At 69.4% G+C, this 54154-nt stretch carries 57 protein-coding genes (1 of these 57 cut by a window edge); 27 read left to right on the forward strand and 30 right to left on the reverse strand.

Features of this window, described 5'->3' with window-relative positions; genetic code table 11:
* Positions 1-62: 62 nt before the first annotated feature.
* Positions 63-1130, reverse strand: a complete 1068-nt coding sequence (locus tag ACFYTQ_RS04065; RefSeq protein WP_387357044.1) for a hypothetical protein — start codon at positions 1128-1130, stop codon at positions 63-65.
* 352 nt (positions 1131-1482) lie between these two features.
* On the opposite strand from ACFYTQ_RS04065, the gene ACFYTQ_RS04070 reads away from it, so the two are divergent.
* The 3 genes from ACFYTQ_RS04070 to ACFYTQ_RS04080 all read left to right on the forward strand — a co-directional run bounded on the left by ACFYTQ_RS04070 (position 1483) and on the right by ACFYTQ_RS04080 (position 3435).
* The gene (locus ACFYTQ_RS04070) at positions 1483-2094 is read left to right on the forward strand and encodes a hypothetical protein (RefSeq protein WP_387357045.1); all 612 of its coding nucleotides are present in this window, start codon (positions 1483-1485) and stop codon (positions 2092-2094) included.
* Positions 2095-2209: 115 nt separating this feature from the next.
* Positions 2210-2887: an LppP/LprE family lipoprotein gene (locus ACFYTQ_RS04075; RefSeq protein WP_387357047.1), complete on the forward strand. Its 678-nt coding sequence runs from the start codon at positions 2210-2212 to the stop codon at positions 2885-2887.
* A gap of 86 nt (positions 2888-2973) precedes the next feature.
* Positions 2974-3435: a hypothetical protein gene (locus ACFYTQ_RS04080; RefSeq protein ID WP_387357048.1), complete on the forward strand. Its 462-nt coding sequence runs from the start codon at positions 2974-2976 to the stop codon at positions 3433-3435.
* A gap of 2 nt (positions 3436-3437) precedes the next feature.
* On the opposite strand, the gene ACFYTQ_RS04085 is transcribed toward ACFYTQ_RS04080, so the two are convergent.
* From ACFYTQ_RS04085 to ACFYTQ_RS04120, 8 genes are read right to left on the reverse strand one after another with little or no spacing between them, the layout of a single operon-like run.
* Entirely contained in the window at positions 3438-4253 is an 816-nt protein-coding gene (locus ACFYTQ_RS04085; protein ID WP_387357050.1) for a carbohydrate ABC transporter permease, read from the reverse strand.
* Positions 4243-5193, reverse strand: a complete 951-nt coding sequence (locus ACFYTQ_RS04090; protein WP_387357052.1) for a carbohydrate ABC transporter permease — start codon at positions 5191-5193, stop codon at positions 4243-4245. The genes ACFYTQ_RS04085 and ACFYTQ_RS04090 overlap by 11 nt, the downstream gene beginning before the upstream one ends.
* Complete coding sequence (locus tag ACFYTQ_RS04095) at positions 5193-6050, reverse strand: metallophosphoesterase (RefSeq protein ID WP_387357054.1); 858 nt, start codon at positions 6048-6050, stop codon at positions 5193-5195. The genes ACFYTQ_RS04090 and ACFYTQ_RS04095 overlap by 1 nt, the downstream gene beginning before the upstream one ends.
* Positions 6047-7420, reverse strand: coding sequence for an ABC transporter substrate-binding protein (locus ACFYTQ_RS04100; protein WP_387357056.1), 1374 nt, complete (start codon positions 7418-7420; stop codon positions 6047-6049). The genes ACFYTQ_RS04095 and ACFYTQ_RS04100 overlap by 4 nt, the downstream gene beginning before the upstream one ends.
* Positions 7421-7450: 30 nt before the next feature.
* Positions 7451-8581, reverse strand: coding sequence for an ABC transporter ATP-binding protein (locus tag ACFYTQ_RS04105; protein ID WP_387357058.1), 1131 nt, complete (start codon positions 8579-8581; stop codon positions 7451-7453).
* A gap of 10 nt (positions 8582-8591) precedes the next feature.
* On the reverse strand, positions 8592-9485 hold the full coding sequence (locus ACFYTQ_RS04110; protein WP_387357060.1) for an alpha/beta fold hydrolase: 894 nt from the start codon (positions 9483-9485) through the stop codon (positions 8592-8594).
* Entirely contained in the window at positions 9482-10003 is a 522-nt protein-coding gene (locus ACFYTQ_RS04115) for a YiiD C-terminal domain-containing protein (RefSeq protein WP_387357062.1), read from the reverse strand. Before ACFYTQ_RS04115 ends, ACFYTQ_RS04110 begins: the two co-directional genes overlap by 4 nt.
* 12 nt (positions 10004-10015) lie before the next feature.
* The gene (locus ACFYTQ_RS04120; protein ID WP_387357064.1) at positions 10016-11176 is read right to left on the reverse strand and encodes an acyl-CoA dehydrogenase family protein; all 1161 of its coding nucleotides are present in this window, start codon (positions 11174-11176) and stop codon (positions 10016-10018) included.
* A gap of 156 nt (positions 11177-11332) precedes the next feature.
* Between ACFYTQ_RS04120 and ACFYTQ_RS04125 the strand changes: the two genes are divergently transcribed.
* From ACFYTQ_RS04125 to ACFYTQ_RS04145, 5 genes are all read left to right on the forward strand, one after another.
* Entirely contained in the window at positions 11333-12259 is a 927-nt protein-coding gene (locus ACFYTQ_RS04125) for a PDR/VanB family oxidoreductase (RefSeq protein ID WP_387357066.1), read from the forward strand.
* Positions 12260-12326: 67 nt separating this feature from the next.
* Positions 12327-13022, forward strand: coding sequence for a hypothetical protein (locus ACFYTQ_RS04130; protein ID WP_387357068.1), 696 nt, complete (start codon positions 12327-12329; stop codon positions 13020-13022).
* Positions 13023-13192: 170 nt separating this feature from the next.
* Positions 13193-13675: a hypothetical protein gene (locus tag ACFYTQ_RS04135; RefSeq protein ID WP_387357070.1), complete on the forward strand. Its 483-nt coding sequence runs from the start codon at positions 13193-13195 to the stop codon at positions 13673-13675.
* Between the two features lie 8 nt (positions 13676-13683).
* On the forward strand, positions 13684-14415 hold the full coding sequence (locus tag ACFYTQ_RS04140; RefSeq protein ID WP_387357072.1) for an ABC transporter ATP-binding protein: 732 nt from the start codon (positions 13684-13686) through the stop codon (positions 14413-14415).
* Positions 14415-15206 (forward strand): ABC transporter permease, encoded by a 792-nt coding sequence (locus ACFYTQ_RS04145; protein WP_387357073.1) that lies wholly within the window; start codon positions 14415-14417, stop codon positions 15204-15206. The genes ACFYTQ_RS04140 and ACFYTQ_RS04145 overlap by 1 nt, the downstream gene beginning before the upstream one ends.
* Before the next feature lie 5 nt (positions 15207-15211).
* On the opposite strand, the gene ACFYTQ_RS04150 is transcribed toward ACFYTQ_RS04145, so the two are convergent.
* Entirely contained in the window at positions 15212-16411 is a 1200-nt protein-coding gene (locus ACFYTQ_RS04150; RefSeq protein ID WP_387357074.1) for a cytochrome P450, read from the reverse strand.
* Positions 16412-16563: 152 nt separating this feature from the next.
* Between ACFYTQ_RS04150 and ACFYTQ_RS04155 the strand changes: the two genes are divergently transcribed.
* A complete protein-coding gene (locus ACFYTQ_RS04155) occupies positions 16564-17031 on the forward strand; it encodes a PaaI family thioesterase (RefSeq protein ID WP_387357076.1) in 468 nt (155 codons plus the stop codon).
* 71 nt (positions 17032-17102) lie between these two features.
* Here the strand turns inward: ACFYTQ_RS04155 and ACFYTQ_RS04160 are convergent, their stop codons facing one another.
* The 6 genes from ACFYTQ_RS04160 to ACFYTQ_RS04185 are packed head-to-tail and all read right to left on the reverse strand — an operon-like array spanning position 17103 to position 22034.
* Positions 17103-17945, reverse strand: a complete 843-nt coding sequence (locus ACFYTQ_RS04160) for an acyl-ACP desaturase (RefSeq protein WP_387357078.1) — start codon at positions 17943-17945, stop codon at positions 17103-17105.
* A 14-nt stretch (positions 17946-17959) separates the two neighbouring features.
* Complete coding sequence (locus tag ACFYTQ_RS04165; protein ID WP_387357080.1) at positions 17960-18793, reverse strand: SAM-dependent methyltransferase; 834 nt, start codon at positions 18791-18793, stop codon at positions 17960-17962.
* Positions 18790-19047: an acyl carrier protein gene (locus ACFYTQ_RS04170; protein ID WP_387357082.1), complete on the reverse strand. Its 258-nt coding sequence runs from the start codon at positions 19045-19047 to the stop codon at positions 18790-18792. The genes ACFYTQ_RS04165 and ACFYTQ_RS04170 overlap by 4 nt, the downstream gene beginning before the upstream one ends.
* A complete protein-coding gene (locus tag ACFYTQ_RS04175) occupies positions 19044-19571 on the reverse strand; it encodes a PaaI family thioesterase (protein ID WP_387357084.1) in 528 nt (175 codons plus the stop codon). The genes ACFYTQ_RS04170 and ACFYTQ_RS04175 overlap by 4 nt, the downstream gene beginning before the upstream one ends.
* A gap of 3 nt (positions 19572-19574) precedes the next feature.
* Positions 19575-20363: a ferritin-like domain-containing protein gene (locus tag ACFYTQ_RS04180; protein ID WP_387357085.1), complete on the reverse strand. Its 789-nt coding sequence runs from the start codon at positions 20361-20363 to the stop codon at positions 19575-19577.
* Between the two features lie 33 nt (positions 20364-20396).
* The gene (locus ACFYTQ_RS04185) at positions 20397-22034 is read right to left on the reverse strand and encodes a fatty acyl-AMP ligase (protein WP_387357087.1); all 1638 of its coding nucleotides are present in this window, start codon (positions 22032-22034) and stop codon (positions 20397-20399) included.
* A gap of 232 nt (positions 22035-22266) precedes the next feature.
* Between ACFYTQ_RS04185 and ACFYTQ_RS04190 the strand changes: the two genes are divergently transcribed.
* From ACFYTQ_RS04190 to ACFYTQ_RS04215, 6 genes are all read left to right on the forward strand, one after another.
* Positions 22267-23505 carry a cytochrome P450 gene (locus ACFYTQ_RS04190; protein ID WP_387357089.1) on the forward strand — a complete coding sequence of 413 codons (1239 nt, stop codon included), beginning with the start codon at positions 22267-22269 and terminating at the stop codon, positions 23503-23505.
* Positions 23502-24722 carry a cytochrome P450 gene (locus tag ACFYTQ_RS04195; protein WP_387357090.1) on the forward strand — a complete coding sequence of 407 codons (1221 nt, stop codon included), beginning with the start codon at positions 23502-23504 and terminating at the stop codon, positions 24720-24722. Before ACFYTQ_RS04190 ends, ACFYTQ_RS04195 begins: the two co-directional genes overlap by 4 nt.
* Positions 24719-26050, forward strand: a complete 1332-nt coding sequence (locus ACFYTQ_RS04200) for an NAD(P)/FAD-dependent oxidoreductase (protein WP_387357092.1) — start codon at positions 24719-24721, stop codon at positions 26048-26050. The genes ACFYTQ_RS04195 and ACFYTQ_RS04200 overlap by 4 nt, the downstream gene beginning before the upstream one ends.
* Positions 26051-26067: 17 nt before the next feature.
* Positions 26068-27336, forward strand: a complete 1269-nt coding sequence (locus ACFYTQ_RS04205) for a cytochrome P450 (protein WP_387357094.1) — start codon at positions 26068-26070, stop codon at positions 27334-27336.
* Between the two features lie 46 nt (positions 27337-27382).
* The gene (locus ACFYTQ_RS04210; protein ID WP_387357096.1) at positions 27383-28387 is read left to right on the forward strand and encodes a YihY/virulence factor BrkB family protein; all 1005 of its coding nucleotides are present in this window, start codon (positions 27383-27385) and stop codon (positions 28385-28387) included.
* An 83-nt stretch (positions 28388-28470) separates the two neighbouring features.
* Positions 28471-29001 (forward strand): DUF4383 domain-containing protein, encoded by a 531-nt coding sequence (locus tag ACFYTQ_RS04215; protein ID WP_387357098.1) that lies wholly within the window; start codon positions 28471-28473, stop codon positions 28999-29001.
* Between the two features lie 42 nt (positions 29002-29043).
* Here the strand turns inward: ACFYTQ_RS04215 and ACFYTQ_RS04220 are convergent, their stop codons facing one another.
* Entirely contained in the window at positions 29044-30138 is a 1095-nt protein-coding gene (locus ACFYTQ_RS04220; RefSeq protein WP_387357100.1) for an S-(hydroxymethyl)mycothiol dehydrogenase, read from the reverse strand.
* A 118-nt stretch (positions 30139-30256) separates the two neighbouring features.
* Between ACFYTQ_RS04220 and ACFYTQ_RS04225 the strand changes: the two genes are divergently transcribed.
* On the forward strand, positions 30257-30775 hold the full coding sequence (locus tag ACFYTQ_RS04225; RefSeq protein WP_387357102.1) for a hypothetical protein: 519 nt from the start codon (positions 30257-30259) through the stop codon (positions 30773-30775).
* 7 nt (positions 30776-30782) lie between these two features.
* Positions 30783-31952: a zinc-dependent alcohol dehydrogenase gene (locus tag ACFYTQ_RS04230; RefSeq protein WP_387357104.1), complete on the forward strand. Its 1170-nt coding sequence runs from the start codon at positions 30783-30785 to the stop codon at positions 31950-31952.
* A 9-nt stretch (positions 31953-31961) separates the two neighbouring features.
* Here ACFYTQ_RS04230 and ACFYTQ_RS04235 read toward each other — a convergent pair whose 3' ends face one another.
* Complete coding sequence (locus tag ACFYTQ_RS04235; protein WP_387357106.1) at positions 31962-33110, reverse strand: damage-control phosphatase ARMT1 family protein; 1149 nt, start codon at positions 33108-33110, stop codon at positions 31962-31964.
* A 146-nt stretch (positions 33111-33256) separates the two neighbouring features.
* Here ACFYTQ_RS04235 and ACFYTQ_RS04240 point away from each other — a divergent pair, with 146 nt between their 5' ends.
* Positions 33257-33997: a PP2C family protein-serine/threonine phosphatase gene (locus ACFYTQ_RS04240; protein WP_387357108.1), complete on the forward strand. Its 741-nt coding sequence runs from the start codon at positions 33257-33259 to the stop codon at positions 33995-33997.
* A 7-nt stretch (positions 33998-34004) separates the two neighbouring features.
* On the opposite strand, the gene ACFYTQ_RS04245 is transcribed toward ACFYTQ_RS04240, so the two are convergent.
* The 4 genes from ACFYTQ_RS04245 to ACFYTQ_RS04260 all read right to left on the reverse strand — a co-directional run bounded on the left by ACFYTQ_RS04245 (position 34005) and on the right by ACFYTQ_RS04260 (position 37202).
* Complete coding sequence (locus ACFYTQ_RS04245; protein ID WP_387357110.1) at positions 34005-34841, reverse strand: helix-turn-helix domain-containing protein; 837 nt, start codon at positions 34839-34841, stop codon at positions 34005-34007.
* The gene (locus ACFYTQ_RS04250; RefSeq protein WP_387357112.1) at positions 34838-35329 is read right to left on the reverse strand and encodes a DUF6879 family protein; all 492 of its coding nucleotides are present in this window, start codon (positions 35327-35329) and stop codon (positions 34838-34840) included. Before ACFYTQ_RS04250 ends, ACFYTQ_RS04245 begins: the two co-directional genes overlap by 4 nt.
* A 4-nt stretch (positions 35330-35333) precedes the next feature.
* The gene (locus ACFYTQ_RS04255; protein ID WP_387357114.1) at positions 35334-35672 is read right to left on the reverse strand and encodes a hypothetical protein; all 339 of its coding nucleotides are present in this window, start codon (positions 35670-35672) and stop codon (positions 35334-35336) included.
* A gap of 447 nt (positions 35673-36119) precedes the next feature.
* Complete coding sequence (locus ACFYTQ_RS04260; protein WP_387357920.1) at positions 36120-37202, reverse strand: lycopene cyclase family protein; 1083 nt, start codon at positions 37200-37202, stop codon at positions 36120-36122.
* Between the two features lie 112 nt (positions 37203-37314).
* Between ACFYTQ_RS04260 and ACFYTQ_RS04265 the strand changes: the two genes are divergently transcribed.
* Positions 37315-38136, forward strand: a complete 822-nt coding sequence (locus ACFYTQ_RS04265) for a hypothetical protein (RefSeq protein ID WP_387357116.1) — start codon at positions 37315-37317, stop codon at positions 38134-38136.
* Between the two features lie 6 nt (positions 38137-38142).
* Here the strand turns inward: ACFYTQ_RS04265 and ACFYTQ_RS04270 are convergent, their stop codons facing one another.
* Positions 38143-38907, reverse strand: a complete 765-nt coding sequence (locus tag ACFYTQ_RS04270) for an SDR family oxidoreductase (RefSeq protein WP_387357118.1) — start codon at positions 38905-38907, stop codon at positions 38143-38145.
* Between the two features lie 184 nt (positions 38908-39091).
* Between ACFYTQ_RS04270 and ACFYTQ_RS04275 the strand changes: the two genes are divergently transcribed.
* On the forward strand, positions 39092-40723 hold the full coding sequence (locus ACFYTQ_RS04275) for an ABC-F family ATP-binding cassette domain-containing protein (RefSeq protein ID WP_387357120.1): 1632 nt from the start codon (positions 39092-39094) through the stop codon (positions 40721-40723).
* A 4-nt stretch (positions 40724-40727) separates the two neighbouring features.
* Here the strand turns inward: ACFYTQ_RS04275 and ACFYTQ_RS04280 are convergent, their stop codons facing one another.
* Positions 40728-41336 (reverse strand): dihydrofolate reductase family protein, encoded by a 609-nt coding sequence (locus ACFYTQ_RS04280; protein ID WP_387357122.1) that lies wholly within the window; start codon positions 41334-41336, stop codon positions 40728-40730.
* A gap of 171 nt (positions 41337-41507) precedes the next feature.
* Here ACFYTQ_RS04280 and ACFYTQ_RS04285 point away from each other — a divergent pair, with 171 nt between their 5' ends.
* A complete protein-coding gene (locus ACFYTQ_RS04285; protein WP_387357124.1) occupies positions 41508-41747 on the forward strand; it encodes a helix-turn-helix domain-containing protein in 240 nt (79 codons plus the stop codon).
* 60 nt (positions 41748-41807) lie between these two features.
* Here ACFYTQ_RS04285 and ACFYTQ_RS04290 read toward each other — a convergent pair whose 3' ends face one another.
* Positions 41808-42305, reverse strand: coding sequence for a cupin domain-containing protein (locus ACFYTQ_RS04290; protein ID WP_387357126.1), 498 nt, complete (start codon positions 42303-42305; stop codon positions 41808-41810).
* A gap of 70 nt (positions 42306-42375) precedes the next feature.
* Here ACFYTQ_RS04290 and ACFYTQ_RS04295 point away from each other — a divergent pair, with 70 nt between their 5' ends.
* Complete coding sequence (locus ACFYTQ_RS04295) at positions 42376-42882, forward strand: MarR family winged helix-turn-helix transcriptional regulator (protein ID WP_387357128.1); 507 nt, start codon at positions 42376-42378, stop codon at positions 42880-42882.
* On the opposite strand, the gene ACFYTQ_RS04300 is transcribed toward ACFYTQ_RS04295, so the two are convergent.
* From ACFYTQ_RS04300 to ACFYTQ_RS04320, 5 genes are all read right to left on the reverse strand, one after another.
* Complete coding sequence (locus tag ACFYTQ_RS04300) at positions 42876-43838, reverse strand: hypothetical protein (protein ID WP_387357130.1); 963 nt, start codon at positions 43836-43838, stop codon at positions 42876-42878. The genes ACFYTQ_RS04295 and ACFYTQ_RS04300 overlap by 7 nt on opposite strands.
* A gap of 9 nt (positions 43839-43847) precedes the next feature.
* A complete protein-coding gene (locus ACFYTQ_RS04305) occupies positions 43848-44312 on the reverse strand; it encodes a hypothetical protein (protein WP_387357132.1) in 465 nt (154 codons plus the stop codon).
* 111 nt (positions 44313-44423) lie between these two features.
* Positions 44424-44840, reverse strand: a complete 417-nt coding sequence (locus tag ACFYTQ_RS04310; RefSeq protein ID WP_387357134.1) for an acyl-CoA thioesterase — start codon at positions 44838-44840, stop codon at positions 44424-44426.
* A 67-nt stretch (positions 44841-44907) separates the two neighbouring features.
* On the reverse strand, positions 44908-45474 hold the full coding sequence (locus tag ACFYTQ_RS04315; protein ID WP_387357136.1) for a TetR/AcrR family transcriptional regulator: 567 nt from the start codon (positions 45472-45474) through the stop codon (positions 44908-44910).
* Between the two features lie 93 nt (positions 45475-45567).
* On the reverse strand, positions 45568-48366 hold the full coding sequence (locus ACFYTQ_RS04320; protein WP_387357138.1) for an aconitate hydratase: 2799 nt from the start codon (positions 48364-48366) through the stop codon (positions 45568-45570).
* 257 nt (positions 48367-48623) lie between these two features.
* Between ACFYTQ_RS04320 and ACFYTQ_RS04325 the strand changes: the two genes are divergently transcribed.
* From ACFYTQ_RS04325 to ACFYTQ_RS04345, 5 genes are all read left to right on the forward strand, one after another.
* The gene (locus ACFYTQ_RS04325) at positions 48624-49157 is read left to right on the forward strand and encodes a DUF6676 family protein (RefSeq protein WP_387357140.1); all 534 of its coding nucleotides are present in this window, start codon (positions 48624-48626) and stop codon (positions 49155-49157) included.
* Positions 49158-49444: 287 nt separating this feature from the next.
* The gene (locus ACFYTQ_RS04330) at positions 49445-50854 is read left to right on the forward strand and encodes an NlpC/P60 family protein (RefSeq protein ID WP_387357142.1); all 1410 of its coding nucleotides are present in this window, start codon (positions 49445-49447) and stop codon (positions 50852-50854) included.
* Positions 50855-51125: 271 nt separating this feature from the next.
* The gene (locus ACFYTQ_RS04335; RefSeq protein ID WP_387357144.1) at positions 51126-52274 is read left to right on the forward strand and encodes an AAA family ATPase; all 1149 of its coding nucleotides are present in this window, start codon (positions 51126-51128) and stop codon (positions 52272-52274) included.
* Positions 52275-52300: 26 nt separating this feature from the next.
* Positions 52301-53275, forward strand: coding sequence for a DUF58 domain-containing protein (locus ACFYTQ_RS04340; protein WP_387357146.1), 975 nt, complete (start codon positions 52301-52303; stop codon positions 53273-53275).
* A protein-coding gene (locus ACFYTQ_RS04345) for a VWA domain-containing protein (RefSeq protein WP_387357148.1) crosses the window boundary here: on the forward strand, positions 53272-54154 show its 5' portion. The gene runs 119 nt beyond the window's last position; only the first 883 of its 1002 coding nucleotides appear in the window; the start codon lies at positions 53272-53274; its stop codon lies off the right edge, out of view. The genes ACFYTQ_RS04340 and ACFYTQ_RS04345 overlap by 4 nt, the downstream gene beginning before the upstream one ends.

The following is a 54154-nucleotide window of genomic DNA, read 5'->3' on the forward strand; positions in this document are numbered from 1 at the left end:
CTGGGCCGGTTGACTCCGATCGAATTCGAAACCATCATGTCCCCAGCAGCCCGACAGGCTGCCTAACCACTGTCACCCAAACGTGCAGCAGCCCCTTCTGTTTTAGCTACTCCAGCCGCATTGCAGACCAGACCGCCGACGATATACAGCAGGCGCGCATCTTCGGATAGCTCGTGCTCAAGAAGTCCCTGGCCTTCGATCATCCGAATAATATGTCGCCTTCTCGATCTGCTGAGATCTGGCTTAGTAACCGTAGGCATATCTGTACCATCGAAAGAGTCTTGTTTAAGAGGAAGATTCGGGCCGGGTGCAGCGACCCCTCGCCGACCTGGCTCCGCAGGAGCGAGGAATCCACAACGCCGGGCCGCCGCTACCCAATCACGAATGGTTGGTTCTGGTCGGTCAAAAGTCTGTGCTAGGCGCCGGAGCGCTCCCTTCCCCCGTGGGGCCTCGGCTATGTAGGCCTTGGATACCTCGATGAGGAGTTCGTCATCGAGTGCTGGACGTCCACGGCGACGCTTCGCGATTGCGGTCGTGTTCTCAAGTGCCCGGCGCTGCTCGGCAGTGAGATCGTCTATGGACAACGTTGTGCCCGCCATGACGGGGATGCCCTTGGTCCGCCACGATTCATCTGGCAGATCCCGTTCAACTCGTGCGATTATGTCACCGAGCGGGATTCGACGTAGAACATCACTGGTGATCAACGCGGTTGGCTCATATCGTGGTAGGCGCTGCTCGTCAGGTTGCAAGTAATTGTCGTGACCATCCCAGCAGCCCCATTCGGTGCGGAAGAGTTCGAGTTCAGCTACTTCCAATCCGTTCCCGCGGTTCACCAGTACGGCATAGACGATGACCGGCAACTCATCACTTCGGTAAACGATGTCGCATACGTAGCCGGGACCACGGGACTTCTCCTTGATGTAGATCTCGATCCTGTCTCTAGGCCAGTCCTCGTCATCCCCTGGGTCGGCATCGTTGTCCTGGGGGCCGAACCCCATGTCAAAGAACGATCCTTTTGTCAAGTCGACCAGTTGACCGATTCTACTGCGGCTGTATGACAGATCGCGCACTCGCAGATCTGGATGAGCGATGAAGTCGACGGACTCGGTCTCGGTCTCGGCCTCGGTCATAGTGTCAGATTAAGGCAGTTCAGTGCTAGCGCAGCCGGAAAACGTAAGCTGAGTAAGGCCGCGGGCTAAGTCATCCGAATCAGCCCCTCTCGCGACCTCGAAGTTCGACTCGGAGTCCGGTTCCTCGTTTCCGCCGGTTGTCTCTCGAAGCGGTCCACTCAGGCCAGCGCCAACCGAAGTGCATCGATCGTTCCGGCGCAGACCAGCCCGAGAGCGGATAGGCTTGGCATAGCGACGTTCCCATGCGAGGAGGGCGGGCATGTCGACTTACCCGGACCCACGAGATCCCCGAGTCCAAGAAGACATTCAAGAGGCAGTCCAACGCGCCCGAGACTCGGCCCTCGGCTCACTCATGTCCGACCAGGACATCGCGAACGCGGCCGCCGGCCATCTCGGCGTCGACTTCGCGGCCGCACCCGGAATCGATGTCGAAATCCAGCGCGAGGTGCGGCGCCAGTCCGGCACGGGCTGGACGTTCGAGGACCGGCGCGGGCGCTCGAGCACCGTCAGCACCCACGACGACCCGCCCCCCGCGCCCCCCTACACCCCACCGCCCCCCGACGCCGTATTCGCCCTCACCGTCGACCACTGGTGCACCGACGACGAGATCACCGCCCTCCTCAACTACGCCCCCTTCGACGGCACCCTCATGCGCGACCGCTGGGACCCCACCTGCCCGTCGGAGTTCTACCGCGGCTACATCACCGCCCTCGCGGGCCTGGTGCAATCGGTGAGCGCGGACCAACCCCTCGACCGGTACCGCTCGATCGTCACCACCATCGACGACATCCTGAAATCCTGGACCGGCACCCCCGACCAACGCTCCGGCGCGGCCTTCGCCATGACCAACGCCTGGCAGTACTCCGAATCCGGCGCCACCGTACCTCAGATCGTTCCCTTCCTGCGCGGCGAAATCGCCTGCCTCGCAGAGTGTTTCCGCACCGCCCGCTGGCACGGCCACTGATGCCTCCGAATGAGCCGTTACCGCAACGTGATTCGACCATGCCCCCAGAACTGAGGGCGTAACCCCCATCGACCGGTCCGCGATGTTCCGAACAGAAACGATCGGAGGGACCTTGATGAAACGCATCATCGGCGCGGTAGCGGCGGCGGCCGCGGTGACACTGTCGGCCACGGCATGCCAGGACGACGTGACCGCACCGGCCACGACCACCACCCACACCGCCTCGACCACCACGGCCGGGCAGCCGACCGCCACAGCGGGGGAGTCCCCCGCCGCCACCCGCACTCCGGTCAACGATCAGCCCGGCGCCAGCGTCTCCGCACCGGCCGCCACCTCCCGCGCACCCGAGGCCGGAACCGCCCCCGCCACAGCCGGTCACGGCCTCTGCGTAGACATCAACTCGGGCGTGGTCGCCGCCGCCCTGAACTCCCTCGGCCCCGGCGTAGGCGGCGAGAACTACGTCCCCGAGAGCGCCACCGACGCCCCGCTCGGCTCGTGCCCGCAACTGCTCTGGGTCCTGGCCGCCACCCCGCGCGGCACCGCCAGCTCCCCCTGGCACGTGCTGTTCTTCAACCACGATCGCTACCTCGGCACCGCCACGAAGGCCGCCACCTCCTACACCTCGATCGTCGGCTCGTCCGACCGCGGTGTGCAGGTCCGGTACCGGTGGATCGCGGGTGACGAACCGAACTGCTGCCCGGCGGGCGGCCCGGTCGACATCACCTTCACCCTCGGCGCGGACGGTTCGACCATCACCCCGGATCGGCCCATCCCGCCGCAGGTCGCGAAGTAGCCTGGGGGAGCGCGCGTTTCCGTCCCGAACGGCCCACCCCCACGTAGGCTGACACCGCAAGTGTTTCGCCGTCGAGGAGGGTGGGCATGTCGGCCGCTCCCGCATCCGGTCGCCGCAAGCGGACCACCTATATCGCGGCCGAGGATGCCGTATTCGGCCTGAAGATCGATCACTGGTGCACCGACGCCGAACTCGAGGCCATGCTGAACTACGCGCCCTGCGACGCGGTCCTGCTCCGCGACCGGTGGAATCCGGACTGCTCCTCGGAGTTCTATCGCGGCTACCTCACCGCCCTGGCGGGGCTGGTGCAGTCGGTGAGCGTCGGCCACTCGCTCGATCGCTATCGGGCGGTGGTCGACCACGTCGAGGAGATCGCGCGAACCTGGCCCGGCGAGCCCGACCAACGCTCCGGCGCCGCCCATGCCCTGGCCAACGCCCGGCGCTACGGCGAGGCCGGGGTCACCGTCCCCGACATCGTCGCCTTCCTACGCGGCGAAATCGCCTCCGTCGCAGAATGTTTCCGCACCGCCCACGAACAGGGCCGCTGACCCTACTTCAACCCCGACCGCACGAACGCGTTCACAATGTGCCGCTGCAACACCAGATACAACACCAACACCGGCAGACAAGCCAAACTCGCCACCGCCATCATCGGCCCCCACTGATCCCCCTCCGCGGTCCCCATGAAACTCCGCAACCCCAACTGCAACACCGCATTCGACTTGCGCATCACCACCGCCGGCCAGAAGTACTCGTTCCACGCGTTGATGAACAACAGAATCGCCAGCGCCGCCAACGCGGGCCGCAGATTCGGCACCACCACCGTCCACAGGATCGACCACGACGAGCGCCCGTCCACCTTCGCCGCCGCGATCAACTCCTTCGGGAAGGCGTTCATGTGCGGCCGCAGCATCAACACCGCCAGCGCCGAACACAGCGTCGGCAGCACCGCCCCCACCACCGTGTCGATCAGCCCGAGCTGGTTCAGTAGAATGTAGTTGGGCAACATGGTCACCTGGAACGGCACCAGCCAGATCCCCACGAACGCCAGATACAGCACCCGCTGCAACGGGAACGTGTACATGGCGAAGGCGTAGGAGGCCAGCAGCGCCAACAACAGCTGACCCACCGCCGACAACCCCGCCAGCAGGAAGGTGTTCGCCACCAGCCCGGCGACGTCCACCTGCCGCGCGGCGTCGGCGTAGCTGGTGAACGACAGCGGCCACGGCAGCGGCGACAGCGAGTACACGTCCTGCGGGCGGCGCAGCGCCGTCGCGAACAACCAGTAGATCGGGAACACGCACACCAGCGCGGTCACCGCGAGCAGCGCGTGACTGCCCGCCGCGCGGATCCGGTCAATCATCATGGAAGGCAACCTTTTCCGAGACCCACACCAACGCGCCCGCGACCACCCCGAACCCGAGGAACAACAGCACCCCGGCCGCCGCGCTGAGCCCGGCGTCGAAGCTGTGGAACGCGTAATCCCACAGCAGGTAATAGATATTGGTGGTGGCCTGCGCCGGGCCGCCCTGGGTCATCGTGTCGATGAGCGGGAAAGTCAATGTGGGAGTGAGCAATACGGTCGTCAACACCAGGAACGCCACCGTCGGCGACAGCATCGGCAGCGTGATCCAGCGCCGGATCTGCCCGGCGCTCGCGCCGTCCACCCGGGCCGCCTCGTCGTAATCGCCGCTGATCCCGGCCAATCCGGCCCAGACCACCAGCACCGCGAATCCCAGCAGCTGCCAGCCGGTGATGACGATGATCACCCACGGCGCGCTCGACGCCTCGTAGACCCAGTTGCGGTCGCTGCCCAGCGCCTGATCCACCACGCCCGCCTTGGGCGCCAGCAGCCACCGCCACACCGCCGCCGCGGCCACGGGCGCGACCAGGAACGGCGCGAAGATGAACGCCTGATAGACCGTGCGGGCCCGCCCGTGCACCCGGCGGCTCGCCAGCGCGATCAGCACCGGCAGCACCACCGTGAACGGCAGCAGCCCCACGATCAGCACCACCGTCCGCCAGATCGAATCGGTGAACGCCGGAAGCTGCACCAGCCGTTCGTAATTGGCGGTGCCGACCGGCTTCATCGGCGCGGTCGGCAGCAGATTCCACGAGTACGTGGACAATTCGAACGCCTGCACCAGCGGCCGGTAGGTCCACACCACCAGCAGCACCAGCGCGGGCGCGAGATACAGGTACGGCACGGTGAACCGCCCCACCCTGGTCAGGATGGGGCGGCAGGACCGAACCGGCTCGGCCGCAACGGCTTCGAGCTCGGCGGGCGGTGCCTCGACGACGAACATCAGCGGGACTCGGCCGCCAGCGCGGCCAGCTGCTCGAGCACCTCGGACTCCGGCCGGTCGTACACCGGCGCGGCGGGGGTCGCCTCGACCGCGGTGGCCAGGAAGGTCGACCCGAGCACATCGATGCGGCTGTAGCCGAACCCGGTGAGGCCGCGATGCCGCCCGGCCGGGGCCATCGGATCGATCCGGTAGGCCAGCGCGGGACCGATCCACACCGGGATCCCGCCCAGGGCGGAGGCCGCGGTCAGATGGTTGTGCCCGCAGACGATCAGCCGCACGTCGGTGCCGGCGACCACCTCCTCGAGCAGTTCGGCCTGCTGCAACTTCAGGAATTCGGTGGTCGCGTTGGGCGAGGGCAGCGGCGGATGGTGCAGGACGAGCAGGGTCCCGCGCGGGGCCGGCGTGCTCAACTGGTCGGTCAGCCAGGCCAGCTGGTCCACCTCCAACCGGCCCTCGTGCCGTCCCGGGGTGGTGCTGTCCAGGGTGACGATCCGCAGCCCGTCGACATCGGTGACACTGTCCAGCGGAACCTCGGGATCGATTGCGGCGGAATCCCTTCCGAGCAGTTCGGTGGCGAAGGCCACCCGCTCGTCGTGATTGCCCATGGCGTACACGACCGTCGCGCCCAGCTGGGCGGCGGCCGGTTCGACGGCCTCGCGCAGCCGCCGGTAGGCCCGCGGGTCCCCGGCGTCGGTGAGGTCGCCGGACAGCACCAGGGCGTCCACGCGCCGATTCGAGGCGCACAGCTGGTCCAGGACGAAGGTCAGATTGGCGTGGGTGTCCACGCTGCCGTGCACCGTCTCCCCGGCGGGGCGGAGGTGGGTGTCGGTGAGCTGGACGACGGTGAGATCGGTCATGACACCGGAAGGAGTTTGGCGCCCGCGTCCCGGGCGGCGGTGAGGGTGGGCTGAGCGTCCTTGGCCTGGAACACGATCGACTCGACCGCGTCCATCATGCCGTCACGGATCTGGAGATAGTTGTTGCCGGGCATGGAGATCCACGGCTCCATCCGATCCAGCTGGGCCACGTTCGGCGCGAGCAGCGGATTCTTCTGCGCCCAGTCGCGCAGGCCCGCGGGATCGTCGAGCAAGCCGGTGCGCAGCGGCAGATAGCCGATGCCGGAGGAGATCTTGACGTAGGCGGCCTCGCTGGTGAGGTATTTGATCAACTCCCACGCCGCGCGCTGCTTGGCCGGATCGTTGGACAGGATGTGCAGTCCCGCACCGGAATTGGTGGGCACGGTCGGCTTGCCGTCGAAGGCGGGCATGGCGGCCGAGCGCAGATCCCACTTGTCCTTGGCCCCGGCGGTGAAGGTGCCCTGGATGGCGCTGGTCTCGAGGATCATGCCGACGTCGCCGCGGGCGAACGCCTCGTACCCCTGCTTCTGATCCAGCTTGGGCATCTCGTTCGAGGCCACCAGCTGCTGACCGAACTTCGCGACCTCCACGCTCGGAGCGCTCGCGAACTCCAGGGTGTGCCGGTCGGCGGAGATGACGCGCCCGCCGTTGGAGCGCACCAGCGACTGGAAGCACCAGTCCTTGGCGGATTTGGTGAAGCAGTCGATGTAGAGCCCGCCCTTACCGGTCTTGTCGGCGATCGCCTTGGCGGCGTCGGCGGCCTCGGCCCAGGTGGCGGGCGGCTTGGCCGGATCGAGCCCGGCCTGGGAGAACAGGGAAGCGTTGTAGTACAGCACCGGGGTGGAGAACACGAACGGCACGCCGTAGGTGTGGCCGTCCCAGTCGTCGAGGGTGCGGGCCTTGGGCGCGTACGGGTACTTCGCGCCGTCGAAGTTGCGCTGCACCTCGTCCTTGCCGAGCAGCGTGTCCAGCGGCTTCGCGCCCAGTTGGTGGATGGTGAAATCCAGGTCGCTGAAACCCAATTGGGCCACATCGGGCGGATTGCCCGCGACGATCTGGTTCTGGATGCTGGAGATGGTGTCGGTGGCCGGGTTCGGGCTGTTGCCCTGCGGCTTCTGCGCGGTCACCTTGATGTTCGGGTGCTGGCGGGAGAAGTCCGCGATCAGCGCGTTGAAGGTGTCGGTCCACGCCCCGGCCAGGCCGTAGTTGTAGGACTCGAACACGATCGAGACCTGCTGATCCGGCTTCAGCTCCGGAATGGGCGCGGCCGAGGTCTGGTCGGCCCCGCCGGTGGTGCCGAGTCCGCCACACCCGGCCAGGGCGAGCACGCTCGCCACGGCCAGGCCCAGGGCGGGCAGGGTGCGTTTCACGAATTTCTCCTCATCGAGTGCGAATGTGGTTCAGGGAACGGGAACGGCCCGCGCGGCGTCGGGTTCGGGCGCGGCCGTATCGGAGGGCGCACGCCAGGTCAGGCGCAGGCCGGAGTCGGGATCGAACAGATGCACGTGCGCGGGATCGACGCGGAAACCGATCGGCTCGCCGACGCGCGCACCGGCCGGACGCGGGGCCCGCGCGCACAGGGTGGTCGCGCCGACCTCCACGTGCACCAGCTCCTCGCTGCCGAGGTTCTCGACCATGGTCACCCGGCCGCGCACCGCGCCGCCGTCGGGATCGAGCCGCAGCTGTTCGGGCCGGATTCCGGCGATCACGGGCTGATCGTCGACCCGGTCGGCGATCGGGAGGGCGGCGTCCACGCCGTCGGCGCGCACGCGCAGCCCGCCGTCGCGCGAATGCACCACGGCCGGAAACAGATTCATCGGCGGCGAGCCGAGGAATCCGGCCACGAACGTCGAGCGCGGGCGGTCGTAGAGCTCCTCGGGCGTGCCGACCTGCTCCACCGCCCCGGCGTTGAGCAGCGCGATCCGGGTGGCCATGGTCATGGCCTCGACCTGATCGTGGGTGACGTAGAGGAACGTCGCGCCCAGGCGGCGGTGCAGCCCGATGAGTTCGGCGCGGGTGGCGCTGCGCAGTTTGGCGTCGAGGTTGGACAGCGGCTCGTCCATGAGGAACGCGCCGGGATCGCGAACCATGGCCCGCGCCAAGGCGACTCGCTGCCGCTGTCCGCCCGACAGCGCGGCCGGGCGGCGGTCCAGCAGCGGCGACAGCTCGAGGGTGGCCGCCACCCGCTCGACGCGTTCGGCGATCGCGGCGCGCGAGTGCCGCCGGGCGCGCAGCGGGAAGCCGATGTTCTTGGCGACGGTCAGATGCGGGTAGAGCGCGTAGCTCTGGAACACCATCGCCAGATCGCGGCGCTGGGGCGGTTCGGTGGTGATATCCCTGCCGTCCAACAGGATTCGGCCCGAGGTCGGGTCCTCGAGCCCCGCGATCATGCGCAGCAGCGTCGATTTGCCGCAGCCGCTGGGGCCGAGCAGCACCAGGAACTCGCCGTCGGCGATGTCCAGACTCACCTCGCGCACCGCGTCGGTGCCGCCGAAGCTCTTGGACAGCGCCTCGATTCGCAGTCGTGCCACGATGCTCCCCTCAGGCCCCGACCGCGCCGGTCGTGATCCATTGCGCCACAGCGGCTCCCACGGCGGGGGAGTCCTTGATCCAGGCGAAGTGGTCGCGATGGGTCACCGTCGAGTTCTCGTCCACATGCCAGTGGGTGAGCTTGGCCGCGGGCATCCGCCCGGCCAGGAAGTCGACGTTCGACTTCGGGCCGAGCACATCCTCGGACAGCGAGATCGCCAGCACCGGCAGGGTCATCCGCTTCAGCAGGTCGTTGTAGCGCCGCTTCGTGCCGCGCACCCGGTAGTAGCTGGTCAGCGAGTGCACCGACCAGTCGGTCATGACGCCGCCGGGCATGGGCGCGGGGATCAGCACCCCGCCGGGCCACAGGCCCTTGACCCGCGACACCAGGCCGATCCACTGGATCTGGCTCAGCGCCTCGAACCAGCGGCGCGGCCCGAAGGCGTACCAGAACACGGTGCCGGTGCCGATCACGGTCACCCCGGCGACCCGCTCGGGTTCGGCGGCGGCGAACAGCAGCGCGATCTGCCCGCCCAGGCTGTGCCCGAACAGGTGCAGCGGGGCGTGCGGGAACAGCCGCTCGACCGCGCCCACGATCGCGGGCAGATCGACCTCGATCATCTCCCGGTACCCGAAATCGGCGTGCTCGCCCAGCGGCGGGCGCGCCTCGCCGTGCGCGCGCAGATCGGCGGTCACCACCGAAAGCCCCTGTGCGTGCAGGGCTTTGGCGAGGGCGAGGTAGTTGCGCGCCTTCATCGCCATGGCGGGCAGGATCAGCACCACCGGGGCGGCGGGGTCCGCGGCCGCCAACCGGCGCAGCGTGAAGACCACGCCGTCGGCGGTGGTGACCTCGGTGGCCTCCAGGGTGGTGAACTCCGAGCGGGACTCCGGCTTCGCGGCGGTCATGACGGCTCGCCCAGGTTCACGTCGCAGACGTAGTCGAAGGTGAACTTCGCGACCACCACGTCGTTGTCGTCGCGCAGCAGCGCCTTGCCCGCCAGCTCGAACCGCGCCGAGGCGGTCGCGGCGAGGATGTCGGCCAGCTCGCGGGTGTCCACGGTCGCGATCGCGCGGATGCGGCCGACGGCGGGTTTGCGGTAGGCGGCGGTGCCGCCGCGCAGCACCAGCCGCTCGACGGTGTGCAGCCGCTCGGCCGCCGCGCCGACGAACGCGGCGGCGCCCGCGATGTCGGCGGCGGTGAACAGCGCGCCCGCGTGCACGGTGCCCATGTGGTTGCGCACCTCGTCGCCCGCGGGGATCTCCACGATCGCGGCGTCGGGGCCGATCTCGGTGATGCGGGTGCCGACGTGGCGGCCGAAGGGGACCATGTCCTGGGAGACGGCGCGCAGGTACTCGTAATCGACCGCGGCCGGATCGAGTTCGGGGTAGGCGGCGGCGAAACCGCTCAGTTCACGGGTGGTCATCGGGATTCCTCCTCAGCGCGGGCCGCGCAGGACGCGGCGGGCGATCGACCACCGCAGCACCTCCGACGGCCCCTCGTAGATGCGAAACGCCCTGGCCTCCACCAGGAATCGGGCGACCAGGTGGTCCTCGGTGACCCCCAGCGCGCCGTGCAGCTGCACCGCCCGGTCCAGCACCCGCCAGACCGCCTCGGAGACGAAGGTTTTCGCGATGGACGTCTCGTGCCGGGCCTGCGCCGACAGCGGCCCCTGCTCGTCGATGGTGGCGGCGGCGGTGGCGATCAGGCCGCGGGCGGCGGCGATGTCGATCTCGCTGTCGGCGACGAGGCCCTGGGCGAGACCGTGTTCGGCGATGGCGACGCCGAAGGCGTGGCGGCGGGTGATGTGGTCGACGGTCAGTTGCTGGGCGCGCACGGCCAGGCCGAGCCAGTTCATGCAGAAGATCAGCCGCGACGGGGCGAGGCGCACCTGGGCCAGTTCCAGACCCGCGCCGACCGTGCCGAGCACCGCCTCGTCGGGCACCTCGCAGTCGGCGAACTCGACCTCGCAGTGGCCGCCGGGGGCGCTGGTGTGGTCGAGGGTCGGCATCCGCCGCCCGACGCGCAGGCCGGGATTGTCCTGGTCGACCAGGAACATGGTCGGGCCGTCGGCGGTGCGGGCGACGCAGATGACGAACGCCGCGCCCTGCGCGCCGGTGGTGAAGTGCTTGCTGCCGTTGATGATCCAGCCGGTGTCGGTCTCCTCGGCGACGGTCTGGAGCATGCGCGGATCCGAGCCCGCGCCGGGCGCCGGTTCGGTCATGGCGATGGCCGAGCGCACCTCGCCCGACGCCAGCGGGGCCAGATACCGTTCCCGCTGTTCGGGATCGGCGACATGGGCCAGCAAATGAATGTTGCCGTCGTCGGGGGCCCAGGCGTTGACCGCGAGCGGGCCGAGCAGGCTCGCCCCGGCCGCTTCGAGCACCCGCGCCTGCGCGCGGGTGTCCAGGCCGAGACCGCCGTACGCCGGATCCGACAGCGGGCCGAACACGCCCGCGTCCTTGGCCGTCTTCTGCAGGTCCAGCCGTAGGGCGTCGTCGGTGACGCGGCCCCCGGCCACCACCTCGCGCTCGACCGGGATCACGTGGTCCCGGACGAACTCCCGGGTCCGCTCGACCAACTGGGCCACGGTAGTCATGCGCTCACCTCGCTCATGTGCCCAGTCTCTGTCCCGCCCGGACGCGGGCGCGCGGGCGATAGGCGATGCCGATCGGTCGAATCGGATCGTCGCGGGGGTCGTGCGACCGGACAGCGACTCGGTCACGGTGGTGGCGACGACGACCGAGGGGACGATATGACCGAGCTACCGGTGCGGGTGCTCGCCCGCCGCGACGAGGCCGAGGGCGTGTTCCGCCTCGACCTCGCCGCCGCCGACGGCGCGGCGCTGCCGCCGTGGTCGCCGGGCGCGCACATCGATGTGTCCGTCGCGGAGGCGGGCGTCCGGCAGTACTCGCTGTGCGGTGATCCGGGTCACGAAAACCGTTGGCGCATAGCGATTCTGCGCGAGCCGCGGGGGCGCGGCGGGTCGGAGTGGCTGTACCGCAACGCTCACGAGGGTGCGGAGCTGCGAGTCTCGCCGCCGCGCAACAACTTCGAACTGGTCAACAGCGACGCGTACGTGTTCGTGGCCGGGGGCATCGGGATCACGCCGATCCTGCCGATGCTGGCCGCCGCGGAAGCGCGCGGCGCGCGCTGGGAGTTGTTCTACGGGGCCAGATCTCGCGCCCACTTCGCCTTCACCGGGGAGCTGGCGTCGCGGCCCGGGGTGCGGCTGGTCGCGCAGGACACCGACGGTCTGCTGCCGATCGCGGAGATCGTGGCGGGGGCCGGGGACGCCGCGATCTACTGTTGCGGTCCCGAACCCCTGCTCGCCGCCGTCGAAACCGCCGCCGCCGCAACGGGTTCGGCCGTGTACGCCGAGCGCTTCGCGCCCAAGGCGATCGTCACCGGACCCGACGAACCCTTCGAGGTCCGGCTCGCCCGCACCGGCACGACGCACCGCGTCGGCGCCACCCAGTCCATCGCCGACGTGCTGGAGGCGGCGGGCGTCCCGGTCATCACCTCCTGCCGCGAGGGCACCTGCGGCAGCTGCGAAACCGCCGTCGTGACAGGCGATATCGACCACCGCGACAGCGTCCTCACCGAGGCCGAACGCGTCCGCGGCGACACCATGATGCTCTGCGTCTCCCGCGCTGCCGGGGTGCTCGTCCTCGATCTGTGACGCCCATCGACGTGCGCGCACCCCGCGCGCCGATCACACACCCGACACGAGGAAAGAAAGAACCAGGATGAGGAAATTCGCTGCGGCGTCGACTCTGGTGGTCGCCGCGCTGGGCGTCGCCGCCGGCACGGCCGGTGCCGCGCCCGCCGACAACGGCGTCGTGAACTACAAGGCCACCACCACCGAGACGGCCACGATCATCACCACCGACGCGGGCTCGCTCGATGTCGAGGACGGTGTGTTCAAGGTCAAGGCGGCCGACGGAACCGTGCTCGCCGGAACGGAATTGAAGTTCCGGGTCGACGACTTCGAGTTCCCGATCGCCGCGCAGGTCCAGGGCCACACCGCGACGCTGTCCCCGCAGTTCGACGTCGCGCACGCGGTCTACAAGCCGGTCGCGCTGCCCTACGAGGACACCGCTCCCTGGAAGACTCCCTACGATCGCGAGCAGGCCGCCTGGACCCGCATGACCAGCACCATCACCATGGGCGCCACCATCGGCACCCTCGTCGGCGGCATCGCCGGCGGCGCGGTGGGTTGTGTGCTGGGCGGCGTCGCGGGCGCGACGGTCGCCTCGGCGGCCATCGTCGGCCTGTTCGGCGCGTTCGTCCCGGCCGCGGTGATCGGCTGCATCGGCGGCATCGTCGCCGTGGGCGCGCTGGGCACGCTGGCCGGTCAGCTGCTGGTCACCGCGCCGGTCGCGATCCTGGCCGCGATCCAGTACTTCACCACGATCAACCAGCCCTTCAACGCGCCCAAGTAGGGTACGACCCCGGTGGAAGCCGGGGGGACACCGAGGCCCCGTCCGGCGATCCCGGACGGGGCCTCTTCGTGTTGTTAGGTTGCGCTTACCTAACTCGACCCAGTAGCGTGCCGAGGCGACGGGGTGGCCGAGAAGGTCGGGCCGCCCTCCCGAGAGACGCAGGATGGGTTATGAAGAAGATCGCCGGAGTATTCGCCGCACTGGGTTTCGCTGGTCTGCTGATCACCAGCGCCGCGTCCCCCGCGCTCGCGGATCGCTCGGTCCGGGACGCGTCGGTCGCGGATCTGTATGTGCGCGACGCGGATCCGTCGCTCGACGCGATCGCCGGGCAGTTCGCCGCGCTGTGGAACCCGAACCTGCCGATCAGCGAGAAGGTCAAGGTCAGCTACCACGGCGAGACGGCCGGTCCCGCGTTGCAGGGCATCCTCTCCCAGGGCCAGCTCTACGACTTCCTGTCGATCCAGGAGCGCGCGACGTCCAAGAGCGTCAACGGCAACACCATGACCGCCAGCCTGTCCGGCGTGATGGCGGGCTTCCCGGCCGCGAGCGGAACGTACTCCTACATCCGCGAGGACGGGCTGTGGAAGGTCGACTGGAAGGCCACCTGCGCGGGCATCGGCGGCTGCACCGGCAACCCCGACTTCGGCTACTGATCCGCTCGATGATCCGAGTTTCCGCCCTGTCCAAGCGGTTCGGTGACAAGGTCGCGGTCGACGACGTGAGCTTCGCCGCCGCGGCCGGTTCGATCACCTACCTGCTCGGGCCCAACGGCGCCGGTAAGTCCACGGTCATGCGGATGATCGCCGGGCTCACCGCGCCGAACTCGGGCACGGTGCGTGTCAACGAGCGCCCGCTGCGCGAACTCGGCGACACCATGCGCGAGGTGCGGTTCAATCTCGACACCTTCGCGCGGAACCCGAGACATACGGCGCGCCAGCACCTTTCGTGGCAGGCCCGCCTCGGCGGGATACCCGTCCGCGAGGTCGGGGAGGTGCTCGACCGGGTGGGCCTGTCCGAGGTCGGGAATCGGCTCGTGGGCCGGTTCTCGCTCGGCATGTCGCAGCGGCTCGGCATCGCGTCCGCGCTGCTGGGCGACCCGCGCACGATCGTGCTCGACGAGCCGGACAACGGCCTCGACGTCGACGGGGTGCTGTGGCTGCGCGAACTGCTCACCGGGCTGGCGAACCAGGGCCGCACGCTGCTGGTCGCCTCGCACAATCTGACGGAGGTAGAGATCACCGCCGACCGCATCGTGATCATGGGCCGCGGCCGGATCCTCTCCGACGCCGACCGCGAGGAGACCCTCGCGCTCGGGTCGGGGCCGCGTCGGCTGGAATCGGCGTATCTGACGGTCACGCGCGGCAGCGTCGAATACGCCGGGGGAGTGAAATAGTGAGTGCGGCAGTACATTTGGCGCGCGCGGTCCGCAGCGAACTGACGAAGCTGTCCTGGCGCAGCCCGGTGTGGCTGGCGATCGTGCCGATCGCCGTGGCGCTGCCGCTCGCGGTGAACGCCAGCTTGGCCGTGGCGTCGCGGATGAACAAGATCAACGGTGGCGGCGGGATGGACACGAACAACGCCGGGTACTGGGTGATGATCTTCGCGACGATCATCCTGATGTCGGCGGGTGTGTCCTCGCTCAGCAACGAGTTCCGGTACGCGACAGCGCAATTGGTGTATTGCGTGCAGACCCGGCGCTGGGTGCTCCCGGTCGCCAAACTGATCGTGTTCGGCGTGATCGCGGCGGTGGCGGTGCTGGTCACCATGGTGATCCTGCTCGCGGTGTTCCCGGTCGTGTTCCCCACCGTGTGGGGCCGGGTCGATATGGGCTCGCCCGCTGGAATCCGATTGCTGTGGGCGCTACCGGTTTTCGCGTTCTGTGTCTGCGCGCTGGGCGTCGGCATCGCGGCGCTGGTGCCCCGGCCGGGGGTCGTGGTGGGCGGGGTGCTGTTGTGGAAGTTCGGCATCGAGGCGTTCTCGGCCATGCTGCCGGTGAAGGTCGGCAATGCCGTGCAGCGGTGGATGCCGTTCAAGAACGGCGAACTGGGCGCGGGTCAGTACCCGACGAGTCATCCCGCGTTCGGCGGCGCCAATGGCGCGCTGCTGTACTTCGCGCTCGTGGCCGCGGTGTTCTTCGTGCTCGGCACCGTGCGGCTGTCCCGGCGCGACCTCGCCACGGACTGAAAGGCTCAGGGCCGCAGACGGACCGGGAGTTCGATGAGTCCGCGGATGAGGGTGCTCTCGTACCAGCGCAGATCGGCCGCGTCGATATCGAGGCGCAGATCCGGGAAGCGCTTCAGCAGGGCCGTGAACGCGATCGACGCCTCCAGCCGGGCCAGGGGAGCGCCCGCGCAGAAGTGGATGCCGTGGCCGAAGGCCAGATGGCCGCTCGCGTCGGCGGACAGGTCGAGCCGATCGGGGTGCGGGAAGCGGTCCGGGTCGCGGTTGGCGGCGGCCAGGGAGACGTACACCAGTTCGCCCGTGGGGATCTCGGTGTCGCCGATGCGGACCGGTTCGGCGGTGTAGCGGATGGTGGCCAGGTCGACCGGGCCGTCGTAGCGCAGGAACGATTCCACGGCGTCCGGCACGGCCGACAGGTCGGCGCTCAGCTCGCGCAGGCGGTCCGGGTCGCGCAGCAGGGCCAGCGCGCCGTTGCCGATGAGGTTGACCGTCGTCTCGTGGCCCGCGATGAGCAGCAGGAACGCCATGGAGACCAGTTCGTTCTCGGTGAGCCGGTCGCCGTCCTCGGCAGGCAGGGTCAGCGCCGAGAGCAGATCGTCGCCGGGGTGGGATCGCTTGGCCTGCACCAGATCTCGCAGGAACGCGGCCATGGCGGCGGTGGCGCGGGCGCGTTCGGCCTCGCGGCCCACCACACCGACCAGATCGGTGGTCCAGGTGCGGAAGGCGTCGCGGTCGTCGACGGCGACGCCGAGCACCTCGCAGATCACGGTGATGGGCAGCGGGACGGCGAAGCCGCGCAGCAGGTCCACGCGATCGCCGGTGTCCAGGGCGTCGAGCAGCTCGTCGGTGATCCGCTCGATGCGCGGGCGCAGGGCCGCCACCCGGCGCGGGGCGAACGCCTTGTTCACCAGCTTGCGCAGCCGGGCGTGCTGGGGCGGATCGGTGTTGAGCATGTGGGTGAGCAGCGTCAGCGACAGCGGGCTCGCCGCGGCGGCGGGGCGTTTGGCGCGGACCAGGCCGTCGACGTGGACGATGTCCTTGCGCAGGCGCGGATCGGCCAGGGCGGCGCGGGCCTCGGGATAGCCGACGATGATCCAGCGTTCGACGCCGTCGGGGAATCGGATCCGATGGACCGGGCCGTGCTCGCGCCAGCGCCGGTAATGGACATGGGGATCGGTGAAGAAATCGGCGCTCAGCGTCTCGACCACCCCGTCCACGCTACGCCCGGCCGGTGAATCCGCCCGGGGCACCGGCGGTTTCGATCATCCGATCGAAGTTCGATATGTCATCGCCCGCGTCCGCTCGGCGTTCACCGAGCGCTGATCGAATGGGACCGACCGCTTCACAGGGAGGAAACCTTATGACCAGCACCGGCATTCAGCCCAACGGCACCGTCGCGTCCCGGGTCGGCGAACTGACCACCGTCTTCGAGCGCGGCCTCCAGGAGAACCTCGGCGTCGGAGCGTCCCTCGGCATCCGCCTCGACGAGGCCGGCGACGGCTACACCCGTTACCATCTCGACCCCAACCCCGCCACCATCAACGCCATGTTCACCGTCCACGGCGGCGTCCTCGCCACCCTCCTCGACACCGCCATGGGCAGCGCCGTCTTCACCAAACTGGCCGACGGAATCGCCTACACCACCCTCGAACTCAAGGTGAACTTCATCCGCTCCGTCACCCTCGACGGCTCCCGCCTCACCTGCGACGCCAAGGCCGTCCACGTAGGCCGCCGCACCGCCACCGCCGAAGGCCGAATCACCGACGCCGCAGGCAAATTGATCGCCCACGGCTCCACCACCATTTTGGTCCTTTCCCCCGAGAAGTAGGGGAAAGGGGGAGGGGCTCCACCGCGTTCCCAGCGGTGGAGCCCCTCGTGCCGACGTCCTCCCACGAGGACTCACCGCAACGCCCGGCAGCTCCCGATGAACCGCACCAACTCATCGACCTGATCCGACCGCGTATCCACTGCCCGGTCAACGACTTTCACCAAATGGTCGTACGCCTCGGTGTGGTCATAGGTGGCGACATCGGCGATGCGCAGCGCCCAGCGCCAGTAACCTCGGAGCGTATCGGCAAGGGGCATGCGGAATTCCGCGATGACGTCGCGGATAGGGGCAACCACCTCGTCGCCGTGAGTGCGCAGGTAGCGCGTCACCACATCCGCCATGAACGTGAAATGCCGCGCCTCGTCGCGGGACAGCCGCAGCAACACCGCGTCCAGCACCGGCTCGTCGATCACCTCGCGCAACTGCTGGTAGTACATCTGGGTCGCCTTCTCCTGCACCAGCGCGTAGGCGAAGAACTGGACCGGGTGGTCGTAGGGCAGGTCGAAGGGTTTGCGGCCCTCGACGGCGAGATCGGTTCGGAGCGTGTCGATCTCGGCGATGCCGGAGGCGGTCTGGTAGCGGGTGAGGGCGCGGGCGTGGGTGTCCTCCTCGGCGGCCCAGCGGACCGTGAAGTGGTACAGCTCGCGATTGTGGGTGAACGTCGCCAGGTCCACGCTGTCGTCGACCGGGAAATACCGGTGGTAGACATCGAAATAGCCGGGCAGATGGTCCTCGATGTAGGTCACGAACTGCACCGCCGAGCGCTGGCCCTCGGTGAGCCGCCCGGCGTCGGCGCGGGCCCAGTCGAAGGCGGTCTCCACGTCCCAGGCCCGGGCGGCGGGCGAGGCGGCCAAAAAGCCGTCCACGGCCGCCGCCACCTGATCGGCCGGGATCAGGGCCGATTCGATGTTCATGGCAGTCTCCTCCGCTAGCGGGCCTTGCGGCACACCAGCGCGTAATGCTTGGTGGTGTAACCCCACCCGGCGTTGGCGATCTCCAGATAGCGCCGCAGCTTGGCGGCCAGGCCGTCGCCGTGCGCGTCGATGCGCTCGGCCGCGGCGTCCACGTTCGCGATCCAGTCCTCGATAGTGCGCCGATAGTCGTCGGTCAGATCGTCGACCGAGTTGATCGAGAACCCGGCGTTCTCCGCGGCGGTGATCAGCTCCGACAGCGGCCGCAGCTCCCCGAACCCGAAGATGTCCGCGCGCACGAACCGCGTACCGGTCCGCGCGTCGAACGCGTCGCGCGCGGCCGCGTTGCGAAAACAGCTCTCCGACACGTACAACCGGCCCCCGCGCCGCAGCACCGCGCGCGCCCGGCGGAACACCGCGTCGACATCGGGCATGTGCACGATCGACCCGAGCAGCGACACCGCGTCGAAGTTCCGCTCCGGCAACTCCATCCGCTCGAAATGCCCGACCCGGGTGCGGATCCGGTCGGCCACCCCGCGCGCCCGCGCCTGCTCGGCGATGTACTCGTGCTGGCGCGGCGCGGGGCTGACTCCCAGTGCGTCACAACCGAATTCCTCGGCCATGAACAGGATCAGCGCACCCCACCCGCAGCCCACGTCGAGCAGCCGCTCCCCGCCGGACAGCCCCAGCCGCTCCGCCACGAATCGCAGCTTCTGCCGCTGCGCCCGCTCGAGGGTGTCGGTGTCGGACAGGTACAGCCCGGAGCTGTACTTGCGCAGCGGATCGAGGAATTCGCCGAAGATCTCCGGATCGAGGTCGTAGTGCTGATTGGTGTCGGCGATCGCGGTCACGCCGCGGCCTCCGCCCGCGCCTTGCCGACCACCGTCGCCACCTGCGACAGCGTGGACAGGCCGAACACGTCCTCGTCGTCGAGTTCGATGTCGTAGGCGCGTTCGATGCGCGCGATCATGCGCAGCACCCGCACCGAGTCCACCCCGGCCATGCCGCGCAGATCGGCGTCGGGGGTGAGTTCGCTTGCGGGGATGCCGGTTTCGGACGCGGCGATCTCGGTGACGGTGCGCAGGATGTCGTCGTGAGCGGTCATGGGTGAACTCCGTTCGGGGACAGGGTGTTCGGGTGGGACAGGGCGTCGGACAGGCGCGCGACATCGTCGTCGCTGAGGGTGAGCTGATGACGGACGTCGCCCAGGGCGAACGGCCGATAGGTCGCGGTGGCGGTGGCGCACAGCTGCCCGTCCGCGTCGACGATCTCCGCGGCGGCCGCGATGGTCGCGTCCCCGCCCTCGGAAACCGTTGCGCGACAGACGTAGTCGCCGTCCACCAGCAGCGGCGTCAGATAGCGGGTGCGCATCGAGACGGTGAACGCGGGCACCCCGCGCGCGAGCACGATCAGATTGCCCATCACCTCGTCGCACACCACGCCGATGAGTCCGCCGTGCACCACGCCGGGATAGGACTCGAACTCGCGGCCGAGCCGGACCGCCGCCTCCAGCCCGTCGCCGCGACGGGTGAAGCTCAGCCGCAGCCCGGACGGGTTGTGCGGCGAACAGCCGAAGCACCGGTAGTCCGGCACCACCGACCAGGGCACGCGCACGGTGTCGTGGTCCATGGCTCAGGCGATCGCGTCGGCCAGCGCGCGGCGCACCTTGGCGTTGGACGACAGGTCCAGCCCGGTGATCCCGGCGAAGGTGCGGCGCACCTTGTCGTGCAGGTCCTCGAGTTCGCCCTCGGCGGCGACCTGTTCGAGGAACAGCTCGAATCCGGTGTCGATGGTCTCGTGGTCGCCCAGCTCGCTGATGCCGGACTTGAACGTGCTCACCGGATGCTTGATCTTGGCCTCGGAGCTGTACACGTACAGCGTCTCCAGCACCGAGGGCAGTTCCTCGGGCCGCCGCTCCAGCCGCTTGGTGGTGTAGTGGATGAACTCGCGCGCGTGCCCGGACTCGTCGCGGCTGGCGCGCAGCAGCAGGTCCTTCAGCACCGGCTCCTCCACCCAGCGCGACACCGCGCGGTAGACGTGGTTGACGGTCAGCTCGCTGATGATGTTGGTGGCCAATGTCGCCGAGGGCGTGGTGCCCGGCGCGTACGGCTCGCGCATGGCGTCCACGGCCCGATCGTCGACGGCCTCGCCGACCGCGGCCAGCCACGACCGGAAGGCGTAGTGGTGCTGCACTTCCTGATAACCCCACACCACCGCGAAGGTGGAGAAGTCGTAGTCGTCCACGAACTCCTCGAGGAAGCCGTGCACGGCGGCGATCACATTGGATTCGCCCATGGCCGCGCTCTTGGCCAGGGTCACGTACTCGGGCCGGACCAGGGTCGGGTCGACCGACCCCAGCGACAGGTCGGTCAGTTGCCAATGCAGCCGCTCGTAGTGGCGGAAGACGTCGTAGCTGTGCACGGGGGCTCCGATCTCGAAACGGGAGGCGGGGGATTACGAGAGCAGTTCGCGGGCGGCGAGGCGTTGCAGCTTGCCGCTCGAGGTGCGCGGGATGCTGCGCGGGGCGACCAGGCACACCCGCACGGCCGCCAGCCCGAGCCGGGCGGCGATGCGGTCACCGATGTTCGCGCACAACGCCTCTCGCGCGGCGCCGGTCAGTTCGGTCTCGGCGATCACCGCGATGGTCTCGGCGTCGTCGGGGTCGATGGTCGCGGTGCAGCGGAACTTGTAGACGCCGTCCAGATCGCGGACCGCGGCCTCCACGTCCTGGGCGTAGTAGTTGACCCCGCGCACGGTGATCATGTCCTTGCTGCGCCCGGTGACGAACAGCTCGCCGCCGCGCAGATAGCCCAGATCGCCGGTGCGCAGCCACCCGTCGGTGAACGGATCGACCGGATCCACCGTGAGATAGCCGTCGGTGACCGACAGCCCGCGGATGAGGATCTCGCCCACCTCGCCGTCGGGCACGGTCATCCCGGACTCGTCGTCCACGACCCGCAGCCGCAGCCCGGCCACCGGATAACCCACCCCCGCCACCGCGCGAGCGCCCGGATCGTCCGGCGAAACCGGATGCGCCCAACCGGATTCCGACAGCGTGGCCCGGTCGACCCAGTCGAACACCGGCCCCCGGCCCAGCGGCGGGAACGTCACGGCCAGGGTCGCCTCGGCCATCCCGTACACCCCGAACATGGTCTCCGGCGCGAAACCCGCCGGGGCGAACCGGTTCTGGAACGCGGTCACCACCTGATGGGAGATGGGCTCGGCCCCGTTGAACGCGATCCGCCAGCGGCTCAGGTCGAAGTCGGTCACCCGCTCCGGCGGCACCGCGGCCAGCAGCGCCTCGTAGCCGAAGTTCGGCATGGCGGTGATCGTCGTTCCGCTGGCATCGAATTGGGCCAGCCAGCGGGCCGGATCCTTGACGAACGCCGCCGGGGACCACAGATGGGAGGGAATGCCGCGCAGGATCGCCGACAGCGTGCCGAACAGGCCCATGTCGTGGAACAGCGGCAGCCAGAACCCGCCCTGATCGTCGAGATCCAGCGCGATGCCCTCGCGGATGGCGGCCAGCCCGGCCAGCACCATGCGATGGGTCAGCCGCACCCCCTTGGGCGCGGCCGTGCTGCCGGAGGTGAACTGGACGACCGCGAGATCGTCCGAACCGGCCTCGGGCAGAATGGCGTTCACATTATTGTTCTCGAAAAGCGCGACGGCGTCGTGGAATTGCACATCGACGGCGTCGCCGAGCAGCGACGTCATTTCCGCGTAACGCGGCGACACCAGGATGTGACGCATTCCCGAGGCGGCGACAATGGCGGCGAGTTTGTGCGGATATTGTTCGATCTGCCGCGCGCCCGCGGGCAACGGCAGCGGGGTGGCGGCGGCGCCCGCGGCGATCGAGCCGAAGAATCCGATGAGGAATTCCGGGGCGTTGGGCGCCAGGATGCCGATCGGCTCGCCGCGCTGAACACCCTGCGCGACAAGCGTTTTCGCCGCCGCGAGGGCGGCGTCGTGGAGTTCGGAATAGGTCGTCGATTGCGCCGAGGACCAGAAGGTGGCGCTCACCCGCGGATGGGCGGCCGCGATTTCGGCGAGCCGGTCCGTGAGTGTCGGACCCGTTACCGAGGAATTCATGACCGTCACGACAACAGCGCAGTGTGACCGCATGGCGAACGAGCTGTGAATTCCGCGCGCTGATAATTCCTTCCGATTGCCCGATCACCCTGCGCGATAACGTTGTTCGGCTATCACCCGATAGGAAGCGGCGATCTTCGCCGCCCGGTCCCTCGGGCCGACGCCACGATGGTCGCGAACCCGGTTTTCCGCGTCGGCGACACGTGTCGCCTCCCACCCCAGGAGTCGCCCGGTGAGTTCCGAGCAGTCCGCGCTCGCGCAGATCAGTCCCGTGCAGCAGGCGGTCGTCGACAGTGTCGGCCCGCACATGCGCCACAATCCCTACGACGCCTACGAGGTGCTGCGCGCGGCCGGTCCGTTCGTGCCCGGTCCCCACGACATGCGGTTGGTCACCCGCTACGCCGAGGCGCGCGCGATCATGCAGGATCCGCGCTGGAGCCACGCCGAGGAACCGCAGTTGCTGCACGGTTCCAGCGATATCGAGCTGCCCGGCTCGTTCCTGTGGATGGAGCCGCCGGAGCACACCCGCCTGCGCGGGCTGGTCGGCAGGGCGTTCACCGCCCGCTCGGTGGGCGCCATGCGCGAACGCGCGGAGGAACTGGTCGCGGGGATGCTCGACGACATCCTCGCCCGCCGCGAGGTGGAACTGCTCGACGCGCTGGCATATCCGTTGCCGCTCAGCATGATCTGCGAGATGCTCGGCGTGCCGCCGGAGGCGCACGAGCAGGTGCGGCACATGTCGCACGCCATCGCCCGCGGCCTGGACCCCGATATGTTGCTCGCGCCAGAGGAACTGGCCGCGCGCACCGCCGCGGTGCGCGAATTCGAGGAGTTCTTCGGCGAATTGGCGCGCCGGCGCCGCGCCGAACCCCGCGACGATCTGATCACCGCGCTGGTGCAGGCCGAGGAGCAGGGCGTGGCGCTCACTCCCACCGAACTGATCGGCACCCTGCTGATCCTGGTCGTGGCCGGGCACGAGACCACCGTCAACCTGATCGCCAACGGCGTGCTGGCCCTGATCCGCAACCCCTGGGAGTTCCGGCGGCTGCGCTCCAATCCACAGCTGGCCGTGCCCGCGGTGGACGAGGTGCTGCGCTACGACGCGCCCGTGCACCTGACCACCCGCGCCGCGCACGACCGAATCACGGTGGGGGAGCACACCTTCGAACCCGGCGACGCGGTGGTGGTGCTGTTCGCCTCCGCCAACCGCGACCCGCTGGCCTTCCCCGACCCGGACCGCTTCGACATCGCCCGCTACGCGGCGGGCAACCGCACCGACCGGCACCTGTCGTTCGGACTGGGCCTGCACTACTGCCTGGGCGCGTTCCTCGCGCGGGTCGAGATGCAGACGGTGCTGACCGCGATCGCCGAACGGGTCAAGGATCTGGAACTGCTCGCCGAACCCGCCTACCGCCCGAATGTGGTGGTGCGCGGCGTGTCCCGGCTCGACGTGCGGGTGGTGGCCCGATGAGCACCGCGATCCCGGAGATCACCTTCGACGCCTTCCAGCCCGCGCACCGCGCCGACCCGTATCCGGAGTACCGGCGGGTGCGCGACGCGACCCCGCTGCTGCCCTTCGAATTGGGCGATGTGCCGGTCACTCTCGTCACCCGCTACGAGGAGTGCGCGGCGGTGCTCACCGGCGCGCACTGGGGGCACGGCTACACCGCGGGCATCAGCCCGTTCCGCGACAGCACCGCCGCCATCCCCGGCTCGTTCGTGCGCATGGACCCGCCCGAGCACGGCCGCTACCGCAAACTGGTCGCGAAGGCGTTCACGCCCAAGACGATCGCCGAACTGTCCCCGCTGGCGGGCCGGGTGGTGGACGACCTGCTCGACGCCGCCCTCGAGCGCGGCACCCTGGACGTGCTCAACGAACTCGCGGTCCCGTTGGCGGTGGCCATGATCCCGGTGCGGCTGCTCGGCGGCGATCCGGCCCGCGCCGCCGACTTCCGCGCCTGGCAGCTCGCCATCGCCCGGGGCAGCGATCCCGACGCGCTGCTCACCGACGACGCCGTCGCCGCGCGCGGGATCGCCGCCCGCGACTGCCTCACCTACTTCGCCGGTCTGGTGGAGCGCAAGAAGTCCGCGCCCACCGACGATCTGCTCAGCGAACTGGTCGCCGCGGCCGCCGCGGGCGGGGAGCTGACCCAGCCCGAGGTGGTCGGCATGGCGTTGCTGCTGCTGGTCGCCGGGATGGAGACCTCGATCAACCTGATCGGCAACGGGATGCTGGCGCTGCTGCGCAATCCGGATCAACTGGCGTTGCTGCGCGAACGGCCCGATCTGATCGCGCCCGCGCTGGACGAGATGCTGCGCTACGACGCGCCCACCCAGTTCACCATCCGGGTGGCGCTCGAGGATACGACCGTGGGCGGCAAGCGATTCCGGCGCGGCGACGGCGTCGTGGTGCTCACCGGCTCGGCCGGGCGCGACGGCCGCGTCTTCGCCGATCCGGAGACCTTCGACGTCACCCGTTACGCCGGAAACCGGCCCGCCCGTAAGCATCTCGGGTTCAGCCTCGGCATCCACTTCTGCGTCGGCGCGCCGCTGGCCCGGCTCGAGGCCGAGGTCGCGCTGCGCGCGCTGCTGGCCCGCGCCCCCGAACTCGCGCTCGCGACCGAGACGGTCGACTACCAGCCCAGCCTCATCCACCGCGGCATCGTCGCGTTGCCGGTGACCTGGTGAGCGGCGACGGGCACGCCGTCGTCCTCGGGGCGGGCGTGGCCGGGCTGCTCGCGGCCCGGGTGCTCACCGACCGGTTCGACCGCGTCACCATCCTGGAACGCGATGCGGCCGAGGCGAATTCGGAGCGGCGGGGCGTGCCACAGGCGCGGCATCTGCACGGGCTGCTCGATCGCGGCCGGACCGCCATCGAGCGGCTGTACCCGGGATTCACGGGCGAGATGGAGCGGCGCGGCGCGGCCACCGCGGAGGTGCTCATCGGAACCCGGTGGTACGTGAGCGGTTTCCGCGTCGCGCCCGCCGAGACGGGCCTGACCTCGGTGCTGGCCACCCGGCCGCTGCTGGAATCGGTGCTGCGCGAACGCACCCTCGCGCTGCCCGGGGTGCGGCTGCGGGCGCACACGACGGCGCGGTCGCTGCTCGGCAACGCCGCCCGGGTGCGCGCCGTGCAGGTCATCACCGACGGCGAACCCGACACGCTCGCCGCCGATCTCGTCGTCGACGCCACCGGGCGCGGCTCGCGGGCACCGCAATGGCTCACCCAGTTGGGCGCCCGCCCCCCGCAGGAGGAGACCCTCGAGGTCGATCTCGGCTACGCGTCGCGGTTCTACCGGGCCCGGCCCGGACAGCTCGACGGGCACCGCTCGGTGATCGTGTCCACCGGACCGGACGGCCGTGGAGGAGGCGCGATCCGCGTGGAGGGCGACCGCTGGCACGTCACCCTCGCCGGAATGCTCGGCGACCACCCGCCGACCGAACCGGACGCCTTCGCCGCGTTCGCCGCCGGACTGCCCACGCCCGACATCCACGACATCGTCTCCGGGGAACCGCTCGGCGATCCGGTGCCGTACCGGTTCCGCCAGGCCGTGCGCCGCCGCTACGATCGGCAACCCGTTGTGCCGCAAGGGTTCCTGGCCCTCGGCGACGCGCTGTGCAGTTTCAATCCGCTCTACGCCCAGGGCATGACCGTGGCCGCGCAGCAGGCGCTGGCACTGCGGGCGTGCCTGCACACCGACGCCCGGCGGCTGCCCGCCCGGTTCTACGCCGAGGCCGCCAACTGCGTCGCGGCGGCCTGGCAGCTGTCGACCACCGCCGACCTCGCCCATCCCGGCGTCGTCGGGCGGCGCTCGCCGCGCACCCACGCCACCCACGCCTATCTCGCGCGCGTGCATCGCGCGGCGCACACCGATCCGCGGGTGGCGCGCGCGTTCCTGCGCGTGGCCAATCTCGTGGAACCGCCCGCCGCCCTGCTGCGTCCGCGCGTCCTCGGCCGCGTCCTGCGCCCCGCCGCCCCGGCGCGACCACCGGTACCCCAGCCCGCCCGCCGCTGATCACCGAGGAGACACCCATGGACCCCGCACAGTCGAACACCGCTGTCGCCGAACCCGATTCGGCCGTCGCCGCCGCCCTCGCCCGGTTGCTGGGCCCCGAGGGCCGACCCGATCCCTACGCCGCGGCCGCCGTGCTGCGCGAGGCCGGGCCGCTGCACCAGACCCCGATCGGCCACCACGTGCTCACCCGCTACGAGGACTGCGCCGCGGTGCTGTCCACCACCGCGTGGAGCCACGCCGAGGAGGCGGGCATGATGCATCCGACCGTCTCCCCGGAGAACGCCCCCGAGGAACTGCCCACCTCGTTCCTGTGGATGGAGCCGCCGGACCACACCCGCCTGCGCAACCTCGTCACCAAGGGGTTCACCCCGCGCATGGTCACCCGGCTGCGCCCGCGCATCACCGAACTCACCGAACAGCTGGTCGACAACGCCTTGGCCGCGGGCGAATTCGATCTGGTGGAGACCATCGCCTACCCGCTGCCGCTGATCATCGCCTGCGAGCTGATCGGCGTGCCCAGCGAGGCGTACGAACAGGTGCACCGCTGGTCGCAGGATCTGGCGCGCGGCTTCGACCACGACTACACGCTGCCGCCCGAGGCGCTCACCGCGCGCAGCGCCGCCTCGCGCGGATTCATGGGCTACTTCCGCGAACTGCTCAACGAGCGCCGCGCCCGGCCCGCCGACGATCTGCTCAGCGCCCTGTCGCTGGTCGAGGACCGCGGCGACGTGCTCACCGAACAGGAACTGCTCGCCACCTGCATCACCACCTTCGTCGCCGGGCACGAGACCACCGCCAACCTCGTCGGCACCGGCCTGTTGCAGCTCATGCGCAACCCGGACCAGTTCGAGCGGATGCGCGCCCAGCCCGGCCTGACCGAGTACGCCCCCGACGAACTGCTGCGGCTCGAGCCGTCGGTGCAGATCACCACCCGCGCGGCCACCCGCCCGATCGAGGTGGCCGGCCACCGGTTCGAGACCGGCGAAGGCGTTGTGGTGCTGATCAATTCGGCCAACCGCGACCCGCGCGCCTACGCCGATCCCGACCGCGTCGACGTCGCCCGCTACGCCGACCCGCACCACCCCGCCAAGAAGCACCTCGGCTTCAGCCTCGGCATCCACTACTGCCTCGGCGCGCCGCTGGCCCTGCTGGAGATGGAGATCCTGCTCGACGTGCTGCTGCGCCGCGCCCGCACCCTCGAACCGCTCACCGAGAATCCGCCCTACAAGCCGAATGTCGTCATCCGCGGCCTGGAGGCGCTGCCGGTGCGGATCACCCCCGCCTGACTCCGTTCCGGTACCGCGGGCCGCGCGGGAGCGGTATAACCGGGACATGAACCCGATCACGGGTGTCGAAGCGCTTGTGCGGCGGCTCGATTCGTGGCAGCAACGGCACCGGCCGGTGGCGTTCGTGGTCGGGGTGATCAAGAAGTTCAACGACGACGAGGCCGGGACGCTGGTCGCGCTGCTGGCCTACTACGCATTCGTGGCGACCTTCCCGCTGCTGCTCGTGCTGGTGACGGCGGCGGGCATCGTGCTGCGGGATTCGCCGGGACTGCGCCAGCAGGTGGTGGATTCGGCGTTCAGCGAGTTCCCCATCGTCGGCGCGCAACTGCACGAGCAGCTCGGCGTCACCGCGCTGGGCAACACCGGCCTCGCCCTCACCGTCGGCATCGCCGGATCCATCTGGGGCGCACGGGGTTTCGCGGCGGCAGTGCAGAAGACGCTGAACACGGTGTGGGCGGTGCCGCGGGTGGACCGGCCCGCCTTCCCGCTGAACTACGTTCGCGCCCTGGGATTGCTGGCGGTGCTGGGCCTGACCATCGTGGTCGCGGTGACCGCCGCGGCGATGGGCGCGGCGGGGGAGGCGCTCGGGCTGGGCGCGCTGCCGGTGCGGATCCTCGTGGTCGCGGTGTCCGGGTTGCTGGACGGGGCGCTGTTCCTGGCGGCGTTCCGGCTGGCGACCGCCGGGGTGGTGGCCACCCGCTCGATGATCCCGGGCGCGTTCGCCGCCGGGATGGCCTGGCAGTTGCTGTCCAATCTGGCCGGAGTGCTGCTGGCCCACACCCTGCGGCACGCGGAGGCGGTCGCCGGGCTGTTCGGCGTGGTGCTCGGGCTGCTGAGCTGGTTCGCGTTGCAGGCCACGGTCACCCTGTACGCCGTGGAGGCCGATGTGGTGCGCAGCCGCGGGCTGTGGCCGCGCGGGCTCAGCCAGCCGCCGCTCACCTCGGCCGACAAGTCCTACCTCATCGCGGCCACCGGCGCGGAGACCCGCAGCCCCGAACAGCGGGTGGAAATCGGGTTCACCCCCGCCGCGGATCGTCCGCCCGAGGAGTAACCCACGTTTGGCGCGATAGCAAGCGGCTATTTCGGCGGTGATCATGATTCGGCCGGGTCGGCCCAGTCGAGAGGAGAATCGAGATGGCCACAGCCGGATACGCCCAGGGCAGGGTGGGCGGCAGCACGCTCATCCAGACCGCCGCGTACGCGATCGGCGCGGTGTTCCTGCTGGTCGGAATCCTCGGGTTCATCCCCGGGATCACGACCGACTACGACATGCTGTCGTGGGCGGGACACCATTCCGGCGCGAAGTTGTTCGGACTCTTCAACGTCTCGGCGCTGCACAACATCGTGCACCTGGTCTTCGGTCTGGCCGGGCTCGCGATGGCGCGCTCGCGGGCGGGCGCGCGTACCTTCCTGATCGGCGGCGGCGTCATCTACCTGGCCTTGTGGATCTACGGGTTGCTGGTCGACAAGGACAGCGACGCCAACTTCATCCCGGTCAACAACGCCGACAACTGGCTGCACCTCGGCCTCGGCGCGGTCATGGTCGCGCTCGGCCTGCTGCTGCCCGCGGGCGGCGGCTCGGGCATGGCGGCGGGTTCGCCGCAGCGCGGACGCCCGGAGGGCCGCCGCCAGGCCCGGCACGCCCGGCACGGGCACGCGCACTGACCGCTCGGGTGGCCCGCGCCGCATCGGGCGCGGGCCGCCCGGTCACCGCTCGGCCACCCGCACCACCGACCGCAGCACCTCGCCGCGGTGCATCTTCGCGAACGCCTGCTCCACCTCGTCGAGCGAAATCGTCTCGGAGACAAAGGCATCCAGATCCAGGCGGCCCTGCCGGTACAGATCGATCAGGGTGGGGAAGTCGCGCGAGGGCAGGCAGTCGCCGTACCAGGACGACTTGAGCGCGCCGCCGTGGGAGAAGAAGTCCAGCAACGGCATCTCCAGCCGCATCTCCGGGGTGGGCACGCCGACCAGCACGACCGTCCCGGCCAGATCCCGCGCGTAGAACGCCTGCTTCCAGGTCTCCGGCCGCCCCACCGCGTCGATCACCACGTCCGCGCCGAACCCGCCGGTGATCTCCTGGATCACCGGCACCGGATCCCCGGCGCTCGCGTCCACGGTATGAGTCGCGCCGAAACCCTTGGCCCACTCCAGTTTTCGCGGATCGATGTCGACGGCGACGATGGTGGTGGCCCCGGCCAGCCGCGCACCCGCCACGGCCGCGCTGCCGACCCCGCCGCAGCCGATGACCGCCACGCTGTCGCCGCGGCTCACCCCGCCCGTGTTCAGCGCCGCCCCGAGCCCGGCCATGATCCCGCAGCCGAGCAGACCCGCCGCGGCGGGCGAGGCGGCCGGATCGACCTTGGTGCACTGCCCGGCGTGCACGAGCGTCTTGTCCGCGAACGCGCCGATGCCCAGCGCGGGGGTGAGCGGGGTGCCGTCGGTGAGCGTCATCGGTTGGGCCGCGTTGAACGTCGAGAAGCAGTACCACGGCTTGCCCTTGCGGCAGGCCCGGCACGTGCCGCACACCGCGCGCCAGTTCAGGATCACGAAATCGCCCGGCTCGACCTCGGTCACGCCCGCGCCGACCGTCTCCACCAGGCCCGCGGCCTCGTGCCCGAGCAGGAAGGGGAACTCGTCGTTGATGCCGCCCTCGCGATAGTGCAGATCGGTGTGGCACACCCCGCACGCCAGCACCCGCACCACGGCCTCGCCCGGCCCCGGGTCCGGCACCACGATCTCGGTCACCTCGACCGGCTGCTGCTTCGACCGGGCGATCACACCCCGAACCGTTTGGGCCATCGAACCGTCCTCTCCTCGCGTGGGAAACCGTGTTCACGGTCGCACAGAAATCTTTCCGGGGGACCGGTTCCGGGGGCGGGACGGGGGTAGGCCGCTCCGAGAGCGAAGGGAGTCCTCGATGCACTCTGTCGATCATTATGTGGACAAGGCGAAATCCCAGGTGAGCGAGCTGGTCGGAAAGCTCGTCGGCGGATCCGGCGGCGAACCCGGGCAGACCCTCACCATCACCCGCCCGCGCGCGCAGGTCGCGCTGTTCTTCCGCGACCCGGCGAACTGGTCGCGGGTACTGGGCGATCTCGCCGAGGTCCGGCCCGGCCCCGAGGGCAGCTACGAGTGGAGCGTGCGGCGCTCGGGAGCGGAGACGCTGAGCTGGAACACCGAACTCGTCGACGACGAGAACGGTATGCGGTTCGTCGGAACCCGCTCCGGCGACTCGGGTCCGATGTGGATCCGGCTCGAATTCTCGGATGCGCCAAACGATCTCGGCACCGAAGTGCGGCTCGCGGCGCACACGCCGCTGCCCGATCTGCTCACCGGCGCGGCCGCGTTCACCGTGCTCTACCGGGCGCGGGCGCTGTTGCAGACCGGTGAGATCCCCACCCTCGCGCACAATCCCAGTGCGCGGACCACGGCTTAGGAGAATCATGCGCGCACTGTGTTGGAACGGGGTCAATGATCTGGCCGTGGAAACGGTCGACGATCCGGCCCTGGTCAATCCGCACGACGTCATCGTCCAGGTGCGGATCAGCACGACCTGCGGGTCGGATCTGCATTTCATCGACGGCTATCTGCCGGGGATGCGCGCGGGCGATGTCATCGGGCACGAATTCCTCGGCGAGATCGTCGATGTCGGCGCGGAGGTCCGCGACCGCGCGATCGGGGACCGGGTGGTGGTGCCGTCGTTCATCGGCTGCGGGTCGTGCTGGTACTGCGATCACGAGCTGTATTCGGTGTGCGACACCACCAATCCCAATGCGGCGCTGCAACAACCGGTGTTCGGGTATCCGACCGGCGGCATCTACGGCTACACCCATCCCTTCGGCGGCTATCAGGGTTCGCACGCGCAGTACGTGCGGGTGCCGTTCGGGGACGTCAACTGTTTCGTCGTGCCCGAGGGCGTCACCGACGAGCAGGCGCTGTTCCTGTCCGACGCGGTGCCGACCGGGCTCATGGGCGCGGAGTTCTGCGATATCGACGCGGGCGACACCGTCGCGGTGTTCGGCAGCGGCGGTGTCGGGCTGATGGCCGGGCACAGCGCCCGGCTGCTCGGGGCCGAACGGGTGGTGATGATCGACCGGTATCCGGAGCGATTGGCCTTGGCGCGCAAGCACTTCGGGGCCGAGACCATCGACTACACCGCGGTCGACAGCGTGCACGAGATGCTGCGCGATATGACCGGCGGGCGCGGACCGGACGCGTGCATCGACGCGGTCGGCATGGAGGGGCACGGTACCGGCGTGCAGTACCTCTACGATCGCGCCAAGCAGCTGCTGCGGCTCGAGACCGATCGGGCCAACGCGCTGCGGCAGGCGATCCTGGCCTGCCGCAAGGGCGGAATCGTCTCGGTGCTCGGAATCTACGGGGCGACGGACAAATTCCCGATGGGGGTGCTCACCAACAAGGGCCTGACCCTGCGCACCGCCCAGCAGCACGGGCAGCGTTACGTGCCGCGCATGTTCGACTACATCCAGCAGGGCGATCTGGATCCGTCGTATCTCATCACCCACGACCTGCCGCTGGAGCAGGCTGTGTACGGGTACGACATCTTCAAGAACAAGTCCGATGGGTGTGTGCGGGCGGTGTTCCGGCCGTGAGGGTTTCGGCTAGTCCGGGTTGCACTGGATGAGGGCGTGTTCGCCGGTGGTGCGCCAAGCGGTGCCGGTGGCGTCCAGCTCGTGCACCTGGGATTCCGTAAGACCCACGGCCACATCGGATTTCAGCGTGCGCAGGGCGGTGACCGGGCCGGGGAAGTAGGCGGTCAGGTCCGCGAAAGAGGTCGTCGGCGGCCAGTGTCGGTCGCCGACGAGGCGGCGGTAGTTCAGGTCGCCCTTGGCCACGGTCATCGCCGCGCCCGCGAACTCGTCGGCCAGATCCGCGGGCATGTCGTGGAAAGACAGTGGCGCGCAGAAGAATTCGTGGGCACGGACGGTGAGCCGTCCCTCGCGCAGCGCCCCCCACAGCCGCTCGCCGATCCCGGCCGCCGATCCCGGGGCCTCCCGCAGCACGCGCAGCGCGGCGAGGACATCGGCCGTCGTCGCGTCGGAGACGTAGTACGGCCGCGGCTTGACGTGCAGCGCCACCCGGGCCGCCGCCCCCGTCACCAGCAGATGGTCGATCAGCACCAGATCGGGCAACAGCTCCCGGCCCGCGTTGTCGGCGATCACGCACACCAGCGCGTCGGGCGCGCGGTCCAGGCTCGCCCAGAACACCGCGCTGTCGTCGGCCAGCAGCCGCGTGGCGCGCGAACCCGGCCCGGCGGTGAGCCGGAACCCGAGATCGGCCTGATTGCCCCACAGCGCCGACCGCAGCAGCGCCGCGCGCACGGTCTCGCGCGGGGCGTCGGCGAGTTCGTCGAGGGCCGCGAGCTCGTCGGCCACCGCCGGACCCGCCAGCTCCGCCCCCTTGGTCGGCGCGAACGGATCGATCCCGTGCCACGCGCCCGGCCCGAACCAGCCGACCGCCTCGAGCAGCCGGTGATAGAAGTAGCTCTCCGCCCACAGGAACGACGCCTCACCCCACGGCCGTCCCCACAGCTCCGCGCCCCAGACCGACCATTCGGTTCTCATCGTCCGCGGGGGTTCCAACACCCCTTCGGTACTCTCGCTCAGCACCTCGCGCAGCGCGGCCCGTTCGGCCGGGCCGTAGGGGTGGGCACCGCACACCTGGTCGATCAATTTCGGGTGCCGTTCGTGGAAGACGCTTCGGGCGAACGAATCGGGTACTCCGGAAAGGATCGGCGCGGCAGTGATCATTCCTCGATCATCGCCTATCGTCGTAACCGGTTCGTGGCCGTATTCACAGCAAGTTTGTGGGTGAACTCGGTGCGAACACACGGCGACCGCCGTTTCACTGGAAGGGTGCTGAACGGCAGCACCAGGCAGTCCGAGGAGGCCGGGTCGTGCACAACGCAGTGACCACCACCGTCACCCGTCGCGAGCTCATCCGGCTCGCCGGAACCGAAGCCGATTCGGTGAGCCGCCGCGGCGGCCGCTCGATCAACGCCGACGCGGTCGCCAGCCACACCGACCCGGTGGCCGGGCGCACGGCATTCGTGGTGGCCGACGGCGTCGGCGATCATCTGCTCGCGGCCCGCGCCGCCCGCGCGGCCGCCACCGTGGCCGCCGAGGTCGGCGCCCGCCTCGGCGGCGTCGCCGCCATCCTGGCCGCCCGCGACGAACTCCACCGCCAATTCCCCGAACCCGCCGCCGACACCGTCCTGGTGGTCGCGGTCGTCCCCTCCGCCGACCAACCCGACGGCCCCGCCGACGTCGCCTGGGTAGGCGACTGCCGCGCCTACCGCTGGAACGGCCGTGTCCTGCACCAGATCACCACCGACCACACCGTCGCCGAGTTGTTGCGCGCCCACGGCCGCGCCCCCCAACCCCGCATGAGCCACATGGTCACCACCTCCATCCGCACGGTCACCCCCGAAACCGTCGGCCACGCCATCACCGGCACCTCCCACGGCCGCCTCCTCCTGTGCACCGACGGCGTCCACAAACGCCTCGAGATCGCCACGGTCAAGGAACTCCTCGCCACGGGCGAACCGACAGCCACCACGGCGGAGGCGTTGGTGGACATCGCCTTACACACCGGCGGCACCGACAACACCACCGCCCTGGTCGCCGATTTGTTCTAGTCCCGGGCTATCTGGACCGTATTTCCAACGCTTTCCGGATCAAGGCACGAGCGGCTTTCCCGGTTACGGATTGACCGGCCAGCACATCGAACGCCCTGCCGTACAAGGCAATCTCTCGGGGCTGAGTGATGGTCAGCTCTGCCGTGGTGCCCTCGACCTTCACCACGCGGTCATCCATCATGACGAAGTTCTCCGTAGCCGCTCTGGCCTCGGCGATGGCTGGAACGATTCCCAGCGTGACCCGAGCCATGCCGAGAATCGACCTGAGCCGGTCGAGCTGTCCGATCATGACATCGTCACCACCGACCGTGGTGTACAAGGCTTGTTCGGCTATCAGGAAGTGGAACAGGCAAGTGCCCCGGTACAGGATCCTCTGACGGTCCATCCGGACCGATACCGCCTTGTCGACGTCGTCGGGCACCCGGTAGAAGTCGACGGCGTACCGCAGAATCGCCGACGCGTAGTCGGCGGTCTGCAACAAACCCGGGATCACCTGAGGTTGCCAGTTGCGAATGATCTTGGCCTCGGCTTCGAGCTTCACGGACTGTTGCTGCCGGGCTCTGTGCCCGGTCGCCAGCACCCGCCGCCACTCGACGTACGCGGCGTCAAGGTTCCTCAGAGATGCGACAAGGTCCGGGAGCTGTGCCTCAGCGCCGCATTGCACGCAATAGGCCCTCAAGTCCGTCTCTGACGGTCTGATTCGGCCGTACTCGATCTTGCTGCATTTCGATTCGTGCCAGCCCTCACGACGGGCGAGTTCTCGGGCGGTGACCCCAGAAGACTTTCGTATCTCCCTGAGCCGCTGCCCGAGTGCTTCCCGTTGCTGTTGAACCGAATCGGTCACTGAAGACCGTTGACGTAGGCGGCGAACGGAGTGGCCAGCGACCAGAGACGTTCGATCGCTTCCCGGTACAGACCACAGACGGCCGGGTCGGTCGTTACCGCCGCCCCGGCAGGCTTACCGGTGGAGTCGACCAAGTTGAACCCGACGGTGGTCTTGTCGATGACCCAAGCATCGTCGGCAGGCACTTCGCGAACGAGATGCCTTGCGATATAACGGATATCCTCCCCGGCCTCGATGTTGTCGTCGGTCTCGGTCAGTAGCCAACGCTGATAGTCCGACAACGGCTCGGTGACCACTCGAACGCGTCGTACTGTGACACCCCGGGCGGTGGCGTCCTTCACTGCCTCAGCCCACGCTTCCCAGTACTCGTCCGGTTCGCTGAGTCTCGGCTCACCGGCGAGGAACCGCCGCAGCGGCTCCGATTCCGCTGGCACTGCGTAGGTATCCCGAACTTCGAGGTGCACGGCGTCGAATTGGGCGTGTGCCATTAGGTCAGTCCACGGCGTAGCTGTCCGCAGCTCCATAGAAGGTCCTCCGAATCTTCGGCACCTCGATAGCCGATTCGTCGCTTGCGAGGGTCAGCTGCGCGAGGTCGTCCGGGTCGGTGACCGGCCGACCCGTGAGCCGGAAGGTTCCCCGGCCGGTATCGGTCATGGTTGCGCCGATGAAGGTATTCGGCAATGCGAAACCCAATAGCGCATGGGGAATTTCGACCGTGTCGTCCCGCTCGGTCTTCCACCCCTGAGCGACGTAGGTTCCTCGGTCGCTGGCAAGCAAGCTCGGGCAATCCCCGGACTTCGACCCGGTCTTGCCGAGTAGATGCAAACTCACGGTGCCACCTCTCGTCTGCCGACGTGCACGGTCTTGCACGCCTCAGCCCAGCATCTCCCAATCGTGCGGCCCGAGTACCGGTTACGGGCCGATTCATGCAAGTTCGTGCACACTCCTGGTCCGCGAACACTCCCGGTTCCTAGCGTCGAATGTGGCCCCCGTGGCATGTGACGCCCACTGGCTACGGGGTGCCTTCCAATCGGCAGCGCTGTCCTTACCACGGGGCAGCAACACGACGGCAGGGGTCGAAATGGCGAGGCGCACAAAGCTGTACGTGTTTCCCGGCGGCGTGCTCGAGGTCTGGGACTACCGCGACGCGGAAGACCCGGACGACGGCGAGGAGCCCCCAGGGGTGTACTTGGAGTTCCGCGCGCCCCGACGGGCGAGGTATCGCTCACCGCGACGGCCGTAGCTCATGCGGTGCCCTGGGTGATCGGCTCGCTTGTCTCAGCTTCCGGTGCGGTTCATCCCTGAAAGTCCCATCGCGGCGGTGAGTAAACGTCGTCGCAACGTCCAGGGCAGCGTGGCGAACAGACTCGTCATGGCGACCGCTGTCCCCGTCAGGTCGGTCGCGCCGGAGAGGTAGGCGCGCTGCCGAGGGGCAGGGAGGGCGAAGAACGCGTCGAAGAACGCGGGTAGATCCGTGGGGGGCAGGTCGAGCAGGACGCGCAGGCCCAACTCGCGGAGTAGGTGAACTGCTCGGGTGCGGGCCGGGGATTCGGGCTGCCCGAGTACGAAATCGTCTGCCGCGCAGAGGGATCGGGTGACGCTGTAGCCGGTGGCCGGATGCAGCATCCCGCCCAGCGCTCCGAAGCGGCGTGGACCGGGGCGGCCGCCCTCGAGCGGGAAGCGGACTGTCTCCGTCGGTTCGTCGCCGGACAAAGTGAGGCCGCGATTGCGTAGCCGCCGATGGAGGCGGTCGCGCAGGGTGGTGGGGGAGAGGGCGGGGCGACCGGCGAGGCAGGTCTCTTCCAGGAGGAAGCGGTTGTTGCTCAAGGGGATCGCGTACAGGAACGACGGCGGGGCTTCGGCGGGTGCGTCGTAGTCGTCGCGCCAGTCCATGAAAAGCGGTTCGTCCCAGGCACTCTCGGGCACCACCACGCCGAACGCCGTCTGTTCGGCTCGCTCGGGAGAGCGGGTCAGCCCGCGCGCGTCGATCACCCGCCCGGCCGTCACCTTCTCACCCGACGAAAGCCGCGCCCACTGCGCGCCTTTCGAGCCCCCGACTTCCACCACCCGATCCGCGATCACCTGCGCCCCGTCGATCCGGAGCCCCCGCCGCAACCCCTCGCTGTCGAAAACCGCGTACCCCCGGTCGATTTCGAACCGCCGCGTCCCCCACGCCACCGGCCGATCCACCCTCGCCGCGACCACCCCCGGATCCAGCCAGCCGGGCAGCTCGTCGGCCCAGCCGCCGTAGGTCGCCGTCCAGGCGCGCTCGGGGCGCGGATCGATCGCGATCACCGACAGCCCGTGTGCGAGGGCGCGGTGGGTGAGCGCTCGCCCGGCGGGGCCCAGGCCGCATACCATGAGATCGGTGGTCACAACGGAATTGGATCAGATCATCCGGTAGGGTCTGCGTCCATGCCCGGGGGGACGACCGCGGAGGGCGCACGGTGCCCGGGTGCGGAAGGTGGCAGTCATGACATATCCCCCAGGCTCCGGCCCGTACGGCCAGGACCAGTCGGGCTGGGGAGGCCCGCAGGAGCAGCCCGCGTGGGGGCAGTCCGGCGGATATCAACAGCCGGGCTGGGATCAGCAGAATCCGGGCTACGCGGGGGGCGGCTATCCGCCGCCGCCACCGCCCAAGAACAACAACGGCCTCATCGTCGGCATCGTCATCGCCACGATCGCGGTGCTCGTGCTCGGTATCGGCGCGGTCGTGCTGATCAACAACAGCAAGCACAGCGACGACAACCACGCCACCGGCACCACGACCCCGGACCTGGTCACCGCGACCGACACCTCGGTCGGCAAGACCACGCCGAAATCGAGCACCCCCGCCCCGGCGTCGGACAAGTTCAGCTACAAGGAACAGGCCAAGGACTGGAACTTCAAACTCGGCGATGTCTCGCTGCACGCCGACTGGGTCGAGGGCCGCGACGACGCGACCTGCGCCGACATCGAGGTGAACGGCAAACTCACCGGGCTGGGCTGCAAGTACGCCGCCGAGATGATCTACCGCTCCGAACGCGGCGGCCTCATGCTCACCCAGTACGTGCTCGGCATGTCCAGCGCGGACAAGGCCAGCGCGGCCATCGGCCAGTACACCGACGAGGACCTCAAGCCGCGGCCCGGCACCTACATCGACAACTTCTCCGTCGGCAAGTGGAAGGACGACAGCGAGAAGGAGTTCCTCGTCATCACTTTGGTGACCACCACCCCGGCGGTCACCGAGGACACCGCCACCAAGTACCTGCGGTACCTGCACGAGGACATGTTGGGCGCCTTGTCGTTTCGCTGAGCGCGCCTAGATGCCGCCGGTGGCCAGCAGACCGCCGTCCACCCGGACCACCTCGCCGGTGATCCACGAGGCCGCGTCGGAGACCAGGAAACCCACCAGCGCGGCCACATCCTCGGGCGTGCCCAGCCTCTTCAACGGATAGGCCGCGGCGGCCGCGTCCTCCCCGGCGGAGTACAGCGCGTCGGCGAAGCGGGTCTTCACCACGCCCGGGGCCACCGCGTTCACCCGGATCGTCGGGCCGAGCTGCCAGGCCAGCTCCTCGGTGAGCCGGATGAGCGCGGCCTTGGAGGCGCCGTAGGCGGCGATGACGCCGGTCGAGCGCAGGCCCGCGACGCTGGCCACGTTCACCACCGCGCCGCCGTGCTCACTCATCCACGCCCGGTACGCCTCCTGCACGTAGCCCAGCGCGGAGACGACATTGACGTCGAAGATCTTGCGGACCGCGTCCAGATCGGCGTCCATCAACGCGCCGTAGACCGGGTTGATGCCGGTGTTGTTGATCAGGATGTCGAGCGAACCGAATTCGGCCACGGCCGTGGCGACCTGGTCCGCGCGGGCCGCGGCGTCGCCCGAATTGCCCGCCGCCGCAACGACTTTGCCCGGATGTCCCAGCGCGCGCAGCTCGGCGGCGGTCGTCTCGAGCGGTTCGGCCTTGCGCGCGGTGATCACCACATCCGCCCCGCGTGCCAGCAACTCCGTCGCGATCGCCTTGCCGATACCGCGACTCGCACCGGAGACCAGAGCGCCTTTGCCCGTCAGATCCTCACTCATGCCAGCGCACGTTACTCCCAGCCCGATCCCCGGCTCCCCGGCGATCGCGAGGGCCGGGCCGGGCACGGCGGGGGACGTCGCCGACGGCGGGGTTTCGCGCACGTGCGTAAAATTGGTGGTTCGTGTGCCCGCACGCGAGGCACACTCGAACGATCAGCCGCCGCTATCTCCCGAGGAGACGTTTGTGATCACCGCGACCGACCTGGAGGTCCGGGCCGGAATCCGCACCCTGCTGACCGCGCCGGGCTCGGCGCTGCGGGTGCAGGCCGGGGACCGGATCGGGCTGGTCGGGCGCAACGGCGCCGGCAAGACCACGACCCTGCGCATTCTCGCCGGTGAGGGAGAACCTTACGCCGGCAAGGTCGTTCGTTCGGGCGAAATCGGCTATCTGCCCCAGGATCCGCGCGAGGGCAATCTCGACGTGCTCGCCCGCGACCGCGTGCTGTCCGCTCGCGGCCTGGACGCCCTGATCCGCGATATGGAGAAGCAGCAGGCGCTGATGGCCGAGGTGGCCGACGACGCCGAACGGGAGAAGGCGGTCCGCAAGTACGGCCGCCTCGAGGAGCGGTTCTCCGCGCTGGGCGGCTACGTGGCCGAGAGCGAGGCCGCGCGCATCTGCCACAGCCTCGGCCTGCCCGACCGGGTGCTGAACCAGTCGCTGCGCACGCTGTCGGGCGGTCAGCGCCGCCGCATCGAACTCGCCCGCATCCTGTTCTCCGCCTCCGACGGCAGCGGCGGCAAATCCGGCACCACGCTGCTGCTCGACGAGCCCACCAACCACCTCGACGCCGACTCCATCACCTGGCTGCGCGGCTTCCTGCAGAGCCACGACGGCGGTCTCATCGTCATCAGCCACGACGTCGAACTGCTCGAGGCCGTCGTGAACAAGGTGTGGTTCCTCGACGCCGTGCGCGGCGAGGCCGACATCTACAACATGGGCTGGAAGAAGTACCTCGACGCCCGCGCCACCGACGAACAGCGCCGCCGCCGCGAACGCGCCAACGCCGAGAAGAAGGCCGCCGCGCTCAAGACCCAGGCCGCCAAGCTCGGCGCGAAGGCCACCAAAGCCGTTGCGGCACAGAACATGATCAAGCGCGCCGAACGCCTGCTCGCCGAGGCCGACGAGGTCCGCGTGTCCGACAAGGTGGCCCGGATCAAGTTCCCCGAGCCCGCCCCCTGCGGCAAGACGCCGCTGATGGCCGAGAACCTCACCAAGATGTACGGCTCGCTGGAGATCTTCACCGGCGTCGACCTGGCCATCGATCGCGGCAGCCGGGTGGTCGTGCTGGGCCTCAACGGCGCGGGCAAGACCACCCTGCTGCGGCTGCTGGCCGGGGTCGAACAGCCCACGGCCGGTGGGCTCGTGCCCGGCCACGGCCTGAAGATCGGCTACTTCGCCCAGGAACACGACACCCTCGACGACACGGCCACGGTGTGGGAGAACATCCGCCACGCCGCCCCCGACGCGGGCGAACAGGATCTGCGCGGCCTGCTGGGCGCGTTCATGTTCTCCGGCCCGCAGCTCGAACAGCCCGCGGGCACGCTGTCCGGCGGCGAGAAGACCCGCCTCGCGCTGGCGGGCCTGGTGTCCTCGGCGGCCAATGTGCTGCTGCTCGACGAGCCCACCAACAACCTGGATCCGATCTCGCGCGAGCAGGTCCTCGACGCGCTGCGCAGTTACGCGGGCGCGGTCGTGCTCGTCACCCACGACCCCGGCGCGGCCGAGGCGCTCAACCCGGAGCGGGTCATCATGCTGCCCGACGGCACCGAGGATCACTGGTCGCAGGAGTACCTGGAACTCATCCAGCTGGCGTGAGCGCTCAATTGTCCTGCGGGAGATGCTGTTTGGCGTCCTCGTAGCCGCCCTCGCCGAGTTCGCCCGGACCGTAGACCGCGTGGATCACGCCGGTGGCGAAGGTCGCCGAGCGCAGCAGGGTCAGCGGCAGCGTCGGCGCGGCGGGATCGAACAGCCGCTCACCGGCGCCGACCGCGATCGGGTGGATCAGCAGATGCAGTTCGTCGATCAGTCGGGCGGCCAGCAGTTGCCGAACCACCGACACCGAACCGCTGATCCCGATCGCCCCGCCCGGTTCGGCCTTGAGCGCCGAAACGCCTTCGACCAGTTCGCCTTTCAGCACCTCGGAGTTGCGCCAGGTGAAGTCGTGGTCCTGATGCGACACCACGACCTTGCGGGCGTCGCCGAGCTTGGCGGCGAATGGCGCGTCCGGTCCGCCCGCGGCCTCGCGGTCGGGCCATGCCCCCGCGAATCCGTCGTAGGTCTTGCGGCCCAGCAGCAGGGTATCGGCCGCGCCGAGCTGCGCGTCGACGGCCGCGCCCATCTCGTCGTTGTAGTACGGGAAGTGCCAGTCCTGCGGGTTCTCCACGACGCCGTCGATGGCCATGAACAGGCCCGCGGTAAGGGTTCTCATAGCGGTGTCTCCTTCGCGATGGTGATTTCGTGGGTGTAGACGCCCGCTGTCGGCGAAACTCATCGGGTAGGGGTGAGCGCGGAATTCGTGATGCGAATCACAGAGAGGCGTTGATCACCGAACGGAGAGTGTCTAGCCTGGAATGAGGCTGCACGGCGACCGGAGGAAGCCATGAGTGACAGGCCCGCACAAGGGAAGTCCACGTTGGGTAAGGGCACGCGCGTCACCGGAAAGTCGCGAGACCGCTTGCAAACCCAGCTCAAGAAGCAGTACGAGGCGGGTGCCAGCATCCGCTCCCTGGCGCGGGAGACGGGCCGCTCGTACGGATTCATTCACAACGTGCTGGTGGAGTCGCATGTGCAACTCCGCAGCCGGGGTGGAGCCAATCGCCGCAAGGCGTCGAGCAAGTAGCGTTCCCCGCAGCGAACCACGCTGCGGGACCGCGACTTTCGGTGCGCGGGCGCGAATGCCTCAGTGCCGATTCGCGTTTCGCTCGGCCCACCAGCGCGGGGCGTCGACGAAGTGATTGTCGAACTCGTCCTGGACGGCGGCCAGTTCGGCGAGCGTCGCCTCGCCGCGCGCGACCCGCTCGAGCACGCGGAAATACTCGAACCGCTCGACGCCCGGGGTGAGGGCGATCAGGACGCGCGCCGGGCTGCCCGGCGCCGCGCCGAACGCGTGCGGCATCCGCCGCGGCACCACGATCGCCCCGCCCGCGCCCACGGTGGCGATCTCGTCCCCGGCCATGACCTGGAGTTCGCCCTCGGCGACGTAGAACAGCTCCTCGGAGCGGGTGTGGAAGTGCGGGGCCGCGCCGTCGGCGCCCGGCGCGAGGGTGACCTCGAGGGTGCTGAGGCTGTGCGCGGCCTCGGGCGCGTCGATCAGCAATCGCATGGTGACCTGGTCCGTCGCGTGGATCTCGGCCTGGTCGGCCGGGCGGATGACGGCGCGGGACGCGGTGGTGCTCATGGTCGGCTCCAACTGTTCGTTATCTGATAGTTCGGTGCCTAACTATATGGCATCGAATAGAATCGTGTCCATGGCGAATCGGAAAGTCGACGCGGTGGACGAGATCACCGCGCAGTGGCGGCGGGAACGACCCGATCTCGAGCTCGAGGCGATGGCCCTCATCGGACGGCTCGGGCGGCTGTCACTGGTCGCGGGACGGGCGATCGAGGCGGTGTTCGAAAAGTACGGGTTGCAGCGCGGAGAGTTCGATGTGCTTGCGGCCCTGCGTCGTTCGGGCGCGCCCTTCGAATTGAACCCCTCGGTGCTGGCCGATTCGCTCATGCTGTCGCGGGCCGGGATGACCGGCCGGTTGGACCGGCTGGAGTCGGCGGGGTGGGTGCGCCGCATCGCCGACGCGCGGGATCGGCGCGCGGTCCGGGTCGCGCTCACCGAGGCCGGGCGCACGCTGATCGACGAGGTGGTGACCGCGCACACCAGGAACGAGACGCGACTGCTGGCGGCGCTGTCGGATGCCGAACGGCGGGAACTGGATCGGCTCGTGCGCGTCCTGCTGGACAGCCTCGAATCGGCTCAGTGACCCGGCACGGCCGCGTCGGCGCCGACGAGGAAGTTGGCCAGGCTCGCGAAGATCGGCAACCCCGTCTTGATCTCCAGATACGCGAACTGGCCCTGCGGATTCACCTCGAGGAAGTAGTACTCGCCGTCGCGGCCCAGCCGCAGATCGAGCACCCCGAAGACCAGTCCCAGCGCGCCCATCAGCGTGGTCAGCGATTTGCTGACCGCCGCGGGCAGCCGCGCGGGGGTGAACGCGACGGCGGTGTCCAGGCGCGAATCCACCCGTCCCACACCGGATTGCGAGTCGATGCGCACGGTCCACTCCAGCCCGTCGATCCACACCACGCGCAGATCGCAGTCTGCCTCGATGTAGTCCTGGAAGGTGGTGGGCGCGGAGCGGATGGTGTCGAGCCGGTCGAGATCGGCCGGGCCGAGCAGCCGGGTCTCGGTGAAGTTCGCCCGGCCCGTGCCGGTGCGCTTGTACACCACCGGCCCCGGCCGGCCGGCGACGAATTCCCGTGCGGCGCTCGGATCATTGGTGACCAGGGTGTCGGGGACCGCGAAGCCGGAGCGCCGCGCGGTCTCGAGCTGGACGATCTTGCGGCACGCGGTGCGGTCCGCGCCCGGATCGTTGACCCACAGCGCGGGGATCGACCACAGCAGGCCCTGGAGGAAGCCGTCGCATTCGGCCTGGCGGAACTCGTCGTCGGCGCTGCTGATCCCGGTGGCGACCCGGCACTGCCGGGGGCGTCGCCACCACACCGCGGTGACCGTGTCCAGGCCCGGTACGTGCGCGAGCGTGCGCGCGGTGCCGATCCGGCCGAGCCGGAATCCGCCCGTCTCACTGGGGAATTCGCGCATGTCGAGGCGAATCGGGGTGATGCCGTGCAGGTTTCGCAGCGTCGCGGCCATCGCGTCGGCGTGCACGTCCTCGGATTCGGTGACGATCAGAACCGACCCCGGCGCGCCGCCCACCATCCCGCCGCCTCAGTCGAGACTGTCGCAGGCGGTGCCGTCGTCGCTGCGGGAGTCGGTTTTGGTCTGGCAGAAGGTGAAGGTCGCTCCGCCGACGCCGGAGGGCGTGGGCAGGCGCAATTCGCGGGCCCATTCCTCGGTCAGGCGGGCCAGCAGGTCGTCGCCGCGCGCGGGGGACGGGGTGGGCACGAGCGTCATCGGGCGTTCGGTCAGCTCGACGCGCAGGCGGCGGGTGAATTCGGCGGTCGCGCCCGCGCGCACGCGGACCCGCACGGGTGGCTCGGAACGCGGTGCGGCGCTTGGTGATTCGTCGATGGACAGCACATCGGCGCGATCGAAGGTCCAGACGCCGTCGGGCACGCGCACACTGACCGACCGCTCCGAGGCGGCCACGAGGGAGCCGGACAGCGGGGGCACGGTGGGATCCGATTCGGCGTCGAACATGGGCTGGTCTCCGATCTGCTCGCGGTTTGCCACGGAAGCCGAGCGTGATCTGGATCATATCCCGCGCGGGCCGCCGACCGGCTCGCAACGAAATTTTTCGGAATGCCCTATCGCCGAAAGATTTTCGGTTGAGCGATCAACCGGTCACAGACCGATCAGGTCGGGGGAGTCGGCCAGTTCGCGGAAGCGGTCGGCCGGATTCGACACGAGTTTGCGCACGGTCAGGTCCATCACCCCGGTGACCACGTCGATCTCGGCGGAGACCGTGCCGTCGAGTTTCAGGATCTGCTGGTGGAAGTGGAAGACCTTGCCGGTGCCCCAGTCGAACGCGCAGGTGACCCGCACCTCGTCGCCGAGGTACAGCTCGCGGCGGTACTTGATGGTCGACTCGAGGACCACCGGGCCGAGGTTGCGCTCGCGCAGCTTCTCGGGGACCACGCCCGCGGCGCGCATGATCTCCCACCGGGCGTGCTCGGCGTACTGATGGTAGACGGCCTGATTGAGGTGGCCGTTCACGTCGATCTCGTAACCGCGGACGGTCACGGGCACGGAGAAGGTCATAACTGGGCAAACTCCTCGATCCCGCCGGGATATTTCCGGCGCTCGGGTGTTCCGGCTCACGCGCGGTTCAGTTCTTGCGCCGCACCGACGCCTCCACGAGATCCAGCACGGCTTCGAGGTTTTCGTTGGCGTGCCCCGAGGCGATCCGCGCGATCAGACCGTCGAGCACCAGATCGAGATAGCCCAGCAGCACGTCGGTGGGGACGTCGTCGCGCAGCGCGCCCGCGGCCTTGCGGCGTTCCAGCCGGGCCAGGGTGGCCGCGGTGAGTTCGGCCGAGCGCTGGGTCCAGCTCGCCGCGAATTCGGGATCGGTGCGCAATCGCCGCGCGATCTCGAGCCGCGTGCCCAGCCAGTTGTACTGCCCGGGATTGGCCAGCATCTCCCGCATCACCTGCACGATGCCCTGATTGGCCGCCACCTCGGCCATCCGCTCGGCATCCTCCTGCGCCAACGCGAGGAACAAGGCGTCCTTGTCCCGGAAGTGATGGAAGATCGCCCCCCGGGACAACCCGATGGCCTCCTCGAGCCGACGCACGGTCGCCCCCTCGTAACCGAACTCGGCGAAACACCGCCGCGCCCCGTCCAGGATCTGACTACGCCGGGCGGCAAGATGGTCATCACTGACCTTGGGCATGGCTCCTCCAAACGGGGTGTGCGCGAAACCCCCGCGCCGGGGGTCGAACCGGCGCGGGGGTCTTACACGAGCGACGAGCGGAGTGTGGCTACCTCAGCTGCGAATCATGTTGCGCAGCACGTACTGGAGGATGCCACCGTTGCGGTAGTAGTCGGCCTCACCGGGGGTGTCGATGCGCACCACGGCGTCGAAGGTGATCTTGTCTCCGTTCTCCTTGGTCGCGGTCACCTTCAGAGTCTTCGGAGTCACCCCCTCGTTCAGCTTGGTGATGCCCTCGATGTCGAAGACCTCGGTGCCGTCCAGTTTCAGCGACGCGGCCGACTCACCGGCCGGGAACTGCAACGGGATGACGCCCATGCCGATGAGGTTGGAGCGGTGGATGCGCTCGAACGATTCGGCGATGACCGCGCGCACGCCGAGCAGTCGGGTGCCCTTGGCCGCCCAGTCGCGCGAGGAGCCCGAGCCGTACTCCTTGCCGCCCAGCACGACCAGCGGGATCCCGGCCTGCTGGTAGTTCTGCGAGGCGTCGTAGATGAACGCCTGCGGTCCGCCGGGCTGGGTGAAGTCGCGGGTGTAGCCGCCCGAGACGTCGTCGAGGAGCTGGTTGCGCAGCCGGATGTTGGCGAACGTGCCGCGGATCATGACCTCGTGGTTGCCGCGCCGCGAGCCGTAGGAGTTGTAGTCCTTGCGCTCGACGCCGTGCGCCTCGAGGTACTGCGCGGCCGGGGTGCCCGGCTTGATGTTGCCCGCGGGGGAGATGTGGTCGGTGGTGACCGAATCACCCAGCAGCGCAAGCACTCGCGCGCCCGTGATGTCCGCGACGGGCTCGGGCTGCTCCGGCATGCCGTCGAAGTAGGGGGCCTTGCGCACGTAGGTCGAGTTCTCGTCCCACGCGAAGGTCTTGCCCTCCGGGGTCGGCAGGCCGCGCCAGCGCTCGTCACCCTTGAACACGTCCGCGTAGTCCTTGAGGAACATGTCGCGGCTGATGACGCGGTCGATGGTGTCCTGGATCTCCTGCGGGGAGGGCCAGATGTCGCGCAGGAACACGTCGTTGCCGTCGGTGTCCTTGCCCAGCGCGTCGTGCTCGAAGTCGAAGTCCATCGTGCCCGCGAGCGCGTAGGCGATGACCAGCGGCGGCGAGGCCAGGTAGTTCATCTTCACGTCGGGGGAGATGCGGCCCTCGAAGTTGCGGTTGCCCGACAGCACCGCGGTGACGGTGAGGTCGTTGTCGTTGACCGCCTTGGAGATCTCCTCCGGCAGCGGACCGGTGTTGCCGATGCAGGTGGCGCAGCCGAAGGCGACCAGGTTGAAGCCCAGCTTCTCCAGATACGGCCAGACACCGGCCTTTTCGTAGTAGTCGTTGACGACCTGCGAACCGGGCGCCATCGAGGTCTTCACCCACGGCTTGCGGGCCAGGCCCTTCTCCACCGCGTTGCGGGCCAGCAGGGCCGCGCCCAGCATGACCGACGGGTTGGAGGTGTTGGTGCAGGAGGTGATCGAGGCGACCACCACCGCGCCGTGATCGAGCACGAAGTCGCCGTACTCCTCGGAGTGCACCTTGACCGGCTTGGACGGGCGGCCGTTGGCGTTGTTGGCCGCGGTCGGCAGCACGGCGTCGTCGTCGGCGAAGGACAGCACGACCGGATCGCTGGCGGGGAAGGACTCCTCCACGGCCTCGTCCAGCTTGGAGTGCGGCGCGGCCTCGGCGTCGTCGGTGTAGTTGTGGATGTCCTTGCGGAAGGCGATCTTGCTCTCCGACAACAGGATTCGGTCCTGCGGGCGCTTCGGCCCGGCGATGGACGGCACCACGGAGCTCAGATCCAGCTCGAGGTACTCCGAGTACTCCGGCTCGACGTCCGCGTCGTGCCACAGGCCCTGCTCCTTGGCGTACGCCTCGACGAGCGCGACCTGCTCGTCGCTGCGGCCGGTCAGGTGCAGGTAGTCCAGGGTGACCTGGTCGATCGGGAAAATGGCCGCGGTGGAACCGAATTCGGGGCTCATATTGCCCAGGGTGGCGCGGTTGGCCAGCGGCACCTCGGCCACGCCCTTGCCGTAGAACTCCACGAACTTGCCGACCACGCCGTGCTTGCGCAGCATGTCGGTGACGGTGAGCACGACGTCGGTGGCGGTCACGCCGGGCTGGATCTCGCCGGTCAGCTTGAAGCCGACCACGCGCGGGATGAGCATCGAGACGGGCTGACCCAGCATGGCCGCCTCGGCCTCGATACCGCCCACGCCCCAACCCAATACGCCCAGGCCGTTGACCATGGTGGTGTGCGAGTCGGTGCCGACGCAGGTGTCGGGGTAGGCCTGGCCGTCGCGGAGCATGACGACGCGGGCCAGGTGCTCGATGTTGACCTGGTGCACGATGCCGGTCGAGGGCGGCACGACCTTGAAGTCGTCGAAGGCCGTCTGGCCCCAGCGCAGGAACTGGTAGCGCTCGCCGTTGCGCTGGTACTCGATGTCGACATTGCGCTCGAAGGCGTCCGCGCGCCCGAACACGTCGATGATGACCGAGTGGTCGATGACCATCTCGGCGGGGGCCAGCGGGTTGACCTTGTCCGGGTCGCCGCCCAGGGTGGTGACGGCCTCGCGCATGGTCGCGAGGTCCACGATGCAGGGCACGCCGGTGAAGTCCTGCATGATCACGCGCGCGGGGGTGAACTGGATCTCGGTGCTGGGCTCGGCCTTGGCGTCCCAGTTCGCGATCGCGCGGATGTGGTCGGCGGTGATGTTGGCGCCGTCCTCGGTGCGGAGCAGGTTCTCCGCGAGGACCTTCAGCGCGTAGGGCAGCTTCTCGGTGCCGGGCACGGCCGACAGGCGGAAGATCTCATACGACCGATCTCCGACCTGCAGGGTGCCCTTGGCGCCGAATGTATCGATGCTCGTCATACGTTCAGCTCCACTCGTCGGTGAGGGTGTTCGTCACCGGCGGGGCTGTGCCGGTGACCCAGGTCGAGGGCGCAGGCTGGGCTGTGCGCCTCGTGCTTCCAACCCTAACAGTACGCTTGTCCTATGAAACGCGCGGGGCCGTCCAGGCGAGGCGTCCCGGGTTCCATCATGCCCCGGTCGCGTACTGTGCATTCGATCGCCTGAACTGTGTTGGATGCCCGTCGCCCTCCCGGGCGGCTCGACAGACCGGATGGAAGATGACCGTCTCGTACGCCTCGGTTTTCACCCCCATGGCCGCGGAACTGCCGCCGGACACCGATCTGGGCTCGATTCTGGTGGATCTCACGGACAATCACGTCGCCGCGCCGAAGGGCGTCGATCAGTCGGGTCTGGCCGCGGCCGCGCAGGACTCCCTGGACAATGGAATCCCCCTGAGCATCGTCGTCGTCCCCGGCAACCCCTCGCCCGATTCCAGCCTGCGGGATCTGGCCACCGAGGTCGGCAAGGTGGAACACGGCACGGTCCTGGTCCTCGGCGACGACTGGGCGGGCACCTACAGCTCGTCGATTCCGCGCTATCGGCTCGAGAAGGCCGAGGACGTGGCCAAGTATCAGGGTCACGGGCACAGCGCCGAGGCCGCGCAGGCGTTCGTGAATCGTCTGGACAAACCGGACACGGTGTCGTGGACGACGGTCACGGCCGTGCTGCTGGCCGGATTGGTGATCGTCATCGCCGGGCTGTACGTCGTGAAGTCCCGGCGGGCGGGCGATCGGGAGCTCGCGCGGAATTAGTCATCCGACCGGTCCGACCTCGGCCGGTTTCTCCTGACGTCCGGTCTGTTTCATTCGGCAGATTCAGGGGCGATATCAGGCAATCGTTCGGCAATCGCCGAAATACTCCGCGACGTGCGGGCCGAGCGGTTTCTTCTGTGTCCTGAGTGTCGTACGGTTCATATGGCACTTGTGGGGAAGAAGTGTCGCATGGGTCTCCAGAGGTTGTGCGTACCCGCGATTTCGCTGGTCACTCGTGCGAGCGGTGCCTCTGTTCCCCGGGAAGCTCGGCGGTCCAGGGAGGTGCGATGCGACGGACGGCGAGGCGGCGCGAGAGGTCGCTGCGGATCGCTGTGGGATTGCTGTTGTGCGCCCTCGGGCTGGCCGCGAGCATCACCGTCGCCCGCGCGCAGCCCGGCCCCCCGCCCAATCCCAGCGACGGCGACATCGCCGCGGCCGGGGGCGCGGTGGACGCCACGCTCGACGAGGTGAGCGGGCTCATCAACGAGGTGGCCGCCGCCGAACAGCAGGTCCAGCGGCTCGACACCGAACTCGCGGGCAAGCGCGAGGCCGTGAACAAGGCCCTGGTCGATCTCCAGAACGCCCGCGAGGCCGCCGACGCGGCCGCCGCGGTGGCCGCGGGCACCCAGCGCGATCTGGCCGAGGCCGGGGCGCGGGTGAGCGCGGCCCGCGCCGAGTTCGACCGTTTCGCCGTCGAGGCGTACACCCGGCCGGGGGTCAACGCCATGGTCAACGTGCTCTCCGGCGCGGATCCGGCCGTCGCCCTCGAACGCGCCCAACTGCTGTCCGTCGCCGCCAGATCCCGGCAGGACGCCCTGGAACAACTGCGCCGCGCCCAGATCGACCAGGCCAACCGCGATTCCGCCGCCCGTGCCGCGAAACGGGCCGCCGATGCCGCCGCCGCGGTCGCCGAATCCCGCAAGGCCGACGCGCAGCGGGCCGTCGCCGCCGCGCAGGCCGCCCAGGAACAGCAGCTCGCCGCGCGCAATGCCCTTGCGCAGCAACGGGATTCGGCCCAGCAGCGGCTCGACGCCGCGCGCGCGAGGGTGGCCGGGCTCCAGGGCCAGCGCGACGCGTACCTGGCGTGGGACGCCCGCCGCCGCGCCGAGGAGGCCGCGGCCCGCAGCGCCGCGGCCGCCCGCAGCGCCGCGAACAAGGACGCGCGCGAGCGCGCCGCCGAACTCGGCGCGGGCCGCCGCCCGCACACCCAACTCGACAACGCCCCGCCCCCACACCGTTCCGGCGCGCACCCGCGACTGCCCTCGGGCGACCGGAACCAGCTCGTCGAGATCGTGGTCGATCGCGCGATGTCCCAGCTCGGCGTCACCTACTCCTGGGGCGGCGGCGACGAGGACGGCCCGACCCTCGGCATCCACGACGGCGGCGTCGCCGACAGCTACGGCGATTTCGGCAAGGTCGGCTTCGACTGCTCGGGCCTGATGATCTACGCCTTCGCGGGCGTGGGAATCTCGTTGCCGCACTACAGCGGCTACCAGTACACCATGGGCACCCGCGTCCCCGTCGACGAGCGCGAACGCGGCGACATGCTGTTCTGGGGAGCGAACGGCAGCGAACACGTCGCCCTGTATCTCGGCGACGGCACCATGATCGAGGCCCCCGAATCCGGCGACGTCGTGAAGATCTCGCCCGTCCGCGAAGGCGGCATCATGCCCTACGCGGTTCGCCTCATCCCCTGAGGTCCCTCGGGGAGCGCGACGCGCACGACCCCGTCCAGCGGCCCGTGCGGCCGATTTGCGTTACTGTGCAAAGTGTCGCGCAACACGCGGCGTACCGCCGGGCAAGCGGTCGCTGCCTGGGCAGACGGTGGCACTCCCTGTGAGTCGCCCCGGAATACCCCGGCCGCGTTGGGGGAGGATGCCAAACCTGGAATAGTTTGTGGGGACACACACTCGGGTGCGAACCACGAATGCGGCGAGCCTCTCGGGGCCGGACTAGGCGAAAGCGGGGATGTTGGTGACTTCGACGGATGGTGTGAGCACGGTGAATTCGGCGCAGGAGGCGTCGACGCCCAACACCCTCGAGCGCGACGTCCAGACCCTGGAGAAGGCGATCTACGAAGTCAAACGCGTGATCGTGGGCCAGGACCGCCTCGTGGAGCGCCTGCTGGTCGGCGTGCTCGCCCGCGGCCACGTCCTGCTCGAGGGCGTCCCGGGCATCGCGAAGACCCTGGCCGTGGAGACCTTCGCCCGGGTCGTGGGCGGCACGTTCTCGCGCGTGCAGTTCACCCCCGACCTCGTGCCGACCGACCTCGTCGGCACCCGCATCTACCGGCAGGGCCGCGAGGAGTTCGACACCGAATTGGGTCCGGTGGTGGCCAATTTCGTGCTCGCCGACGAGATCAACCGCGCCCCCGCCAAGGTGCAGTCGGCGCTGCTCGAGGTGATGGCCGAGCGGCACGTGTCGATCGGCGGCAAGACCTACCCGATGCCGGATCCGTTCCTGGTCATGGCGACCCAGAACCCGATCGAGAGCGAGGGCGTGTACCCGCTGCCCGAGGCGCAGCGCGACCGCTTCCTGTTCAAGGTCGTCGTCGACTACCCGACGGTCGAGGAGGAGCGCGAGATCATCTACCGGATGGGCGTCACCCCGCCCGAGCCCAAGCAGGTCCTCGAGCCCGCCGAGCTGATCCGGTTGCAGCGCTTGGCCGCCAACACCTTCGTCCATCACGCGCTGGTCGACTACGTCGTCCGGGTGATCGCCGCGACCCGCAAGCCCGCCGAGTTCGGCCTCACCGACGTCGCGGGCTGGATCGCCTACGGCGCCTCGCCGCGCGCGAGCCTGGGCATCATCGCCGCCGCCCGCGCGGTGGCCCTCATCCGCGGCCGCGACTACGTCGTGCCGCAGGACGTGGTCGAGGTCGTGCCCGACGTGCTGCGGCACCGCCTCGTGCTGTCCTACGACGCGCTCGCCGACGAGATCAGCCCCGACGACGTGATCCGGCGCGTGCTCCAGACCGTCGGCCTGCCGCAGGTCGCCCCGCAGGCCAACGCGCCCGGCCAGCAGCAGCCCGCCCCGGCCCCGGCGCCGCCCGCCGCCGCGCCGCCGGTGCCCAACGGCGCCCAGGCCGCCGGGCAGCCGCAGCAGCAGCGTCCGTGAGCGAGGCGGCGAAACCGGTTGCACCAGTGACGATTCCAGCGAACGTTCCCGACCGGGGTGCGGCGCCGCCGTCGTTCCGTGCCGGTCAGCTGACCGACCCCAAGCTGTCGGCCGCGCTGCGCACCCTCGAACTCACCGTGCGCCGCCGCCTCGACGGCGTGCTGCACGGCGACCACCTCGGCCTGATCCCGGGGCCCGGCTCCGAACCCGGCGACGCCCGGCTCTATCAGCCGGGAGACGATGTGCGGCAGATGGATTGGTCGGTCACCGCCCGCACCACCCATCCGCACGTGCGGCAGATGATCGCCGACCGCGAACTCGAGACCTGGCTGGTGATCGACCTGTCGGCCAGCCTCGACTTCGGCACCGCGCTGTGCCAGAAGCGCGATCTGGTGGTCGCCGCCGCGGCCGCGGTCACGCATCTGACCAGCGGGGGCGGCAACCGGATCGGCGCGGTCGTCGCCAACGGCGAACGGCTGTTCCGAATTCCCGCGCGCAGCGGGCGAATTCACGCGCAGTCCATGCTGCGCACCATCGCGACCACACCGCACGCCGCCGACGGCGTGCGCGGGGATCTGCGCGGCGCCGTCGAGGCGTTGCGCCGCCCGCAGCGCAAACGCGGTCTGGCCGTGGTGATCTCGGACTTCCTCGGCGAGATCGATTGGCAGCGCTCGCTGCGCGCCATCTCCGGCCGCCACGATCTGCTCGCGGTGGAGGTGCTGGATCCGCTGGATCTGGCCCTGCCCGACGTGGGCGATGTGGTGCTGCACGATCCCGAGACCGGTCGCACCCGCGAGTTCACCGTGACCCCCACGCTGCGAAGCGATTTCGCGCTCGCGGCGCAGCGGCACCGCGAGCGGGTGGAACAGTCGCTGCGCGGCGCCGGGGCCCCGGTGCTGACCCTGCGCACCGATCGGGATTGGATCGCCGACGTCGTCCGGTTCGTGTCCACCCGGCGCCACGCCTTCGGCGCCCCGTCCGGACGGGCCCCCCGACAGTGAGCATTTCGCACTTCTCCGCGGCCGTCTGGCTCGGATTCCTCGTCGTCATCGCGCTGCTGGCACTGCTGTACGTGGTGAATCAGCGCCGCCGCCAACGGCATCTGCTGCTGTTCTCCAATATGGAGACCCTCGAGAAGGTCGCCCCCAAGCGGCCCAGCGCCTGGCGGCACGTGCCGGTCGCGCTGCTGCTGGTCGGCCTCGTGCTGCTGACCATCGCCGCGGCCGGACCGCAGGCGGCCAAGAAGGTCCCGCGCAACCGCGCGACGGTCATGCTGGCCATCGACGTCTCGCTGTCGATGGAGGCCACCGACGTCCCGCCCTCGCGCATCCAGGTCGCCAAGAAGGCCGGTAAGGACTTCGTCGACGAACTGCCCAAGGGCATCAACCTGGGGCTGGTGTCGTTCGCGGGCACGGCGTCGGTCTTGGTCTCGCCCACAACCAATCACGAGGCGGTCAAGGCGGCGATCGACAACCTGAAGCTCGCCGAGCGCACCGCCACCGGCGAGGGCATCTTCTCCTCGTTGCAGGCCATCGACACGCTCGGCTCGGTGCTCGGCGGCGCGCAGGACCCGCCGCCCGCGCGCATCGTGCTCATGTCCGACGGCAAGCAGACCGTGCCCGCCTTCGAGGACTTCGACAATCCGCGCCACGAGTACACCGCAGCGCGGGTGGCCAAGGGCAAGAACATCCCGATCTCGACCATCTCCTTCGGCACCACCTGGGGCCGGGTGCAGATCCCGCTGCCCGACGGCGGCACCCAGGACGCGCAGGTCCCGGTCGACAACGACGCCATGCAGGAGATCGCCAAGGAGTCCGGCGGCGAGTTCTTCACCGCGTCCACCCTGCAGGAGCTGACCAAGGTCTACGACACGTTGCAGA

Source organism: Nocardia sp. NPDC004068 (assembly GCF_042874315.1).
Taxonomy (GTDB): Bacteria; Actinomycetota; Actinomycetes; order Mycobacteriales; family Mycobacteriaceae; genus Nocardia.

What these genes read in the sequence shown, in the direction of transcription:
- ACFYTQ_RS04315 (WP_387357136.1), bottom strand. Translation starts at nt 45,474, where the DNA reads ATGCCCAAGGTCAGTGATGACCATCTTGCCGCCCGGCGTAGTCAGATC.
- ACFYTQ_RS04075 (WP_387357047.1), top strand. Translation starts at nt 2,210, where the DNA reads ATGAAACGCATCATCGGCGCGGTAGCGGCGGCGGCCGCGGTGACACTG.
- ACFYTQ_RS04095 (WP_387357054.1), bottom strand. Translation starts at nt 6,050, where the DNA reads ATGACCGATCTCACCGTCGTCCAGCTCACCGACACCCACCTCCGCCCC.
- ACFYTQ_RS04070 (WP_387357045.1), top strand. Translation starts at nt 1,483, where the DNA reads ATGTCCGACCAGGACATCGCGAACGCGGCCGCCGGCCATCTCGGCGTC.
- ACFYTQ_RS04330 (WP_387357142.1), top strand. Translation starts at nt 49,445, where the DNA reads ATGCGACGGACGGCGAGGCGGCGCGAGAGGTCGCTGCGGATCGCTGTG.
- ACFYTQ_RS04325 (WP_387357140.1), top strand. Translation starts at nt 48,624, where the DNA reads ATGACCGTCTCGTACGCCTCGGTTTTCACCCCCATGGCCGCGGAACTG.
- ACFYTQ_RS04220 (WP_387357100.1), bottom strand. Translation starts at nt 30,138, where the DNA reads ATGGCCCAAACGGTTCGGGGTGTGATCGCCCGGTCGAAGCAGCAGCCG.
- ACFYTQ_RS04205 (WP_387357094.1), top strand. Translation starts at nt 26,068, where the DNA reads ATGGACCCCGCACAGTCGAACACCGCTGTCGCCGAACCCGATTCGGCC.
- ACFYTQ_RS04125 (WP_387357066.1), top strand. Translation starts at nt 11,333, where the DNA reads ATGACCGAGCTACCGGTGCGGGTGCTCGCCCGCCGCGACGAGGCCGAG.
- ACFYTQ_RS04265 (WP_387357116.1), top strand. Translation starts at nt 37,315, where the DNA reads ATGACATATCCCCCAGGCTCCGGCCCGTACGGCCAGGACCAGTCGGGC.
- ACFYTQ_RS04185 (WP_387357087.1), bottom strand. Translation starts at nt 22,034, where the DNA reads ATGAATTCCTCGGTAACGGGTCCGACACTCACGGACCGGCTCGCCGAA.
- ACFYTQ_RS04215 (WP_387357098.1), top strand. Translation starts at nt 28,471, where the DNA reads ATGGCCACAGCCGGATACGCCCAGGGCAGGGTGGGCGGCAGCACGCTC.
- ACFYTQ_RS04235 (WP_387357106.1), bottom strand. Translation starts at nt 33,110, where the DNA reads ATGATCACTGCCGCGCCGATCCTTTCCGGAGTACCCGATTCGTTCGCC.
- ACFYTQ_RS04300 (WP_387357130.1), bottom strand. Translation starts at nt 43,838, where the DNA reads ATGGTGGGCGGCGCGCCGGGGTCGGTTCTGATCGTCACCGAATCCGAG.
- ACFYTQ_RS04335 (WP_387357144.1), top strand. Translation starts at nt 51,126, where the DNA reads ATGTTGGTGACTTCGACGGATGGTGTGAGCACGGTGAATTCGGCGCAG.
- ACFYTQ_RS04175 (WP_387357084.1), bottom strand. Translation starts at nt 19,571, where the DNA reads ATGGACCACGACACCGTGCGCGTGCCCTGGTCGGTGGTGCCGGACTAC.
- ACFYTQ_RS04080 (WP_387357048.1), top strand. Translation starts at nt 2,974, where the DNA reads ATGTCGGCCGCTCCCGCATCCGGTCGCCGCAAGCGGACCACCTATATC.
- ACFYTQ_RS04155 (WP_387357076.1), top strand. Translation starts at nt 16,564, where the DNA reads ATGACCAGCACCGGCATTCAGCCCAACGGCACCGTCGCGTCCCGGGTC.
- ACFYTQ_RS04110 (WP_387357060.1), bottom strand. Translation starts at nt 9,485, where the DNA reads ATGACCGCCGCGAAGCCGGAGTCCCGCTCGGAGTTCACCACCCTGGAG.
- ACFYTQ_RS04085 (WP_387357050.1), bottom strand. Translation starts at nt 4,253, where the DNA reads ATGATGATTGACCGGATCCGCGCGGCGGGCAGTCACGCGCTGCTCGCG.
- ACFYTQ_RS04295 (WP_387357128.1), top strand. Translation starts at nt 42,376, where the DNA reads ATGGCGAATCGGAAAGTCGACGCGGTGGACGAGATCACCGCGCAGTGG.
- ACFYTQ_RS04160 (WP_387357078.1), bottom strand. Translation starts at nt 17,945, where the DNA reads ATGAACATCGAATCGGCCCTGATCCCGGCCGATCAGGTGGCGGCGGCC.
- ACFYTQ_RS04195 (WP_387357090.1), top strand. Translation starts at nt 23,502, where the DNA reads ATGAGCACCGCGATCCCGGAGATCACCTTCGACGCCTTCCAGCCCGCG.
- ACFYTQ_RS04130 (WP_387357068.1), top strand. Translation starts at nt 12,327, where the DNA reads ATGAGGAAATTCGCTGCGGCGTCGACTCTGGTGGTCGCCGCGCTGGGC.
- ACFYTQ_RS04320 (WP_387357138.1), bottom strand. Translation starts at nt 48,366, where the DNA reads ATGACGAGCATCGATACATTCGGCGCCAAGGGCACCCTGCAGGTCGGA.
- ACFYTQ_RS04230 (WP_387357104.1), top strand. Translation starts at nt 30,783, where the DNA reads ATGCGCGCACTGTGTTGGAACGGGGTCAATGATCTGGCCGTGGAAACG.
- ACFYTQ_RS04170 (WP_387357082.1), bottom strand. Translation starts at nt 19,047, where the DNA reads ATGACCGCTCACGACGACATCCTGCGCACCGTCACCGAGATCGCCGCG.
- ACFYTQ_RS04090 (WP_387357052.1), bottom strand. Translation starts at nt 5,193, where the DNA reads ATGTTCGTCGTCGAGGCACCGCCCGCCGAGCTCGAAGCCGTTGCGGCC.
- ACFYTQ_RS04290 (WP_387357126.1), bottom strand. Translation starts at nt 42,305, where the DNA reads ATGAGCACCACCGCGTCCCGCGCCGTCATCCGCCCGGCCGACCAGGCC.
- ACFYTQ_RS04115 (WP_387357062.1), bottom strand. Translation starts at nt 10,003, where the DNA reads ATGACCACCCGTGAACTGAGCGGTTTCGCCGCCGCCTACCCCGAACTC.
- ACFYTQ_RS04270 (WP_387357118.1), bottom strand. Translation starts at nt 38,907, where the DNA reads ATGAGTGAGGATCTGACGGGCAAAGGCGCTCTGGTCTCCGGTGCGAGT.
- ACFYTQ_RS04310 (WP_387357134.1), bottom strand. Translation starts at nt 44,840, where the DNA reads ATGACCTTCTCCGTGCCCGTGACCGTCCGCGGTTACGAGATCGACGTG.
- ACFYTQ_RS04260 (WP_387357920.1), bottom strand. Translation starts at nt 37,202, where the DNA reads ATGGTATGCGGCCTGGGCCCCGCCGGGCGAGCGCTCACCCACCGCGCC.
- ACFYTQ_RS04135 (WP_387357070.1), top strand. Translation starts at nt 13,193, where the DNA reads ATGAAGAAGATCGCCGGAGTATTCGCCGCACTGGGTTTCGCTGGTCTG.
- ACFYTQ_RS04280 (WP_387357122.1), bottom strand. Translation starts at nt 41,336, where the DNA reads ATGAGAACCCTTACCGCGGGCCTGTTCATGGCCATCGACGGCGTCGTG.
- ACFYTQ_RS04065 (WP_387357044.1), bottom strand. Translation starts at nt 1,130, where the DNA reads ATGACCGAGGCCGAGACCGAGACCGAGTCCGTCGACTTCATCGCTCAT.
- ACFYTQ_RS04120 (WP_387357064.1), bottom strand. Translation starts at nt 11,176, where the DNA reads ATGACTACCGTGGCCCAGTTGGTCGAGCGGACCCGGGAGTTCGTCCGG.
- ACFYTQ_RS04285 (WP_387357124.1), top strand. Translation starts at nt 41,508, where the DNA reads ATGAGTGACAGGCCCGCACAAGGGAAGTCCACGTTGGGTAAGGGCACG.
- ACFYTQ_RS04210 (WP_387357096.1), top strand. Translation starts at nt 27,383, where the DNA reads ATGAACCCGATCACGGGTGTCGAAGCGCTTGTGCGGCGGCTCGATTCG.
- ACFYTQ_RS04225 (WP_387357102.1), top strand. Translation starts at nt 30,257, where the DNA reads ATGCACTCTGTCGATCATTATGTGGACAAGGCGAAATCCCAGGTGAGC.
- ACFYTQ_RS04140 (WP_387357072.1), top strand. Translation starts at nt 13,684, where the DNA reads ATGATCCGAGTTTCCGCCCTGTCCAAGCGGTTCGGTGACAAGGTCGCG.
- ACFYTQ_RS04250 (WP_387357112.1), bottom strand. Translation starts at nt 35,329, where the DNA reads ATGGCACACGCCCAATTCGACGCCGTGCACCTCGAAGTTCGGGATACC.